Genomic DNA, 57,671 nt, shown 5'->3' with positions numbered 1-57,671 from the left:
CATCGAGGGACGTGATCTCTGTGACGCCTGGGTGATTGTGCCAATCCTGATTCAAAAATGCAAATAAAGTCTCATCATCAACCGCATCTAGATCCGTGGTTTCTAACGATGTCGCTGTCTCTGCTACGGGAGTTGCGGGGTCTTCAAGTAAATCTTCTAATTCTAAATCGTCTACTGCCTCATCTCCGAAGGGATCGCTGTCTACTTCAAAATCTGCCAAATTGGGGACATAGGCATCGGGGCGATCGCCGTTGGCCCGTTCTGCCGCCGTGCGATCAACGGGGGTTTCCCAATCTTCAATTTCTGGGGCCTCAGGGGTCGTCAGGGATGCCTCTGGCGTTTCATCTAGGGCAATTTCCGCAAAATTATCTAAAAAGTTGAGAGAATCAGCATCCGCTAGATCCTTCGCCTCGTTCTTTTCTGCGACAAAGCTGGGCTGAGGTTCCGCAGCTGATTCGGTCGGGGCATCTGGGGCTACCGTTGGTAGGGAGTTATGGGGCAGAGGGGGAATTTTGTCACTCTCCGGCGGCATTTCCGGAAAAGGCTCAACAACCTTAACCGTGGCGGCCATGAGCGTTTGGTTAGGAATTTCAAGGAACTTCAGGTCTAGGGGTTCCTCGGCATTCATCAAGCGATCATATTGCTGCAGGGTCACGAGCAACTGAAATAGCTGCTGCAAACCCTGGAAATTTTCTTGAATTTTACGGTGACCTAGGGCAACTTGCTGTTGGTGAAAATGCTGGAGATTTTGGTACTGAGCGTTATTAAGTACGGCCTTGCCGACATCATTTTCGACGGTGCCATTGATGAGATCGACTTGGGTATGGAGGCTCGTATCGGGAGGGTAGGGCTCACCCTGGTCAGGATGACGGACAATGCGAGTCGTAATATTTAGGGTTGCTGCCTTACTCGCCACCATCGTAAAGGCTTTGGAAAGGTCGCCGCTGCGGAGGGCTTGCTTAAATTCATCGCTTAAGGACATGGTGGAATCTCCTTGGTCACTGGGTTGGCGCAAAAATGGGGGCGCAGTATGGATAAAAGCCTGGGGATGATGGCTGGGCGGATGTTATTTCTTCTCAGAATATCCCATCCCTAAAATGTCGTTGGTAAAATGCCAGTAAATGTAACATTGCCCTATTTGTTGGACATTGCCGCTGATCCTAGGGCCACAGGTGCTGAACGGTATAGCCGAGGTGGGTCAGCATTTCCCGCAATAGCGGCAGGCTCAAGCCAATAACATTACTATGGCAGCCTTCAATTTTTTCGATAAAAAGTCCCCCTTTTCCTTCAAGGGCAAAACACCCCGCACATTGTAGGGGTTCACCGCTGCGCACATAGGCCGCAATGGTGTCATCGTCAATGGCCGCGAAATAGACTTTTGTAACTCCGTGGCGCACGAGCAGTTGGTTTTGGGTTTGATCCACGAGGGCATGGCCTGTGTAGAGCAAACCGTAATGGCCCCGCATGGTTTGCCACCGGGCGATCGCCTCAGTAGGGGAGGCCGGTTTCCCCAGGATTTCGCCCCGGACATGGAGCACTGAATCGCAGCCGAGGATTAAAGCATCTTGACGATGTTGGGCCACGGTTTTTGCTTTGGCCGCAGCGAGGGCTTCGACCAACTGGGCCGGATCATCATGGTGAATTTGGGATTCATCAAAATGACTCACGTGGACAATGGGGTTGATCCCAATGCCTTGGAGTAAACGACGACGGGCTGGGGAAGCGGACGCAAGGACAAATTCCATGGTGTTTTGAGGTAAGGCGGCGCAAACAAAGGCAATTACAGCATACCCAGGTGGATGCACTGGCGGATCAAGGTGTCAAAAATATTGCTTGAATATGGCTCATCAATTAGACCTTAAAGGAATTGACCATCGCGTTAAAGAGTTTCTCCACTTGGGGCCAACGGCTTTCGCGGGTCGAGAGATTAAAGGTATAGAGTTTCCCTAGCTTGACGGCAACGGTGGCGAGGTCATGGCGCATTTGACCTTCAGGGAGGGTGACGCGATATTCGAGGGTGTAGTAGGTTTGGCCTTTGTCGGTACGGCTTTCGGCCCGGATCAATTCAGGTTGGCGATCGCTATTTTGGCTTGCTTCTTTCATAAACCGATAGCCAACATCGGTGGGAGTGCCGAGATCGTTTAAGGCTTTGTCGGCGGGAACATCACTGATAATGACGCTCAAATTTTCGGAATATTCCACCAAATCCCGAAATACCACATCTACGCCAGTATCGCTCTTGCTGACGTCAACGGGAATCCAACCATTGGGATAGAGAAACTGATAGCCATAGGTGCCATTGCTATAGCCCTGGAGGCTACCGACGCCACCGCAAGCAGCCAACGTACAACTGATCACGATCAACAAACTGGCGATCGCCTTTTTCCATCGATTTTGGCGCATTTATTTACCTCAGAAATTTAAAAGAAATTAAAAAATAAACTTACAGAGCCGGAGTCTCCGCGTTCATCATCCTAGCGAAAACACCGGCTCAAACCGAAATTTATTGGGTTTAATAATGCCTTAGGCTCTTGCTAAATCGCCTCTTCCGTTTCGAGGTTAAACAGCATTTGCAGCGATTGGAGGCAGACTCGACGGGCTTCAATATCCTGTTGGGCCCGCAGTTGCACCATCGGATCATGGAGAATTTTATTAACGATCCCCCGGGTCAAGGTTTCGATAACTTCCTGGTGCTTCTCTTCAAATTCTGCACCGAGGCGAGAGAGGGCTTTTTCCAGCTCCTGCTCCCGAATGCTTTCGACTTTGCTGCGTAGGGAACTAATGGTCGGGACGGTTTCGAGGGACTGCCACCATTGGATATAGTTTTCTACTTCCTCTTCTAAAAGGGCTTCGGCTTCTTCGGCCATTTTGCGGCGGGACGCTTGGTTTTGGGCCACTACTTCCTTGAGGGCGTCCACATTATATAAACGCACGCCGGCGATTTCTTCCACATCGGCAGCAACGTTAAGGGGCACAGAAATATCGATCAAAATTAACGTGTGAAGATCGAGATTTTCCAGTTTCGCCCGGTCAAGAATCGGTTCCGTCGCCCCGGTACTGGTAAAGACAATGTCCGCCTGTTCAACGACATTGAGCATCTCTGGCAGCAATTCTAATTGCAGATCCACATCGGGGAATTTTTTCGCGAGATCCCGCGCCCCCCGTTCGGAACGGTTGACGATAGTGATGTCTTCGGCCCCTTTAGAAACGAGGTGTTGCACCAACAGACGCGACATTTTCCCGGCACCGATAATCGCAATTTTTTGATTGGAAAGATCCTTGACCTTCATCTGGGCCAATTCCACGGCGGCGGAGCTAATGGAAACGGCCCCGGTGCCAATGTTGGTTTCGCTGCGGACGCGTTTCCCGGCGGTGATCGCCCGTTTGAACATCCGGTCGAGTAAGCGCCCTAGGCCTTTGTGCTGTTGACCAAGTTTGTGGGCGGCTTTGACCTGGGCGAGGATTTGGCCTTCGCCGAGAACGAGACTTTCTAGGCCCGCAGCGACTCGCAAGAGATGACGGATGGCATCTTGGTGCAGCAGGGTGAAGAGGTAACGGCGCAGGCGGTTGAGTTGGAGTTGTCCGGTTTCCGCAAGAAATTGGCAAATTTCCCGCACGCCCTGTTCTGTTTCCTGCACGACGGCATAGATTTCAAGGCGGTTACAGGTACTGATAACGGCGACTTCTTCTACGTGGGGGTAGGATTTGAGGTGGGCGATCGCCTCGTCCATTTTCGCTTCTTGAATACTGAGTTTTTCGCGGATTTCGACGGGGGCTGTTTTATGACTCAGGCCAACAACAACGATATTCATGGGGTTTTCTCTAAAGGTTTGATCTCTCTAGGGCTCCAACATCCAAGGGAAGCGCAGAGTTCTATTAAAGGATTTTTTTAACTTCCTATGCAATGTAGTCTCCGAACATTTAGGGACAAAAGGTTTTGTAAAGAAAATTTATGTAACTTTACGGCATCCCAATCGCTGACAGCGCACGAAAAAAAGGCGACCCCTCGTTGGCGATCGCCCTTTTGTTGCAGACAGATTAAACTCCAATGATCGCTGTCAAGTTTGATCCTAGAGTTGAATATTTTGGGGGTTGTCCCACATGTGAATGGTATCCACGAAGCGAGCCGTCATGGATTGGCTAGAAATAACCAGAGACTGGGTGCGTGCGCCACCATGGAACAGACGAACCCCTTCCATGAGGGTGCCGGGGGTAATCCCACAGGCCGCAAACAGAACCGTTTCACCGGAAGCTAATTCTTCTGCTTCATAAACCTTGTCCGGATCTTCAACGCCCATGGACTTGAGGCGTTTGATATTTTCTTCGCGATTCCAGTCCGCACTTTCGGGGGTATTCACATCGGCGGGATCGTAAATCAGTTGCCCTTGGAAGTGACCACCCAAACAACGCATCGCGGCGGCACTGATCACCCCTTCAGGAGCGGCCCCAATTCCCATCAGCGCATGGATGTTCGTCCCAGCAAAGGCAGCACAAATTGCCGCAGATACGTCCCCATCGCTAATCAAACGAACCCGGGCGCCAGTGGCCCGAATTTCTTTGATCAGATCTTTGTGACGGGGGCGATCCATCACGATAATGACTAATTCTTCTGGGCTACGATTTAAGCACTCAGACAAAATTTTGATGTTTTCGGTGGCTGACTTGCGAATGTCAACTTTTCCTTTGGCGGCTGGGGGCGCGGCCAATTTTTTCATGTAGTAGTCGGGGGCATGGAACAGACCGCCTTTTTCGGAAATGGCGAGGACTGCCATGGAACCGGGTTGACCATTGGCGACGAGGTTGGTGCCTTCACAGGGGTCAACGGCGATGTCAATTTCGATCAGTTCATCGGGGTTGCAATAGGCTTTGGCATCTTCACGGGTACAAATACCGACTTCTTCACCGATGTAAAGCATGGGGGCATCATCCCGCTCCCCTTCACCGATAACGATGCGACCGCGCATATGAATTTGATTCATCCGTTCCCGCATGGCTTCAACGGCCACTTGGTCGGCGGTATCTTTTTCGCCCATCCCCATCCATTTGGCAGAGGCGATCGCCGCTTGTTCGACAACTTCAATAATTTCTAAACCGAGGGTGCTTTCCACGCTTTTTATCCTCCAGACTGCGACTGTTGATCAAAACCACCAGTCATTTAGTTTTTTTGTAAACACCCCAAAGTCTATCAGAGAAGGGCGATCGCCTCAGAAGATTCCCAGAAAAGTTTTTCCTTTAAATATCTCCGGATGGGCTAGAGAAAATAGGTCGTTAAGGTTTCATATAGAAGGGTGAGATTGGTTTGGCGATAGTCGTGCTGGAGGGAGTTTGCAGGGGGCGTGTTTTGGGCAAGTCGCCGCAAATTTGCTTGGATTTGTGAAAAATCCCGATAACGGTTTTGCAGTCCCTTCAGGATCGGGCAAATAACGGGGGAAGTCAGGATATTTGGATCGGCTCCCTGGGGCATGAGGGGGAAATGTTTGAGGTGATTAAAGTGGGTTTGGGGGAGAGTGGCGATCGCCTGGATAATTTCTTGGCAACATTCCCGGGTAAATTCCTGGGCGAGGTAACGCTGGATAGACGGTTGCAGGCCAAAGTAGGGGCGATGATTTTCTTTTTTCTCCAGGAGGAAACGTCGGTCAAGGGAGCGCACCGCATCCCAAACTTCACTGGCAAAGGGCATTTCTACATGAAAGTTAGCCTGCAGTTGTTCGAGGGTAATGGATTTGCCCCACAACATCAGCCAGTAGAGCACTTCCTGTTCGGAGTTGCTAATGCGGCAGGTGAGATTGTAGAGGATATCCCGTAGGGTATTGCCACCGATAATTGTTTCTTGGTTTTGAAATTGCGCCACAGAACCGCCATACCATTCTTGAATCCCTGTGGCAATTAGCCGGAGCTTGAGGGGGTTGCCGCGATAGGTCTCGACCAAATCAGCCCAAAGCTCTGGGTCTTGGAGGTTATATTCCTGGAGGATTTGCTGGGCGACTAAATTACTGAGGCCTTCGACGGTGATCAATGTGACCCTGGGGTTGTCCGTGGCTAAGGCTTCGATGGCGGGGGAATTTTCTCTGGAAATCACGACAACGGTGCCAGCTAGACTCTGGTGGGCGATCGCCTCTAAAAATTCCACATACATTACGTGTTGCGGTTGATAGTTTCCCGACAGACAAGCGGTGGCAAAGAGTAGTTCCCAGTGGTCAAAGACTAAAATCTTCGGCTGCTGTTGCAAATGATCCTGGAGTTGGGCGATCGCCCCGTCAGGGTGTTCCGCCAAGGCCCATTCCTGCTGAATCAAAGCCCAATTGTGATCAAACATGAGGCGATCGCTGAGGTTACACCAGAGCGTGTTTTCCTGGAGTGGTGGGTGGTGCCGGAGCACTTCGCTGACAAGGGTAGTCTTTCCCAGGCCGCCACCCCCTAGCACGAAGATTAATGAAATATCCCTTTGTTGGAGCCGTTGCCCTAGGGTGCGCAGGGTTGACTCTTGGTTATAAAAATGATTCTTGTTTCTCGGAATTCCTTGGTACTGGGGTGGTGTTGGGGCTGGTACTTGGGACTCCGTCGTTGCGGCCATACCATTGGGCACGATTTTATCGACCGCTGCCTTTTCTTGTTCCGAGAGCTGCTCATATTTAGTGGTCAAAGCCAACTGGAGTGAACGAATCCCCACCCGTTGGTTACAATAACGTCCGAGGCGTTTCCAAAGATCCGGAGCAATAACCCGTTTTACATAGCTGTGGGAATAGCCATCGATCTGAATATCTTTTAATTTGTACCCTTCTAACGCCCGCAATAATAGCTCTTGACGCAGTCCATCCAGGGGGTCCCCGTGTTTGTGACTAAGCCAAATACAAAGCTGAAGAAGCGTAAGGTTGGTCATGTGGCGTTATTCGATGAAATGTTAGGTGACGGCTGCAATGGACAATGCTCTGCCACACACTAAGGCAACTATCTAAGAGTTTATCTGTATTCCTTTCCTTCCTGGTGTTCTTGACCAAAAGTTGTGAATAATATGACTTTGTGAATAAAATGACTTTCTGTATCTGCCAATAAAGAGCAAAATGTTGCAGAAAATGCATTGTGAGCATTTTTGAGTTGCTTTATTTTTGACCATTCAGTCAAGATAAAAAATGTCTTGTCAGAGCCGTTAAGCATTAATCGTGATTGGCCGTCACTTTTATGCAAAATTTGGATGCAAAATATTCATCGCAGCGATGGTGAGAGTAAGGGACTTTTGGCGATCGCCTAGGTCTTAAGGAAAATCCTTTAGGATCAAAAAAGCATTGCGCAAGCGAAAAACGTCACCGAAATTGATGGGATCAGTTATGGAAATTAGTGCAGCATTACCCGCCTTTGTGATTACGTTGCGGGAGGGCTTTGAAGCGGCCCTGGTGGTGGGCATTGTCTTGGCTTGTCTGGCGAAAGCGCAGCAGATGTCCCTACAAAAGTGGGTCTATGGTGGCATTGGTGCCGGGTTGGGGGCGAGTGTCCTGGTGGGCTGGGGTCTGTGGGGGCTGCTGTTACAGGTGGCGACGGCGGATGGAGCCTATGCGCCAGTTTTTAAACAAATCCTCGAAGGGAGTTTTGGGGTTGTGGCGATCGCCATGTTGAGTTGGATGCTCATTTGGATGACCCGCCAGGCCAAATCTTTAAAGTCCGATGTCGAAGGGGCATTGCAAGCGGCACTCCAGGACAGAGAAACGGCAGCTTGGGCTGTCTTTTCCCTGATTTTTATCGCGGTACTCCGGGAGGGATTTGAAACGGTGATTTTTATCGTGGCCCAATTCCAAGGGGGATGGCTGCCGCCGAGTCTTGGGGCGATGGCTGGCTTGACTGTGGCAACGGTGTTGGGGTTTCTACTCTTTGCCCTGGGAGTACGGCTGAATATCAAGTTATTTTTTCAGGTGATGGGAATCTTTCTGCTGCTGATTATTGCGGGGCTCGTGGTCGGTGTTTTAAAGCACATCGATGCGGCGATCGCCCTTTTTGCCCAGATCCAAACCCAATATCAAGCCCTCTGCATTTCCCCTGCCCCAGCCTGCGTTTTGGGGATTCAGCTTTGGGATTTGTCAGAAACTTTACCCGACAAACAGTTTCCGGGGATTCTGCTGAAATCTTTGTTGGGTTATCGCCAAAAAATTTATCTGGCCCAGGCGATCGCCTATGTGCTCTTTCTCAGTTCCGTTGGCACACTCTATCTTTATAGCCTCGGTTTGTTCCGTAGACCCGATGTCCCCTCAGTGAAACAACCCTAGGGAAACCGTTTTAATTAATCATCGTAATCATACGAACGCACGCGACCACATTGCCGCAACAAATAGGGAGGCACTGGGTTGCCGCGATAATATTCCTGTCGCCACCGGGCTGGTAAGCAACTAGCATCGATGCCGTAGTCAAACCCGCGCTGATAACGGTAGTTATTGTAATTGTTGTAGTTACGATCGAAAAGAACACCGAGAATAATGTCACGGATCAAACTGTCATTTCCCCTAGGCAGACCGAAGGTTTGAAACAGGCTCCGACGCAGATTTTGGTCGCGTCTTAGGAAGTAAAAAAGCTCGCGGGGAATACGATTGTTGTAATTGCGATCAATGTCATTAAAAATTCTATCCCAGGAAGAAATTTCATCGCGCCAGTCGTATCGACGGTATTGATATCGATAGCGATCATCGTCGTCATCGTCATAATCATCCCAGTCATCATCGTCATCATAATCCCAACGATATCTATAGTATTCGTAGGAATTTTCGGGGGTGTTGTTTCTTCTGGGGTCAGCGGCGGCGGGCAATGTGGGCAGTAGTGACCCCAAAGTCAGGAGGGGAATAAGGCCCAGCAGTACCCATTGACGTGTGAAGGGTTTCATGGTGCTAAATATCCTGCTTAACTCAATCCTTGTGTAAAAGTCCATGACAGGTTAAGCCACGGAAAAGTTTCCCAATGGGCGTGAAATTGGTGATGTAAAATTTGTACTAATTGCTGTTTTACCGTGGCGAAAAACATCAAAAAAGCAAGCCTGGAATGATATTTTTCCAAAACTTGCCGATAATGAACTGTAATTTTTCTGAAATGAAAAATTGATCTGGTTTAAAAAACTGTTTTTAAAAATTCGAGCAATTCATCCCAGGATTTGAGATCTGCTTGGGGGTCATAATCGCTAGAATCCCACTTGGTAAAAGAGTGTAAGCCGCCCCCATAGATTTCCATGTCGTAGGTCACGCCTGCTTCGTTTAAATCTGTGGCGAGGGCGGCCACCTCAGCAATGGGAGAGACAGGATCAGCGGAGCCATGGAGCACTAAAACGGAACCTGTGGTTTCACTGTAATCTTGACCTTCTGGTAGGGCTAAGCCGCCATGGAAGGAAATGAAGCCGTCGAGATCTGCCCCTGACCGGGCCATTTCTAGTACCGCTGACCCCCCAAAGCAATAGCCCATGATGGCGACTTTTTCTGGGTCAACCCCTTCGAGTTGCTTGGCGACTTTTAAGCCTGCTTGTAATCTTTCGCGCATCAGTTGGCGATCGCCATAGAGTTTGCCACTTTCTGCTTGGGATTCAGCGACATTTTCGGGTCGTACCCCCTGACCATACAGATCAAGGGCAAGTACCGTATAACCTTGGGTCGAGAGCATATTCGCGCGCATTTTCTCGTAGCGATTGAGGCCATCCCAGTCGTGCACGAGTAAAACAATCGGCTGATCATCCCCAAAGCCTTCGTTGCGGGCAACATACCCCTCAAAGGGTTGGTCATCGATGTTATAAACCAAAGGATAGGCAACAACATCCGCCTGGGCCGGCATACTGAAGCCAGCACCCACCATGAGCGTTAGGCCAAACAAGAGTTTTCGTAACATTTTCAAAGGAGTTCCCATCGAGTAAATCAACTAATTAACTCGTATTGTAGTGGTTTCAGACAATCACCCCTTGGCCTGGGGAAAGCGGGCGACAAAACTGAAGCTAAGCAGAAAAAGAGTTAAAAATTTCCTGAAAATCCCAACGTTAGCGATACAAAGGGGAAATTTTCGCGCAAAATAAAATCACTTGACTGCACCAATGGAGAAACTTAACTGTGGCTGTGGATTACGATATTGTCATCATCGGCGGTGGTTCTGGGGGCCTCGTGGTGGCCAGTGCAGCGGCCCAGTTAAAGGCAAAGGTGGCCCTGGTGGAAAAGGATCGCCTTGGGGGAGATTGCCTCTGGTATGGTTGCGTTCCCAGTAAATCTTTTCTCCATGCGGCAAAAGTTGCCCACCAAGTGCGCCACGCAGGACGGGTCGGCGTTCATACAAAAGCGCCAGAAATTAATTTTTCAGAAGCAATGGGTCATGTGCAAAAGGCGATCGCCACCATTGAGCCCCATGATTCTCCAGAGCGATTTGAGGGGCTTGGGGTCGAGGTGATTTTTGGCGATGGTCAGTTTCTCGACGGCAAAACTTTTCTCGTCAATGGTCGCAAGCTAACGGCCCGCGCCTTTGTGATTGCCACTGGGTCACGGCCTGCTGTCCCCCCCGTCGAAGGGCTCCAGGAAGCGGGTTTTATTACCAATGAACAGGTGTTTGCCCTCACGGAGCAGCCAGAATCCCTCGCGGTGATTGGGTCAGGGCCGATTGGTTGTGAGTTGGGGCAAGCCTTCCACCGTTTGGGGACGGAAGTGACTCTGTTTGCGAGCCGCGATCGCCTTTTGCCCAAAGAAGACCCCGATGCCGCCGCCGTCCTGGAGCAACAATTTAACCAAGAAGGAATCACCATTCTGAAAAATGCCCGGTTAAAACGGGTAGCAGTGGTCAAGGGCAAAAAACACCTCTACACCGAGGATGATTCCCAGGTGGCGGCGATCGCCGATGAAATTCTCCTGGCCACGGGCCGCACTCCCAATATCAAGTCCCTCAACCTAGAAGCCGCTGGAGTGGACTACGACAGTCAAGGCATCCATGTAAACGACAAACTCCAAACGACCAATGGTCGGATCTATGCTTGCGGCGATGTGATTGGGGGCTATCAGTTTACCCATGTGGCGGGTTACGAAGCCGTTGTGGTACTCCAAAATGCCCTGAATCCACTGCAGTTATTTCTCAAAAGCGTCAATTATCGGGTGATTCCCTGGGCAACTTTTACCGATCCGGAGGTGGCACGGGTTGGCATGACCGAGGAACAAGCCCGTAAACGTTACGGTGATGTGTTGATTTTGAAAGTGCCCTTTGCATCAGTGGATCGGGCCCAGGCGGAGGATTCTACCGTGGGCTTTAATAAGTTGATTGTGCGTCATAACGGCGAAATCCTGGGGGCGCATCTGGTAGGGCCAATGGCAGGGGAGCTGATCCATGAAATTGTTCTGGCGATGACCTATCGTTTACCGGTTTCGGCCTTAACGGGGATTCATGTTTACCCGACCCTGAGCGAAATTAATAGTAAAACGGCGCTGTTACTCTCCAAGAAAAAATACGCCGATAACGAAAAACTTCAAAATTTCTTGACCGAATTCTTTAAGTTTCTGCGCTCTTTGTAGGCCGCCAAATCGCATCGGCAATTTTCGCCACATCGATCATTTCTGGCCCGTCATGCACCCGGAGGATATCGGCTCCAAAGGCGATCGCCCCAGTACAGGCCGCCGCTGTCCCCCACACCCGTTGCGTGGGATCTGGTTCGTTGAGGATATGGCCAATAAAGCTTTTACGGGAAGGCCCCACCAGGAGCGGATAACCCAGATCGCGAAAGTCCTGGAGCTGGCGAATGAGATCGTAATTTTGCAGGGCTGTTTTCGCAAAACCAATGCCCGGATCGAGGATCAGGTGATTTTTCGGGATGCCCAATTCTAGGGCAGCAGCGATGCGCCCTTGGAAAAAAGTTTTCAGATCGGCAATCAGATCTTGGTAGTCCGTTAGACTTTGCATGGTTTCGGGTGTGCCCCGGATGTGCATCAAAATAATTGGCACGTTTAAATCCCGCACCACCGTCAGCATTTGCGCGTCAAAGGTCGCCCCAGAAATATCATTAACAATATCGGCTCCAGCGGCGATCGCCTCTTTTGCTACTTCTGCCCGGGTAGTATCGATGGAAATCACCGTCTGAAATTTTTCTCGCAGTGCTCGGATCACAGGAATTGTCCGGTCTAACTCTTCCGCGAGGGAAATTTGTGCCGCACCAGGTCGGGTCGATTGACCACCAATGTCAAGAATATCAATGCCAGCAGCCACCATTTTGTCCGCTTGGGCCAGGGCTGAGGCGACGGAATTAAACAGACCCCCATCACTAAAGCTATCGGGAGTGACATTGAGAATTCCCATCACATAGGTGCGATCGCCCCAGGTAAAAGTTTGATTCCGGAGGGTAAGCGGTTCCATCGGTCTAAAGCTCCACAATTACAGGGGTATGGTCACTGGGTTTTTCCCAACCGCGCGGCTCCCGGTCGATCCAACAGCGTTTTGCCTGGCCGTAAAGCTTTTCCGTCAGATAAATGTGGTCAATGCGCCAGCCGCGATTCCGACTAAAACCCCGCGTCCGATAATCCCACCAGCTAAATTGATCTGCGTCTTGGTTAAATTTGCGGAATACATCCTGAAAGCCGAAGTCCAGGATCGCCGTTAAAGTCTCTCTTTCTGCGGGGGAAGCCATAATGTGATCCGGTTTTTTCGGCATATAAATATCCCGGTCTTCGAGGGCAATATTAAAATCGCCGCACATTAAAATCTCTCGATCGTCTTTGCACAATTCTTTTAAATAGGCCTTGAGAACCTCAAACCAGCCCAGCTTGTAGTCATATTTTTCGCTACCGACGGCGGAACCATTGGGCACATAGAGATTCACCACCCGCACATCGCCAATCACCCCAGAAATCACCCGTTTCTGCGCGTCAAAATCCTGGGCGATCGCCGCCCCGACCACAGGCGTAAAACCAATAATCACGTCCTGGAGCGGTTCCCGACTGAGGAGAGCAACGCCATTGTAGGATTTTTGGCCAGAGATCGAGGTGTGATACCCCAGGGCTTCAAAGGGCTGCCGGGGAAAGTCCGGATCTACCACCTTTGTTTCTTGGAGACAGAGCAGATCAACCCCCGTTTGTTCTAACCATTGGCAGATGTGGGTTTGGCGAGAACGCACCGAGTTCACGTTCCAGGTTGCGATTTCCATGGGCTTCGAGAATTGGACTTAGTTAATTTAGCGTAGTTTGCGGCCAGGAATCCGACTGATACCTAGGCGATCGCCTTTTATTGCATGAACACCAACTGATAATTAATAGTGATAAAACTTGTCTGAAATAATTATTTGGGTTTCTTCATATCAAAACTGATTAGCAAAAAAGACGTGATCGTTGCGGCGAGAAGTGGAGCGAGAAATTCGTAAAAACTCCTATTTTCTTTGCAGAGATAAGGTTTTTGGTCTCATGGAGTGATTGGCCAGGGCAACTTTTTACAAAAGTTAACTTGACTTTACTGAGAATAATTGTAGGATAAAGCCAATCCTTTATTGCCAAATATATGCGATAAGTGATTAGCCTGATTAGTTTTAACGACCACTCTTTTTAAAATCACGATGCAAACCTACGATAATCCAGACGTTAAATACGAATGGTGGGCAGGCAATGCCCGGTTTGCTGACCTTTCCGGTCAGTTTATTGGTGCCCACGTGGCCCATGCTGCCTTAATTGTTTTCTGGGCAGGGGCCTTCACGTTGTTCGAAATTTCTTACTTTGACCCGACCCTACCCATGGGCGAGCAAAATTTAATCCTCTTGCCCCATTTAGCCACCCTTGGCCTGGGCATCGAAGGAAACGGTGCGATCAATACAGAGCCTTATTTTGTGATTGGTGCAATTCACCTAATTTCTTCAGCGGTACTGGCGGCAGGGGGATTGTTCCATGTGTTGCGTGGCCCCCAAGATCTCAAAACAGCCACCGGCCCAGCCCGTCGTTTCCATTTTGATTGGGAAGACCCGAAGCAATTGGGTTTAATTTTGGGCCATCACTTACTGTTGCTGGGACTGGGTGCTTTCTTGCTCGTAGCGAAAGCGATGTACTTTGGCGGTTTGTACGACACAGCGACCCAAACCGTGCGCTTGGTTACAGAGCCGACCCTCGATCCGGCGGTGATCTACGGGTATCAAACCCACTTCGCCACCGTTGATAATCTCGAAGATATCGTTGGTGGCCATATTTATGTGGGTGTACTGCTTGTGGCTGGGGGAATTTGGCACATTCTCGTGCCGCCACTCCAGTGGGCAAAAAAGGTGCTCCTGTTCTCTGGGGAAGCGATTTTGTCCTATTCCCTGGGGGCGATCGCCTTGGCGGGATTTGTGGCCGCCTACTTCTGCGCAGTGAATACCACGGCCTATCCCGTTGAATTTTATGGGCCTGTTCTCGATGTCAAACTCAGCATTGTGCCTTACTTTGCCGACACCATCGAGCTCCCCATGAACGAACACACTTCCCGTGCCTGGTTAGCCAATGCCCATTTCTTCTTTGCCTTTTTCTTCCTCCAGGGGCACCTCTGGCACGCCCTCCGCGCCATGGGCTTTGATTTCCGTCGAGTCGAAAAAGTCCTTAGCGATCCACTGGATGCCTAGGTTTTTTAACCGCTACACATCAACTTAGTAAAAGTTTTCCTCTCATAGACAATCGGGTTCCATGCAGTGATTTGGAACCTTTTTTCTTTCTCCTAACGCGACTCTTTTTAGAGTAATTGATTTTTCAATTCAAACAACTTTCTAAAGCAAGATTACGGTTTTAATCATGTCAAAAATTGGTTTATTTTTCGGCACACAAACAGGCAACACAGAAGAACTTGCCCAAGCGATCCAAGCGGCCTTTGGTGGTTCAGATATTGTCGAACTTTTTGATGTGGCTGAGGTTGATATCGAAGCACTACGGGATTTTGATCAGCTGATCATTGGTTGTCCAACCTGGAATGTGGGAGAACTACAGTCAGACTGGGAAGCCCTCTATGATGATCTCGATGACGTAGACTTTTCAGGAAAAACCATTGCCTATTTTGGGGCTGGGGATCAAGTGGGCTATGCCGACAATTTTCAGGATGCCATGGGCATTTTAGAAGAAAAAATTACCAGCCTTGGCGGGAAAACCGTAGGCCAATGGCCCACCGCTGGTTATGACCACAGCGAATCCAAAGCGGAACGGGACGGTAAATTTGTCGGTTTGGCGATCGATGAAGATAATCAACCGGAATTGACGGCAGAACGTATTCAAGCTTGGGTTGCCCAACTTAAACCAGCCTTTGGTCTGTAGAACGCTTGATTAATGTCATTCAGGGGAGGAGCTTGTTGTACTCTTCCTCTGGTGGAATCAAAAGGAATTCGGTAAAGGGATTTTTCCAAATAAATTTTTTTTAATCAATAACAACAATAAAAAATTATTCTAAAAATAAAAATGTACCAAACCAATGATGTGCTGTGGTTAAACGTTAATCCCGCTTTTAAATCCTTTGATATACCTCTCCTGAAGGTATTAGCAAAAAAACACTCAGTTCACTATTGGGAATATCAGCAATCGATGGACGAAGCCCGTTCCCTTGATGATGTTTTAGTCTTGCTTCATGATTACCTCAAGCAGTGCGATCGCCCCGTTCATTTACTAGGCCATGGCACTGGCGGATTAGTGGCCTTGCTCTACGGCGATCGCCACCCAGAACGGGTGAAATCCCTGACCTTGCTGTCGGTAGGGGCTTATCCGGCGGTGGATTGGCAGGCCCATTATTATGCCCAGTTGCGCCTATTACCTTGTCCGAGAAGTATTCTCCTAAAGCAGACCGTTTACAATCTGTTTGGAATTCAATCGCCAGCCACCGTTTATCAACTGCGGGATGTGCTCGAAAGCGACCTCAAAACGGCTCTTCCCCTCCATACCCTTTGTCGAAATCGATCTTTACCACCCCGTTCGGTCTCAATGCCTTTGTTGGTTTGTGGGGGCAGTGATGATGTGGTGATTGATCAGAAACTTCAAACAGATTGGCAGCCTTGGCTCAAGCCGGAGGATACCCTGTGGCAATGCCCCCAAGGTCGGTATTTTTTCCATTATTTTCAGCCCGAAAAAGTGGCCCATGAAATTTCGACCTTCCTGCAACTCAAGCAATCGGCCCTAACAGCGACAGTTTAAAAATAGTGACCAGATTTCTAGTGAATGTTCAATTGGCGATCGCCTAATTCTTTTCAGAAGGTTGAATGTTCCAAGAAAGTTGGAGTTGATGCTGGCGTGCCCAGGCCAAAAACAAATCACTGGGAATAATCTGCTCGACGGGATAGAGACCAGGCTGGTTAATTTGCTCACTCAAAACTAACTCCGCCACCAGAGCAACCCCTAAGCCAGCGGCGATCGCCGTGTGTTCATGAACAAAATCCACCGTAACCTGCTGGGGCGTAGCATCTTTTATGCCGCTAACAATCGCTCGCATCGCCACCCCAACCCCCGTAAAGGAATCCGTGAGCTTGGTCATACCGTAGCCAATTTTGCTGAGACCCTGAATGATGCGGGGATGTTGGCGTAATGATTCCGGCAATAGGGTCATGGCCCGCGTCAGCTGATTATAAAAATTGGGCAGAGAACCAAATTTTGTGACCACCGTTTCTACCGGAAAAGACTCAGCAAAGGTAAAAGTTTCCGCCACATCAAACCAATACACCGTTGTTTTGCCAATGGGTGCCGGAAAATCGATAATCGTCGGCTTGGAATAGGGTTGTTTGGCTTGCCAAGTGCCCCCTTGGAACACCAGAAAAGGTTCTCCTAACCCCAGAAAAGTCGTGGTCAGCACCGTTTCTCCAGCCCCGCCGGAACCTGCGACACCATAATAAAGCTCAATTTGGTGAGGTTCGTCGAGCTGCTCTACACCGAGGCGCACCATACTGTTAGAGATCCCCGGAAAGACCCCTGCATTGCACACCGCGATAATTCCGGCTTCCCTGGCGGCTTGGGTCAGGGGTTTGAGCTTTTGGTACAGGCAACGGTGATCACTAACGTCAATGTAATTTTTGCCTTGGTGGATGCAGGTTTGTAGGACTCGCCCATCCCGGCGGTGAAATGGCCCCGCACAGTGAATCACCAGATCATGGTTGGCGATCGCCTTTTCTAAAGCTGCTAAATCTTCTAAATCAAGGCGCAGAAATGTTCCCTGGAGCGCCTTTGCTGTCTGCCCAGAACGTCCCGTAACTGTCACCGCACCCAGGGGGGCGATCGCCGCTGCCACCCGTTGACCGATGCAGCCCGTGCCCCCCAAAATCAAAATCTTCCTTACCATCGGGGCTATCCTGTACTCTGGCTGCCACACCCTGGGCATTTTATCAGGCTGCTCCCTGAGACAGTAGACAACGACCCACCACGCCACCGCAAGCCTGAGCCTAAAAAATCCAATTTTCCCCGCCAGGTTGCCCCTAGGCTCGGATAATATTTAAGGTAGAAACGCCATTTGTTGCCAAGCCCATGGATTGAAAAGAATAGGTCTGGTTCAAAGGACGACAATGTAGACTAAGCTAAAACAGTCTCCCTGGGTCACTGCGCTTGAGGACAACGCCTCACCTTCTTGACCATCAAGATTGATTTAAAATTTTTACCTAGTTTTTGATTCTTTTTTAACGATTCTGCGTTCATTATGGATAACAAAATTGCAGTCTTTCACCCCACGGGCATTTTTGATAATATTAAATCCCTTGAGTTTAAAGATGATTTACTCAAAAGTATTACCGAGGAAAAAAAAGAAGTTGTTGTCCTTGATTTTGCTGGAATCACATTTATGGACAGTGCCGGCCTCGGATCATTGGTTTTATTATTAAAAACGGTGCGCTCCCACGGGGCGAAAATGATTTTATGCAACGTCAATGAACAGGTACAAATGCTGTTTGAGTTGACCAATATGAACCGTGTGTTTGAAATTTTTGCGACCCAAGCGGACTTCTTTGAACAGCAGGCAGCGCAATCCTAAACAAGCCTCAAAAAGCCGAAGTGATCGCCGTAATCTTTTATTGATTTTTTTATTGATTTTGCGGCCCTGTAAAGAACTGTAATACATTGAATGAACCCCTAAATGCTTCCTGTCACCGTCGCCATTACCTATGACTTTTTCCTCGGTTGTCCGTTTTTTGAGCCGCGCTGCCCTCACCGCAGAATTAAACCAAAAGCTCCAGACCCAAGGGGAACTCGCATTAAGTGGCCTGCCAAGACTCCCCAAAGGGCTGCTGGCCTCAAGTTTGGCGCAGTTGCAGGAGAAAAATTTATTAGTAGTTTGTGCCACCCTAGAGGAAGCCGGACGTTGGGCGGCCCAATTAGAGGCCATGGGCTGGGGGCAGGTCTTGTTTTATCCCACCTCGGAAGCGTCCCCCTACGAGGCCTTTGATCCAGAGTCAGAAATGATCTGGGGGCAGATGCAAACCCTAGGGGCGATCGCCCAGGGTCAGTCGTCTAATGCTGGTAAGGGCATGGTCGTGGTGACAACGGAGCGCGCTCTCCAGCCCCATCTGCCACCCCAAACGGTTTTCCAAGATTATTGTTTGACCTTAACGCCGGGAGAAGAACTCGATCACGCCGGGGCGATCGCCACTCAGTTAACGCGCCTGGGTTATGAGCGGGTGAACATCGTCGAAACCGAAGGCCAATGGACTCGTCGGGGGGATATTGTTGATATTTTTCCGGTGTCGGGGGAGTTACCGATCCGCTTAGATTTTTTCGGTGATCAGCTCGAAAGCATCCGGGAGTTTGACCCCAACAGCCAGCGTTCCCTCGATAAAGTAGACCAACTGGTTTTGACCCCCACGGCCTGGGCTCCTTTAATTGGTCAACAGATCCTTGATCCGGCGGATCTCCCTTTAACCTCAGAGGAAAAAGAACAATGGGCGGATGGTGTTTACCCGGAGGGAATGCAACGCTTTTTAGGGATCGCCTTTGCGGATCAGGTGGCCTCGATTCTGGAATATTTACCCGAAAATACCTTGGTGGCCATCGATGAACTCTCCCAATGTCTGGCCCATGGCGATCGCACCTACGAAACCAGCGAGGCCCAGTGGCAGTTGCTCAATGGCGACTTTCCCTTGCCGAAAATTCACCGCAGGGTGCAAGAAAATTTCGACCAAGTCAGCCAACGGTATCAAAAAATCACCCTGGCAGAACTTGATGATGTCAGTGAAACCAGTGTCAACCTGTCCAGCCGCCCGGTGCCCATTACACCGCACCAGTTTGGTAAATTAGCAGAAATTTTGCGGGGTAAACGGGAAATCTACAGCACCATTACCCTCGATAAATACAATGCTTGGCTGGTCTCGGCCCAACCCTCACGCTCTGTGTCTCTACTCCAGGAACATGACTGCGCCGCCCAGTTCATCCCCAACCCCAGGGATTATCCCGCCATCGAAAAGCACCAACGCCAAGGCACGGCGATCGCCCTCAAATACAAAGGCCAAGCAGAACTCGAAGGTTTTATTCTACCCACCTTTAGAATTGCCGTTGTTACCGACCGAGAATTCTATGGCCAACACGCCCTCACCACCTTTGGTTACATCAGAAAACGTCGCCGGGCCGCCTCAAAAACCGTTGACGTTAATAAGCTCAATCCCGGTGATTATATTGTCCACAAAAGCCACGGTATTGGTCGCTTTATTAAAATTGAAACCCTGCAAAGTCGAGAATATTTAGTTCTCAAATATGCCGATGGAATTTTGAGAATTCCCGCAGATTCTCTAGATACCCTGTCCCGCTATCGCCACACCGCCAAGGGGCGTCCGGAACTCCACCGGATGGGCGGCAAAACCTGGGAAAAAACCAAGGCTAAGGTCAGAAAGTCTGTTAAAAAGCTGGCCGTTGACCTCTTAAAAATCTATGCGCAACGGGCGGAAATGAAAGGCACAACCTACCCAAGCGATGCCCCCTGGCAACAGGAAATGGAGGATTCTTTCCCGTACCAAGCAACCCCAGACCAACTGAAGGCCGTCCAGGATATTAAGCGGGATCTCGAAAGTGATCGCCCCATGGATCGGCTCGTCTGTGGTGATGTGGGTTTCGGGAAAACAGAGGTGGCGATCCGGGCCATTTTTAAGGTGGTGACTGGCGGCCATAAACAGGTGGCGTTATTGGCACCGACCACAATTTTGACCCAACAGCATTACCACACTTTAAAAGAACGCTTTTCTCCCTACCCGATCAATATTGGCCTTTTAAACCGCTTCCGCACCGCCTCCGAACGCAAGGACATTTTGGAGCGGCTCCACAAGGGCGAATTAGACATTGTAGTCGGCACCCAACAACTCCTCGGCAAAGACGTGCAATTTAAGGATTTAGGTTTGCTTGTGGTCGATGAAGAACAACGCTTTGGGGTGAATCAAAAGGAAAAAATTAAGGCTCTCAAAACGAAGGTTGATGTTTTGACGTTGTCCGCCACCCCGATTCCGCGCACCCTATATATGTCCCTGTCGGGCATTCGGGAAATGAGCCTGATCACCACGCCACCGCCCTCCCGTCGCCCGATCCAAACTCATGTGTCCCGCCATAACCCCGAAATTATCCGTACTGCGATTCGCAATGAATTAGATCGGGGCGGACAAATTTTCTATGTGGTGCCTCGCGTTGAAGGGATCGAAACCATTGCCACCCAATTACAAGAAATGATTCCCTCGGCGCGGGTGGCGATCGCCCACGGTCAGATGAACGAAGCCGACCTCGAAACGACGATGTTGACCTTTAATAATGGCGAGGCGGATATTCTTCTCTGTACGACCATTGTGGAGTCTGGTTTAGATATTCCCAGGGTGAACACGATTATCGTCGAAGATGCCCAAAAATTTGGCCTCTCCCAGCTCTATCAACTGCGGGGTCGGGTGGGACGCTCCGGGATCCAGGCCCACGCGTGGCTCCTTTATCCGAGCAAAGGGGAACTGACCGAAAAAGCCCGGAAACGATTGCGCGCCTTGCAGGAATTTAGTCAACTGGGTTCTGGTTATCAATTGGCGATGCGGGATATGGAAATTCGCGGCGTGGGAAATCTCCTTGGGGCAGAGCAGTCCGGGCAAATGGAGGCCATTGGCTTTGATCTGTACATGGAGATGCTCCAGGATTGCATCAGTGAAATTCGCGGCCAGGAAATTCCCCAGGTGGATGACTGTCAGGTGGATCTAAGACTCACGGCCTTTATTCCGAGCAACTACATCACCGATGGCGACCAAAAGCTCGATGCCTATCGTCTGATTACCCAGGCCAACTCTAAACTGGAACTGATGCAAATTGCTGCCGATTGGGGCGATCGCTACGGCAAATTACCCCCCTCGGTCGAGCAACTGCTCCAGGTCATTGAGCTAAAAATGATTGCCAAATCCCTTGGTTTTGCGCGCATCAAACCCGAAGGCAAACAAAATATCGTCCTAGAAACGCCCATGGAGGAACCCGCCTGGCAGCGCTTCGCCGAAAAGTTGCCGTCCCATCTCCAGTCCCGCTTTGTGTACACCTCTAAAAAAGTGACGGTGCGGGGTTTGGGGGCGATGAAACCTCAGCAACAGTTGGATAGTCTTATCGAGTGGCTCGGCAGAATGCAGGGGGTGTTAGAGGAAGCCAGGGTATAACGGAACTATCAAAGAAAGCTAAATTTTCAAGCGCAATGGAGAAAATCAATGGTATTTCATAAATACTTCATCCATGGCTGTAGAGCGCTGGTGTTACTCGGATTAATCTGGTTTTGTCTGACCCCAGCGGCGATCGCCTTACCCGTTCCTGCCCAACAGCCCCTCCAGGAAATGCAGATCCATCTGGGTACAACCAGTGGCGCCCTACGATTTGTCCCTGACCAGTTGGAATTTGTCGCTGGCCAACGCTACAAATTACTCCTCGATAATCCCAGCAATCAAAAACACTACTTCACGGCCAAGGATTTTGCCGATACCAGTTGGACTCAAAAAGTCGAAGCGGGCAAGGTGGAAGTAAAAGGGGCGATCCACGAACTCGAACTCAAGCCAGGGGCGATCGCCGAATGGATTTTGATTCCCCAAAAGACAGGCAAATTTGAACTGCATTGTTCTGTCCCTGGCCATGCCGCAGCGGGGATGGTTGGCACCATTCAAGTCATTGCTGATTCGTAAAAAAAACTCCCTCAAATCAAGAGGGAGCTGTGGGGGATAGTTGTGGACAATTTTAAAAAAACTTAACTGAGCACCAGGGGCGATTTTAGACAGCTTCGAGGTCTTTTTCGCCAGTCCGGATCCGCACAATTTGATCCACAGGAGAAATAAAGATTTTCCCGTCGCCGATTTCCCCAGTCCGGGCCGCCGCAACAATTTTGTCAACGACTGCATCTACTTGATCATCATCGATGACAATCTCAATTTTGAGCTTTTGGAGGAATTCAACGGTGTACTCAGAACCGCGATATCTTTCTGTTTGTCCTTTTTGGCGACCGAAACCGCGAACTTCAGAAACGGTCATGCCGACGATGCCTGCATTGACGAGGGCGATTTTGACTTCATCGAGTTTGAAGGGGCGAATAATGGCTTCTACTTTTTTCATTGAAGTGATGACTCCTCTTAAATAGTCTGAAAATAATGAAAAATAATGAATTAAGTGCGTGAGCTACCTTGTTTTAGCATCACAGGTAAAAAGATATCGTTAGATTCAAGACAATTGTACAGGCTAAATTTTGCTGTCCTCGATTTTCGGTGCATTCCTTAACCATGTTTCGACTACCGGAGGTAGGCTACAACGCTGACGAGTTATGGGATTGATCGCCACGTGGCGGGTAAGGGCTGTGGCCAGGGGCGATTCTGGGGGGGAGTCTTGATTTTCCTTAAAAATCCGGTAAGAAATCTTAAATTGGCGAAAATTTTCAAGTTCTGGGTAAAGCTGAATGTCTAGGCGATCGCCCCAGGTAATTGGCCGCAAAAAATTGATGGCACTATGGACAATGGGCAGGGCAACGGTTCCCTCCCGGAGTAACCCAGACCAATCCATACCGTTCTCTATGAGACATATTTCATAAGCCTCATGGCAAATATGGAGAAGCTGGGCAAAATAGACCACCCCGGCGGCATCGGTATCCGCCAAATGGATGGTTCGTCGATAAGCGTAAGCCATAAACTTCGATTCCGAAATCTCTATGGGACAATAAAAGCGTTGTGCCGCAAAAATGACGATGTCTGCTCCAGGCCCCTACCAAAGTAAACTCTTTAACTTTCTCAATCGTCAATCGATCCAGTGGGGAAGCCGACTGACCCAGGCCGCCCGCCGCCTTAAAATTACGGTGGAGTGGGGTAGCCAAATCGCTCTGTATCCGCTGTATCTACTGGTGCAAACCAGCCGCGTTGCGGTGCGTCAAATTGCCGCCGCCCAAACAGAACGCAAACGCCTTGCCCTCGCGGAGGCAGCGACCCAAACATCGGATTTTCCCCTCAGCATTTCTGGAGGTGACGGTACAACTCAGCCCCCCCTCCAAGGCATTGCCTGCGACCTCAAAACCCAGGACATTTTATTTGTCGATCAAGACAATCACACCGTTGAACCCCAGCAATCCCAAACGGAGCTACAGCGACAAATCAGTTTTCACCTCGGCAGCGTTAACTATCAAAAAAGACAGCAGGATCTGGCGAGCCAAACCCCAAATCCTCGAATTCTCCCGCCCGTGCATCACCATAATCCCCGGCTGCTAGCTCCGGTACGTTGGTTGATGCAGGGTTTAAGTTGGCTTGAACAAAGTCCGGTGGCGATCGCCATTGATCTCTTCGGTGAATCCCATTGGCACACGGCGGTGGTTCCCCCCGAAATTTATTCGCCCCAGCTTTTACCCCCTTTACCCCTCGCCCCAGTGCTTAAGCCCCTGGATCAACGGCTGGCCCAGTTAGAACAGCGGGTTCTGGCGCCCACGGTTCCCGTCGAAGCCTTACCACCCTTGCAACGTTTTTTTCGCAACTGGTTTAAGATTCAACCCGCCACCAGTGCCATCACGGCCCCTGACCCCGTTGTCACCCCCAAGCCCTGGCTGACCTGGGCCGACCTCTTCCAAGCCAAAACAAAGTCTGCCGCGGCCATTGATCAAGCTAATCTTAATTCGCCTCAGGCTCAACTGAGTCCACTGCCACCATTGATCACAACTTTAGACCAACCAATTTCTCGCCCTGAATCGGGGGCGATCGCCACAGTTGAATCCCAGACCCAGAGCCTCACCCAGCCGGATGCCCCCCCCAATGCGACGGAGATCGAGGCGAAACCGGAGTGGATAGAAGCGGAGGCCCTCAGCGTTGGTTACGAGCAACATTTTTTGGAGCGGCTTTTAAAGGCGGTGGATCACCTTTTGGCTTGGGTTGAACATACGGCCAGTCAACTCTTTAAAAAACTAAATCAGCTTAGGAAATAAACAAAACCAGTCAATAGCGCTGCGACAAGTAAATGTCATCAGGATCGGTAGCCCAGCAAGCTAAAATTGGAGTGTTTTCAAAAACCTTAGCACTCTCGGATTATGGTGGCGATCGCACTTGTGGGTAAAGGACTAAAAAGTCTAGGGCTAGGCGCGTTAGCATTGGCTTCTGGAGCCGCAATTATTACCCTGCAACAGTTCCGTCTCAATAATTTGAAGCAAGCCACCGACTTAACCCCAGAAATTGTCGAGCGTCAGGCACAAACGGAAGCGGCTAGTTTAGACCTGTGGCAACAACTGCCCACCTACGGTTACGACAATTTAGTTTCTGACTGGATTTTTCTGCGATTTTTACAATATTTTGGGGATGATGAGGCGCGAAAATTGGGGGATTATCGCCTCAGTGCGGATTATTTTGAGGTCATCGTCGATTTAGACCCTTGGTTTAAGGAAGGCTATTACTATCTGTCGGGGAGCAGTTCCCTCTACGCTGGTACCCCAGACCGCACCGTCGAGTTGTTAAATCGTGGCCTGGCCGAGATGACCCCCACTGTCCCGGATCAAAGTTTTTATCTCTGGCGCATGAAGGCCATTGACGAGCATCTTTTCCTGGGTGATATCCCCGCTGCCATTCAATCCTATAAAACGGCGGCGGCCTGGGCGGCCTACTATGATGACCCCGAAAGTCAAAATGCCCAACAACGCTCTGAGGCCAGTGTTGCCTTTTTGGAACGGGATCCCCGCAGTATTATGGCGCGGGTTACGGCTTGGTCGTCGATTTTGGGGCAGGCGCGGGATGTGGAAACCCAGAGACGGGCGATCGCCGAGCTAGAGGCGATGGGGGTAATTGTTCGCATTGATGAAAATGGCAGACCCCGCTTTCAGGTGCCGCCGGAGATCCTAGAGGCGGAAAAAGAGGCTTTCCAAATTGAGGAAAATTAAAGATTCGATGACCCAGAAAATTCCGCAAAGCACCGCTGGAATATTTCGATAAATCCTTGGATCTGTTGGGGGCTGTGGGTCGCCATCACCGACACGCGAATGCGGCTGGTGGGAACTGTTGGCGGGCGAATGGCAGGGGCAAAGAAACCTGCGGCCAAAAGGCGATCGCCCATGGCTAGTGCTTGCTGGGGATTAGCGAGACCAAAACAAAGCACCGCCGACTCAGAAGGTACTAATTCATGGTTCCCAAGGGCGCTTTTTAACTGATGAATATTGTCCCAGAGTTGCTGGCGTCGTTGGGGTTCATGCTGCAAAATATGAATCGCGGCGAGGGCGGCCGCCGTATCCGCTGGGGAGAGTCCGGTGGTGTAAATCCAAGTCGGGGCGCGGTTACGGAGAAAATCAATTAAGGCTTTGCTGCCCGCCACATAGCCGCCGAGACTGCCCAGGGCTTTGCTGAGGGTGCCCACTTGGATAAGTGGTTGCTGGGTACAGTGAAAATGTTCTACGACTCCGGCACCTTTTTGGCCCAAGACCCCAGTCCCGTGGGCCTCGTCCACGAGTAGCATGGCGGAAAATTCCTTGGCGATCGCCAACAGTTCGGGCAGTAAACAGAGATCGCCATCCATACTAAAAACGCTATCGGTGGTGATCAGGCAACGACGGTAGTTTTGTCGATGGGTTTCTAAAAGCTGACGTAATGCGTCTAAATCATTGTGGTCATATTCCAACACCGTCGCACCGCTTAATTTTGCCCCATTTTTTAAACTCGAATGGTTGTATTGATCTCCTAAAATCAGGTCTTTTTTGTTAGTAATGGCGCTAATGGTGCCGAGGTTGGCCAGATAACCGGAGCTAAATACTAGGGCATCTTCGGTTTGTTTGAGATTGGCGATCGCCTGCTCCAAATCCTGGTGGAGTTGTCGGTGGCCACTGGTGAGCCGAGAGCCTGTACTCCCTGTCCCCAGCGCCTCGGTGGCCGCTATGGCAGCATCAATTAAGCGGAGATCGCCCGCTAAACCCAGATAGTCATTGCTGGCAAAATTAACCACCGATTGACCATTTAAGGTGACCGTCGCCCCCGATTGACTGGTGATTGTTTTCGGTTGTCGATACCAATTTGCTTTTTTGATAGTGGCCAAAGCAGTCTCTAGCCAGCCATAAATAGGATCAGAATTCGCCATGATTACTTCGCATCGAGCCAATTTTTACCGCAGTGAATATCAACCACTAAAGGAATAGATAAAGGTACCGCTTGTTCCATCGTTGCTTTAATTTTAGGGCCTAATTCTTCCCATTCTTCTGGGGGCATTTCAAAAACTAATTCATCGTGGACTTGGAGTAACAAACGAGCCTGATAATCCTTTAATAATTCGTGAATTTGGATCATCGCCACTTTGATAATATCGGCACTGGAACCCTGGATCGGTGCATTAGCCGCCGCCCGTAATAATTGGGCATCATTGTAGGCATAATCGAGGCTATCTAAATCAATCGCTTTGGGGTCGCTGCCTTTTAGTTCAATTAAACAGTTACTGATAAAGTCAAAGTTGCGCCGTCGCTGCAAAATTGTACTCACATAACCCTGGGCGATCGCCTGCTTTTTAACCAGTTCTAAATACTCAAAAACCTTAGCATAACGTTCATGGTAGCGGTCAATAAAAGCCCGTCCTTCTTCCTTAGAAACGCCTGCTTCCCGGGCAAACCGCTGGGCACCCATTCCGTAGATCACCCCAAAATTGATAATCTTACCAATGCGTCGTTCTGCGGCAGTGACGTCCTGGGGCGAGTCCCGATCAAAGATCATCTGTGCCGTGACCCGGTGGACATCTTCTCCGGCTTGGTAGGCCTGTAATAAAATGGGTTCTTGACTTAAATGAGTCAGGATTCTGAGTTCAATTTGTGAATAATCTGCCGCAACAAGTACCCAGTTTTCCTTAGGGATAAATGCCCGCCGAATCCGTTGGGAAAATTCAGTGCGTACCGGAATATTTTGCAAATTAGGGTTCGATGAAGAAAGTCGCCCTGTACTGGTCAAAGTTTGATTGAAATCTGTATGGATTCTGTTCGTTTTTGGGCTAACAAGAGTCGGCAAAGCATCAATATAGGTGGATTTTAATTTTGCAAGGGTACGATATTCAAGAATGTAATCAATGATCGGGTGATCCCCTTGTAATTTTTCGAGGACAGCATGGTTTGTTGAATAGCCTGTTTTTGTTTTGCGTGTTTTCTTCGTATTTAAACCCAACTTTTCAAAAAGGATTTCTCCTAATTGCTTGGGAGAATTGAGATTAAATCGTTCATCTGCTGCGTTGTAAGCTTTGGTTTCTAGGTCTGTTAAGTCAGCCCCCAATTCTTCGGCTAATTGCTGAAGATAGTCTTGATCAATGCGAATACCTGTATTCTCCATGGCACAGAGCACTGGTTCCAGGGGCGTTTCAACTTCTTCTAGAAGTTTTTCTAAATCGGGGTAATCTTTAAGCTCGACTTTTAATTTTTGGCAGACTAAATAAGTTGTATAAACATCTAAGCCACAGTATTCTGCCGCAACGGAAATCTCTAAATCTGCAATGGTTTGTTTTTTGGTTAACCCTAAATCTTTATAGCTTTTAGCAATGATATTCCCCAGATAACGTAGGCTTAGATCCGTTAAATTATGTTTCATCTCTGGATGTAAAACATAACTTGCTAACATCGTATCGAACACTACCCCAGCTAGGGTGATTCCCTGGTGGGCAAAAATAGCGCGGTCAAACTTCGCATTTTGAAAAACTTTTGGATATTTTTCTGTTTCCAAAATCGGTTTTAGGGCCTGAAAAATTTGCGTTTTTTCTAGTTGCTTTCCGTTATGGTGGGCGATGGGAATGTAGGCAATATTGCCTGGGTCTCTCCCCCAACAGCACCCAATACCCACGAGATCGACTTCCCGGGGATCTAAACCGGTAGTTTCTGTATCCCAGGCCACGGGGTGATTGACATCGGTTTGGGTTTTGAGTTGATCGATTAACTCAGTGAGCTTTTCTGTGGTGTCAATAATCAGTGGCTGAATCGGCGAGATAGTTGCAGTTGGGGGCATCTGGACTTGATTTTGGTCGGGATCTGAGGGGGCGAAAATAGATAATTGTGCGTTACCTGCTTCGTCAACGGTCGTGTTATTGGACTGGACAGATTCTAGGGTGGGAATTTCAATCGTTTCTGCGCCAAAAATTTGCTGGATTCTACCAATATCTTGAATAAATTTTTTGAGTTCTAATTTCGTTAAAATCCCGATTGCTTGCTCTAGATTAAAGCCAGTTAAATGAAGCTCACTTAAGAGAATATCAAGGGGCGCATCCTGGGCAATTCTTGCTAATTTTTGGCAATGATAGGCGGCGTCTTTATCGGTTTCTAAGCGCTTTTTAGTAGCGCCTTTAATCTTGTCGAGGTTGGCATAAATATTATCTAAATTGCCAAATTCATGGATGAGTTTAATGGCTGTTTTTTCACCAATGCCCTGGACGCCTTTATAGTTATCAGATGAATCGCCAGCCAGGGCTTTAAAATCTACGACTTGTTCTGGTTTTACACCTAATTTTGCTTCGACAAGTTCTGGGGTAAATTCTTCATAACTACCGCTTTTGACGCCCTTGGTATCGAGGTAAAGAATGCTGATTTTTTTGTCAGGGTCTACCAACTGAAAAAGATCGCGATCACCTGTCAAAATTTTTACCTGTTGGCCCGCTTCACTGGCTTGTCGGGCGAGGGTGGCGAGCACATCATCGGCTTCGTAACCCACGGCAGTCACCCGGGACACATTTAAGCTATCGAGCAGGTCGAGGAGATTTTCAAAATCGGGCCGGAAATCGTCTGGGGCAGGCTTACGTTGGGCCTTGTAGTTCTCGTCGGCGGTGTGGCGAAAGGTGGGTTCAGGTCGGTCAAAGGCGATCGCCACCGCATCGGGTTTTTGGCGTTCGATCACCTGCACAAGGGCATTGAGAAAGCCAAAGCAAATACTCGTCGGAATGCCCGTTGAAGTCCGCAGCGCCCCTTGTCTAGACTTGGCAAAGGCGTAGTAGCAGCGAAAGGCGAGGGAGTGACCATCAATTAGGAGCAGCAGCGGCGTTGTCATTAATACTTACGGAACAATTCAAAGAGCAATCGACTATGATGATCTTCCCATAATCCCGCCATTTCATCACCCCAGGGATTTGTTTTATTGTAAAAAGGAGGTTGGTTTTTTACTTCCTTAATTTTAATCATCAAGAAAATAACTAATATTAAATAACCGAAAATACTGTTCTTTTAAGCTTTTAAAATATGAAAAATTTTGACGCCTTTTTTCAAAAAATTTATGCTCAACCCATCGAAGCACGTCAACATTGGTATGCAGAGGCAACCCAGGCCTATGACCAATATCGTGCCCCCTATGTGCCGGAAATTATTGATTTAATCTGCGGAAAAATCAAGCCGGAAAGTGTCATTCTAGAAATTGGCAGCGGCCCAGGCAATGCAACGCAACATTTTGCCCAACGGGGTTTTTCATTAATCTGTCTAGAGCCGAACCCACGAGCCTGTGAATTTGCCGCCCAACGCTTCCAAAATTACCCAATTCAAATTATTAATACCACCTTTGAAGAATGGGAACCGACCCTAGAAAAATTCGATACCATCCTTGCCAGTACTTCTTTTCACTGGCTGCAACCAGACACCAGATGCCAGGCGATCGCCAACTTACTCAAGCCCCAGGGGAACATAGTTCTGCTTTGGAATACCGTTCCCCAACCGGATCCCACCATTTTTCAGGATCTCTTGCCTCTCTATGAAAAATATATGCCCAGCTTTGCCAGCTTTGAAAATATCGCTGTCCAGGAACAAAATCTCAAGAACATCAGCCAGGGTTTGCTTGATTCAAATTGTTTTCAAAACTTAGAACTAACCCAGGTCATTGAAACCAAAGATTATTCCCCCAACGATTACCTCAAATTACTCACAACTCTTTCTCCCTACATTGCCCTAGATCCCACAGTTCGCAGGCAGCTCTTTGATGAACTAAAGGCTGTCTTTCAAGCTCGAAAAATTCAGACGATTCCCACCCAATATATTTGCGCTGCCCACATTGCCCAAGTGAAACCGCCCAGTTAAAAAAAAGGTGAGAATCACTGACTCTCACCTAATCGGTTTAACTTAATATTGTTATTAAATATTAAATCAATCTAATTTCTCGATTAGCTTTCCTTCAACCAGCTAAACATTGCCCGCAGATCCTTACCCACAACTTCAATGGGATGTTCTGCTTCACGGCGACGAATAGCCGTAAATTGCGCTTGACCCGACTGATTTTCGAGGATGAAATTTCGTGCAAACTCACCCGTTTGGATTTCGGTCAGAATTTCCTTCATTGCGGCTTTGGTTTCAGCAGTGATCACCCGTGGCCCACTGACATAATCACCATACTCAGCGGTGGTAGAAATGCTATCCCGCATTTTCGCCAGACCACCTTCCACAACGAGGTCAACAATGAGCTTCACTTCATGGAGACACTCAAAGTAAGCCAACTCCGGCTGGTAACCCGCTTCGACGAGGGTTTCAAAACCAGCTTTAATCAGAGCACTCAGACCACCACAGAGAACCGCCTGTTCACCGAATAGATCCGTTTCAGTTTCTTCTCGGAACGTGGTTTCAAGGATGCCACCGCGAGTACCGCCGATGCCTTTTGCGTAGGCCATCGCCAAATCACGGGCTTGACCTGTGGCGTCTTGGTAAACTGCGAATAATGCTGGCACCCCTTGACCTTGTTCGTAGGTACGGCGCACGAGGTGACCAGGGCCTTTAGGGGCAACCATTACAACGTCTACATCAGCGGGGGGAACGATTTGGCCGAAGTTGATATTGAAGCCGTGGGCAAAGGAAAGTACATTACCCGCTTGGAGGTTGGGGAGAATATCTTTGGTGTAGACAGATTTTTGGACATCGTCGGGTAACAAAATCATGATCCAGTCCGCCACTTTTGCTGCTTCCGCAACAGGTAAAACCTTTAGACCTTCTGCTTCGGCTTTGGCTGTGGACTTACTTCCGGCATACAGGCCGATAACGACGTTAATCCCACTGTCTTTGAGGTTGAGGGCATGGGCATGGCCCTGGGAACCATAGCCGATGATGGCAACGGTTTTGCCGTTTAACAGATCTAAGTTTGCGTCCGCATCATAATACATGCGAGCCATAGGACAATTCTCCGACGGAAATTACAAAGTTAAGAATATGTGTTAATGCATACTGCAGACTTCGTATTATAGGAGATTGTTGTCAACTGAACTTTTGCTGGGCAGGCTCCTCAGAAATTTTTAATAACTTATAGGAAAAACAGCCAACCGACATCTTTGATTTCGGCAAACTCTGCTGATCATTGCGTCGAAATTTTGGCGATCGCCGAGGATCTCAGTCGCCCTCCCTGGGGACTTGACAGGCGCAGCAATGATTCGCCGAAGGCTTTTAGGGCTGTTACAATAAACCTCTGATAATTCTGTTGGTCTTACAAGCAATAAACTCCCATGGGTAAAGGCATCGTTCTGCTATCAAAACGAGAAATTGAAAAAATGCGCAATGCGGGACGGCTAGCGGCGCAACTCCTTGATTATCTAGAGCTTCTGGTTAAACCGGGAGTGACGACCCTCGAATTGAACGATGCAGCGGAGGAATGGACCCAAAAACACGGTGCAAAAAGCGCCCCCCTCGGTTATGGCAAGAGTAATCCTTACCCAAAGTCTATCTGCACCAGTGTCAATGAAGTAATTTGTCACGGCATTCCCAGTAAGAAAAAAGTGCTCAAAGACGGCGACATCATCAATATCGATGTGACCCCCATTCTCGACGGCTACCATGGTGATACGTCTCGGACTTTTTTTGTGGGCACCCCAGCACCCAGGGTCAAAAAATTAGTCGAAGTAACGGAAAAATGTCTTTACATCGGCATTGAAGCGGCTCAACCCAACGGTCGCATCGGTGATATTGGGGCGGCGATCCAAGAATATGCCGAATCCCAAGGCTATTCAGTCGTGCGTGATTTTGTCGGCCATGGCATTAGTAATGTTTTCCACACAGAGCCTCAGGTTCCCCACTACGGCAAACGCGGCAAGGGCACCAAAATTCGTCCGGGGATGGTTTTTACCATTGAACCAATGATCAATGAAGGCACCTATGAGAGCCAATTACTTGGTGATGGTTGGACAGCGGTGACCAAGGACGGTAAGCTCTCGGCCCAGTTTGAACATACGATTGCGATCACCCCAGAAGGGCCAGAAATTTTAACCCTGTCGGCATAAAGGGTGTGATTGGATGGCTTAACAACCTGAGATACCAACAAAAAAGACCCCAAATGGGGTCTCTTCGCAATTAGTTTTAGAGTTTAATCGTCTAAAGCTCTACTCTTCTTCGTCTGCTGCTTCAGCCTCTTCTGCTTCGAGGGTTCCGGCAGGGACAAATTCGATCTCAGACTGTTCTTCGAGCCAATCGAGGGTGGCATCAATGGTCAACTCTTCTTTGATGGCTTCCTGGAGACGCTCTTCATCAAAGCCTTCCTGGAGTTCTGCCTTGGCTTCCTCTAGGCGCTCGTTAAATTTGTCGGTATCAATTTCGATCTTCTCGACCTTGGCAATTTCCGTGAGAATCAAGGAGTTGCTGAGCCGTTGTTCTGCTTCTGGGCGAGCCGTTTCTCGCAGTTTAGGAATCATATCCTTGGTAAAGATGCGATTCACATCGATGCCCATGCGGCTGAATTCCATCATCTGCTGGGTGAGGACTGCGGTAATTTCTTCGTTGACGCTCACTTCTGGCAGTTCGGCGCTGTTGTTGGCAGCGAGTTGCTCTAGCAGATAACGACGCACGCTGTTTTTGGTGCTGATTTCAGCGTTTTCTTTTAGCTGGGCTTCTAGACTTTCTTGCCAAGCCGCGAGGGTTTCAAATTCTTCGTTGGTGGCTTCGCTGGCAAACTCATCATCGAGTTCCGGTAGTTCGCGGCTCTTGAGTTCCTTGAGGGTGACGGTGAAGGAGACTTGTTTCCCGGCCATTTCTTCGTTGCCGTAGTCTTCGGGGAAGGTAACGGTGAATTTCTTGGTTTCTTCGGGTTTCATGCCGACAAAACCATCCACAAAGCCTGGGATAAATTTGCCTTCTTCGAGGTCGAGGGAAAAGTCTTCGGCTTGGGTGCCGGGGATAATGTCTGCTTCTTCTTCGCCAGCGTCGTTTACATAGCGACCTTCGTAATCGGCGATCGCCACATCTCCCATTTGGGCGGCCCGGTCTTCGACGGGGACAAGGGTAGCAAGCTCGCGTTGTTTTTGAGTGAGAAATTCATCGAGATCCGCCGGGTCATATTCGCTCTTTTCGGCCTTGAAGCTGAGGCCTTTGTAGCTGTTGAGGCTGACGGTGGCGGGGACATCCACGGCGGCCTTGAAAGTGAAGGCTTCACCGGGTTTGTAGGCGCTGATCAGGTCATCGAAGGAAGATTTGAGTTGGAAATTTCCTAGGGCCTCAATGTTTTCTTGGGCGATCGCCGCTTTTAAGCTGTCGTCGATCAAATCCTCAAGGACAGACGCCTTAATGCGATTGGGGCCTAACCGTTGGATCAAAATCTGCTTGGGAACTTTCCCTTTCCGGAAACCAGGGAGGTTCACGGTACGGGCGAGTTTCCGCACTGTGTCATCATAGGCTTTTTGGGTGACGTCAGCGGGGACTTCGATTTCTAGCCCAACTTGGCTGGCAGGAAGCTTTTCCTGGATAACTTTCATCGATGTTTAAAGGTTCTAATATATAAGTTACAACTAAGGGTCTTAGGATAGTTCTGTTCGTTGGCGATCGCCCCTTTAGGGGTCTGAATTGAGCGCTCCATGATATCCTAAGGTCAGTAACCCAAACGCAGGATTACCCAGAATATGTTTGGGTCGGTCTATTGCGTTTTTACGAGGGGTTAACCTATCTGATAATAGTATAATTAGAGCTTCGATATACAAAGTCTTGCGAAAGGGATGCCCCAGCATAGAACGACAAAAGCGGCCCTGCTTATCCTAGCCAAACCCTCGCCTCTGGGGTGATCAAGCCAGCCCCGCCACAGTGAAAAATTCCCCCTAGGCGATCGCCCCAACCAGATTTTTACTTTTTAATTTCATTACCCTTAACCCAAAGTCATTAGGAGGTTTATTCTTTGTCAAAATTAGTCAATGTCGCCATTCTTGGTGCTACCGGAGCCGTTGGCGCAGAACTCTTACAGTTGTTAGAAGAACGGGATTTCCCCCTAAACAACCTAAAACTTTTGGCCTCGCCCCGTTCTGCCGGGAAAACCCTCACCTTTAAAGGCCAACCCATTACCGTCGAAGCCGTCAGCCCAGAAGCCTTTGAAGGGATCGATATTGTCCTCGCCTCCGCCGGGGGAAGCACCTCGAAAAAATGGGCCAAGGCGATCGTCGAAGCCGGTGCCGTGATGATCGACAACTCCAGCGCCTTCCGCATGGATCCTGATGTGCCCCTCGTGGTGCCAGAAATTAACCCAGCGGCAGCCCAACAACACCAGGGCATCATCGCGAACCCCAACTGCACAACCATTCTCATGGGGGTGGCAATTTATCCTCTCCATCAAGTGCAACCCATCCAGCGGATTGTGGTTTCTACCTATCAATCTGCCAGTGGTGCCGGGGCTAGGGCCATGGAAGAAGTCAAACAGCAGACCCAGGCGATCTTGGCGGGCGAAGAACCCCCCACAGAATCTTTCCCCTATCCCCTCGCCTTTAATCTTTTTCCCCACAATACCCCCATCGATGACGCGGGCTATTGCCAAGAGGAGATGAAAATGGTGAACGAAACCCGGAAGATCTTTGGGACGCCTGACCTGCGGATTAGTGCTACCTGTGTCCGGGTGCCGGTGCTGCGGGCCCATTCTGAAGCGGTTAACCTAGAGTTTGCGCAGCCCTTCGAGCCAGCCCAAGCCAAAGACATCCTCACCACGGCCCCTGGTGTTACCGTAGTAGAGGATTGGGAAAACAATTATTTCCCGATGCCCATGGATGCAACGGGGAAAGATCCGGTGCTGGTGGGTCGTATTCGCCGGGATATTTCCCAAGACAATGGCCTGGAATTGTGGCTCTGTGGCGATCAGATTCGGAAAGGAGCAGCCCTTAATGCCGTCCAGATTGCGGAACTGCTTTGGGAAAAAGATTGGCTCCAACCAGCGGCGATCGCAACGGCGGTCTAGTCCAGTAAGATTTATGTGTGTTGTGTCGATTCGTTTATGACAAGTACAAGATTTGGTCGAGTGATCACCGCAATGGTGACCCCCTTTACGGAAGAGGGGCAGGTGGATTACGCGATGGCGGAAAAATTAGCGGCCCATCTCATTGACCAGGGGAGTGACGCCCTTGTTGTCTGCGGCACCACCGGAGAATCGCCCACCCTGACTTGGGATGAGGAGTATGAGCTATTCCGGGCTGTGCAAAATGCTGCCACTGGACGGGCTAAGGTAATCGCGGGTACGGGTTCTAATTCCACCAGTGAGGCGATCGCCGCCACCCAAAAAGCCGCTAAACTGAACTTGGACGGTTCGCTGCAAGTTGTTCCTTATTACAATAAGCCCCCCCAGGAAGGACTTTATCAGCATTTCAAGGCGATCGCCGAGGCCTGCCCTGATATCCCATTGATGCTTTACAACGTGCCGGGGCGCACCAGTTGTAATCTGTTGCCCGAAACCGTGATTCGCCTCGCCACCGTGGACAACATCGTGGCCATCAAAGAAGCCAGCGGTAACCTCGACCAGGCCGCCCAAATTCGTTGTGGTGTAGATTCTACCTTTGAAATTTACTCAGGGGATGATAGTCTAACTCTACCTTTGATGAGTGTAGGAGCCCAGGGCGTTGTGAGCGTGGCCAGTCACCTTGTCGGGCCGCAGATGCAGGCGATGATCCAAGCCTTTCTTGCTGGCCGTACCCAAGAGGCGATCGCCCTCCACCTGAAGCTTTTCCCTTTATTCCGTGTCCTATTCTGTGATACCAACCCCCTCCCCGTGAAAACCGCTCTCATTCTTCAGGGATGGCGTTTAGGTAGCTTTCGTCCGCCCCTCTGTCCCCTCAGCCCTGATCGCACAAAACAACTCACCCAGGTATTGAAGGATCTGTCCCTCCTCTAAAACAGAGCATGGGACGAACAGCCCACTGCCATGGCTTTTGACAACTGAACAGTATTGCGCCAATTACCAGCACCCGATTGATCGCTGGTCATATTTAGCCGTTGGTCTTCAAATACCAGCCTAAAAGTTTTCTATTTCAACCTTTTCTCTAGTTTTAACCACAAGCAAATCTAAGGAGTTTTATGAACAAGAGCAAACCCCAACCCACAACCCGTAGAAGAACCCGCACCAGCCAAAAACAAACGACCAAGCCAGAAAATCTCAACCCCCAGGACAGTATTAAAATTATTCCCCTGGGTGGTCTCCACGAAATTGGTAAAAACACCTGTGTTTTTGAATATGACGATGAAATCGTGCTGCTTGATGCGGGACTAGCCTTTCCGACGGATGGGATGCACGGGGTCAACATTGTTCTGCCAGATACAACCTATCTCCGGGAAAACCGCCACAAAATTAAGGGGATGATTGTCACCCACGGCCACGAAGATCACATTGGTGGTATTTCCCATCACCTCAAGCAGTTTGATATTCCTGTCATCTACGGCCCCCGCCTAGCCATGTCTCTGCTGTCCGACAAACTAGATGAAGCAGGCGTAAGCGATCGCACCAAACTCCACAGCGTTATGCCACGGGACATGGTGCGTATTGGTAAAAATTTCCTCGTAGAATACATTCGCAATACCCACTCCATTGCCGATAGCTTTACCGTGGCGATCCATACCCCCATCGGCGTGATTATTCACACAGGGGACTTCAAAGTAGACTTTACCCCCGTTGATGGTGAACAGTTTGATTTCCAACGGCTCGCTGAGCATGGCGAAAAAGGCGTTCTCTGTCTTTTAAGTGATTCGACGAACGCCGAAGTTCCTGGTCGCACCCCTTCGGAAGCCTCAGTGAAGCCGAATTTAGACCGTATCTTTGGTCAGGCCCAAGGACGACTCTTTGTGACGACCTTCGCCTCTTCTGTCCACCGGGTCAGCATTATTTTAGAACTGGCGCAAAAACACAATCGTAAGGTGGCTGTGGTAGGCCGTTCCATGCTAAACGTCATTTCCCATGCCCGTAATTTAGGCTACATGAAATGTTTGGATGAGCTGTTCATTCCTCTGCGACAACTCAAAAGTATGAAGGATGAGGATGTCTTGATCCTGACAACAGGCTCCCAAGGTGAAACCCTATCGGCCATGACACGGATCTCCCATGATGCCCACCGCCACATCAAAATTAAGGAAGGGGATACGGTGGTCTTTTCGGCCAATCCAATCCCTGGCAATACGATCGCCGTGGTCAATACCATTGATCGTTTGATGATGCGCGGCGCGAAAGTCATCTACGGTAAAGGGGAAGGCATTCACGTTTCTGGTCACGGCGCCCAAGATGATCACAAGTTGATGTTGGCCTTGACGAAGCCGAAGTTCTTTATTCCGTTCCACGGGGAACACCGGATGTTGGTGAAGCACGCCCAAACGGCCCAATCGATGGGGGTACCGGAAGAAAATATTGTGATTATCGATAACGGTGACATTGTGGAACTCACAGAAAATTCCATTGGTGTTACTGGGAAAGTGCCTTCGGGAATTGAATTAGTAGACCGTTCTGGTATTGTCCATGATTCGGTACTCCAGGAACGGCAACAGTTGGCCGAGGAAGGGGTGATTACGGTGGCCGTGGCGATCGCCCAGGACGGTAATCTAATTGCGCCGCCAGAAATTCATCTCCGGGGTGTGGTTACCGCAGCGAACAATAAGTTGCTCCACCAGTTAATCCAGCGGAATGTCGAAAATGTGTTGGAAGACCGCCTCGCAGAATATAAAGAACATGGCAAGCGCAGCAACGAAGATATTGACTGGACTGACATTCGCCTAGAAATCGAAGCATCCCTGCAACGCCTCGCCCGTCGAGAATTACAAGGGGAACCCCTCGTGGTCTTTTTGATGCAGGTCAGCGAACAGACTGCTGTTAGAACCCAGCGCCGTCGTCGTCGTCCCACAGCATCCCTTGTTTCCTGATGCAGGAAAAGGATTTGGGATCTACTCTAAGTCTCTTGTAAGCATTTGAATTCAGAGAAATACACGAAAGGGAGCCATAATGACTCCCTTTTTTGTTTACGGATTTAGAGCATTAAAAAAATTCGAGAAAATGCTTAGCTGATAGCCAAGCTCTTAGAAAAATTAATTTTCGCTATTTTGAGCCTGGGCCGGATCTACCCAGATAATGCGCTGTTGTTTGGGATCGACTTTTATGGTGTACTCCTGCATTAGTCGATGGCTCCCGTAGGCATCGAAGTGACGGTTAAATTCTTGGCGTAGTTTGGCGACCCGTTGTTCTGCTTCGGTGACTTCGCCCTTGAGAACAGATAACTGCTGCTGTTGGGATAGTTGGGCCGGTAACAATTGGGCAATGGAGGCGATCGCCACCCCACCGAGGAGACAATTTACAGAAATCTGCGCCGCCAATTCCCAGCAGGCGAACCGATGCTGCTTATTTGCTGCTGTTGATGGGCCAGCGCTTTTTTGATCTTGCTTATGGCGACGTTTCTGGAGAGAAATGGGGGTCTGTTGCCGGGGTGATTGTGGAGGGGAGAAGCCGTACATGAACACAGGATCCAACACTAAAAAAACAAGAAATCGCGTAACCTGAAGTTATCAAAGCATTTTTCTTTGATTGATAATGCTTATAACAAGCCTTTTTAGAAAAAATGATCGATAATTTTGCCGATGTTTAAATGACAGTAGATGCGTTGAAAATGGATCGAGGCGATCGCCCAAATCATTAAGATGTAAAAAATTTCAAGACCGAAATTCACCACAATTTTTTGGAGAATTTTGATTAAGCTTTGGCCTTGATGCTAGCAGCATCTTAGCACTTGCGTTTTAAAAAATTAGAATCTCTTCAAAAAGAAGCTCTGATCCCCAAAATTCAGGCAAATATGGCCGCTATTGATAAAAAAAACAAATCATAGCCACGCAGATTTTGTTGAATTTTAATAGGTTTCTGCATAGGGGCTGGGACTCTGGGCCAGATTTAAAAACTTTGTTAGCTCCGGCTGGAAAATCAGCTTAACCGTCCCGGTGGGGCCATTACGGTGTTTCGCAATAATCACCTCGGCAATATCTCGCTCCGGAGTATCTGGGTTGTAATAACTGTCGCGGTAGAGCATTAAAACCAGGTCGGCATCCTGCTCGATGGAACCTGATTCGCGCAGGTCAGACATCATCGGGCGTTTGCTGTTGCGGGCCTCAACCCCTCGACTTAACTGGGATAGGGCAAAAATGGGTACATCTAATTCCCTGGCGAGCCCTTTGAGCGATCGCGTAATTTTTGAGAGTTCTTGGACACGATTGTCACCACCGCCTTCCATGAGTTGTAGATAGTCAATGAGGATTAGCCCTAACTTTCCCCCCTGCTCTGCCTGGAGTTTCCGCGCCTGCGATCGCATCTGACCTACCGTGATATTCGCCGTATCATCGATAAATAAAGGCACATCCGACAAAAATTCCACCGCTTTGAGGAGGGGACGCATATCAACCTCATCGAGGCGTCCGGCCCGGAGACGATTACTTTCAATCTGAGCCTCCCCAGCCAAGAGGCGCTGCACCAATTGCTCCTTCGACATTTCTAAACTAAAAATTGCCACGGGAAGCCGTTCCTTTTTAGCGATATTAGTGGCCACATTGAGCGAAAAACTGGTTTTCCCCATGGCGGGACGTCCAGCAATAATCACCAGATCAGAGCGTTGGAAGCCATTGGTCATCGCATCGAGATCATAAAACCCACTCGAAAGCCCCGACAGCATCTCTTTTTCCTGCTGCTTGGCCTGGCGTTCTTCGATATTGCTAAAGGCTTCGGCAATGGTTTCGGCAATGGCGGTTAGGCCATCCTGGGGACGGGTCTGGGTGAGCCGAAAGATTTTTTGCTCAGATTCATCGAGGACATCGGGTAGAGTTTTAACGGTGTCATAGCCCAGATCAATAATTTCATGGCCCCCAGCAATGAGTTGTCGCCGCACGTATTTATCCATGACCAGTTCCGCATAGTGGTCAATATTCACAGCGGAGACGGTGCGATCCACCAATTGGGAAAGCTTGGGAATACCGCCGACTTTTTCGAGACGTTCGTTGTCCTGGAGCCAGGTACTCAGGGCCAATAAATCCGTCGGTTTGCCCTGATTATGGAGCACCAACAAACCTTGATAAATATCCCGGTGGGCCTGGACATAAAAGGCATTAATCACCAGAACATCCACCACCCGGCCCATGGCCTCTGGGTCCATTAAAATCCCCCCCAGAATAAATTCTTCGGCTTCGATATTTTGGGGCGGAAGGGCGTTACCGGGAAAAGCGGGAGTTGAATCGGCCATGGTTGGGGAGGAAGTGGGGCGTAAGGAAACGCTTTCTTAATAGTCTAAACGTACTGATTGAAAATGAAAATAGCGATCGCCATCGGGACTTGCTGGAATGTCAGAGGCAATGGGAAGATCGCAGGCATTAGGCAGAGGGGATTTCATGTTTAGTTATCTTAAGGGAGAGGCGATCGCCATCCACCGGAATTTGCAGGGGCGTTTTTTTCTAATTCTCGAAGTAAGGGACATTGGCTACGAGATCCAAGTACCAGGACGCCTCGCCCAGGAGTTGGCAGCGGCAATCGGCCAGCCCCAACATATTTTCGTCCACAGTCAGCAACGGGAGGACGGCACCTATCTCTACGGCTTTGCCAGCGGTGCCACGCGGGATTTGTTCCGTCAGCTGATCAGTGTCAGTGGCATTGGTGCCCAAGGGGCGATCGCCCTCCTCGATACCCTAACCTTGCCGGAATTGGTACAGGCCATTGTCACCGCCGATCATCGCCAGCTAGCCAAAGCGCCGGGCATTGGCAAAAAAACCGCCGAACGACTTGCCCTCGAACTGCGCAGCAAACTCAGCCAGTGGCGAGATCAATTTTCGCTTCCCGACACAGCCGCTCAACCCAATGCCGCTGTCCATGAGGATTTGGAGTTAACCTTGTTGGCCTTGGGATACCAAGAAACCGAAATCCGTGGGGCGATTGCCACCCTCAGTCAAGACTCGATTCTGTTGCAAAATGACAATGCCGATGAATGGATCCGGCGGGCCATCACGCTCCTAAGCCAGACATAACAAGACAAAAACCCCCTGCAATGAGGAGGCCCAGGCTCACCTGTTCAACAAAAAAACGCTATTGAATTTCCCGGACGCGGGGTTGTCCGTCAATAATTTCACCGACCAAAATCACATCAGCCACCCCAACAAACAGACCGTTTTCCAGGACGCCAGGGATATTATTAATCTTTTGCTCTAGGGTTGCCGGGTCGTCGATGCCAGCAAATTTAAGATCCACGACTAAATTTCCTTCATCGGTCACCACTGGGCCAGCCTTTTTTACCCCCATCCGGAGTTCTGGCTTACCACCTAATGCTTCTAGTTGACGCATCACTGGCGTAATGGCCATGGGAATAACTTCCACGGGTAATAAAAAGGTTGAACCCAAGCGATCGACCAGCTTGCCGCTATCTACCACGACGACAAATTTATTGGCGAGGGCATCCACAACTTTTTCCCGGGTGTGGGCCGCACCGCCCCCTTTAATTAAATTTTTCTGGGGATCGACCTCATCGGCCCCATCAATGGCCACATCAATGTGATCGACGGCATCCAAACTGCTTAGGGGAATGTTGTACTGTTTTGCGAGAACTTCTGCCTGGAAGGAGGTGGGAATCCCGACAATATTCTCCAGTTCACCCGCGGCTAAACGCTCACCAATGTATTGAATTGCATAGGCGGTGGTTGACCCAGTGCCTAAACCAACCACTGAATTGGACTGGACTAGGGCAGCAGCGGCTTTGCCCACTTCCTGTTTCATGACCGTGACGGCATCCATTGTGTATCCCTCCGAGAAAAAAGTTGAATAAAAAAATTAATGCTGAAAAATTTTTTGGCGTAAACAAAACAAATCCTGCCACACGATCTGCAGCAGGAAAATCAATGACCCAAGGCCTAAACGTTAGCGGTTTGCTGTTGGAGCATATCTTTGAGCTTCTCCAGTTCACTGGCCCAGCGGGGGTCGGGTTGAGCGGAAGTTGCATCGCCGTAGCTGGATTGCTTTTTGCTGCTGCCACCACTGCGCTTGCGCTTGCCGCCTTTGGCGTTACTGGCTTCGGCGGGTTTGTCATCGCCTTTGCTACGGGGGAGAGCCTTCTCAATTTTGAGGGGACTGTCCATGAAGGATTGGCCATTGTACTTTTCGATGAAAGCATCGGCTTCTTCGTCGGTGGGGACGGTAACGAAGGCGAAACCACGGCATTTGCCTGTTTTCCGGTCTTTGATCACTTTGGTGGTTGCGTTTTCGCCTGCTTCAGCAAAGAAATCAACCAGGGCTTGTTTTTCGACGACGTCTTTGGGCAGATTGCCGACATACAAACGTACGGACATAGGGAACCTCCTAGATGTTGGTTGGGTTAGATGAAAAACTGGTTTGGGAACAAACTCGTCCAGGGATCAAGTGCTGATAATGTGGCGATCGCCTTTGACCTTGCATACAAAAAAATTTAACTGTAAAAAGACTGATCATCCAGTGTTGTTGTGCCCTAGGGCCTTCGGTGAAAACTGATCGGTTTGTCTGTCACAGGAGCAGTGGTGGCATACTTCACATCGTGCGGTTGCTCTGGAATTTTTACTTTACCGTGAACGTTACAGAATGTATAGCACCATCGAGTGACCCATTATGGGGTAAATGGTGCGGAAAGACAAGTCACTTAACGTTTTTTTTCGTTTTCCCTAGGGAATTTATGCTATGGCGATCGCCTGAAATTTTCTCGATGCCGTGGCTTTGGTGAACGATTATCCATCGTAAACCTTGGGTGAAAAAATTGCCCCTGAACGTAACAGAGATGACGGCACCACACAACGGAATGTGAAAGATCGATCAGAAAAGTCGGTAGGATTTGCTAGAGTGGATCACCGATTTTCCAAAACATCTATGGAAAGCGAATTGTGTTTTAAGTTCGGGAGAGTGAGGCAGGTTCCATGGCAATGATCGTTCAAAAATATGGCGGTACCTCCGTCGGCTCGGTAGAAAGAATTCAAGCGGTGGCCAAACGGGTACAGCAACGGGCCCAAGCGGGCAATCAAATTGTCGTGGTGGTCTCTGCCATGGGAAAAACCACCGATGGTTTGGTGAAATTGGCCCACGAAATCAGCACCAATCCCAACCGACGGGAAATGGATATGCTCCTCTCTACGGGGGAACAGGTCTCGATTTCTCTGCTCAGTATGGCCCTCCAGGAACTGGGACAACCGGCAATTTCTCTCACTGGTGCCCAGGTGGGAATTGTTACTGAAGCGGAACATAGCCGCGCCCGCATCCTCGAAATTAAAACCGACCGCCTCCAACGGCACCTGCAAAAGGGAGAGGTGATCGTCGTGGCGGGTTTCCAGGGCATTTCCAAAACCGAAGATCTAGAAATTACTACCCTGGGTCGGGGCGGATCGGATACTTCTGCGGTGGCGATCGCCGCTGCTCTCAAGGCTTCCTGTTGTGAAATTTATACCGATGTGCCGGGGATTTTAACCACTGACCCGCGTATTGTCCCCGAAGCGCAACTGATGGCCGAAGTCACGTCCGATGAAATGCTAGAGCTTGCCAGTTTAGGGGCGAAGGTGCTTCATCCCCGCGCTGTCGAAATTGCGAAAAATTATGGGGTGCCTTTGGTGGTACGTTCCAGTTGGACTGAGGATCCGGGGACTTGGGTGACCTCTGCCCCGGTGAGCGATCGCCCCTTGATTAACCTCGAAATTGCCAAAGCCGTCGATGCGGTGGAGTTTGATACTAACCAGGCCCGCATTGCGATGCTGCACATCCCTGATCGCCCCGGCGTCGCTGCCAAATTATTTGGAGAAATCGCCACCCACAATGTCGATGTGGATTTAATTATCCAGTCGATCCACGATGGCAACAGTAATGACATTGCCTTTACCGTGACCGAAAATGCCGCCACCCAGGCCCAGGCGATCGCCGAAGCCATTGCCCCCACCCTCTGCGCTGGCACAGACCAAGATTTAAGCGACGTTGCGGTGATGAGCGCCAATGACATTGCCAAAATCACCATCTCTGGGGCTGGGATGATCGGCCGTCCCGGGATTGCCGCCACCATGTTCCAAAGCCTGGCCGATGCAGGGATTAATATCGAGATGATTTCCACTTCGGAAGTGAAGGTGAGCTGCGTCATCCAGCAGACGGATTGTGACCGGGCGATCGCCACCCTCTGCGATGTTTTTGACATTGCCTCTTCCCCGATGAATGCGACCCCAGCGGCTCTCAATCCCGAAGATCACCCCCCCGTCCGGGGTGTCGCCCTTGACCTCAAACAAGCGCAACTGGCCATTCGTCACGTGCCGGATAGTCCTGGTATGGCTGCCCAAATTTTTTCGCTGTTAGCCCACCAAAACATCAGCGTCGATATGATTATTCAATCCCAACGGTGCCGTGTGCTCAATGGGATCAAGACCCGTGACATTGCCTTTACCGTCGCCCAGGGGGATGCTGAAGCGGCTCGCCTCGCCCTCTCTAGCATGGCGGAACAGCTAAATTTTGGGGAAATCGAAGTAGATCCGGCGATCGCCAAAGTCAGTATTGTCGGTTCTGGGATGATTGGTGCACCGGGGGTTGCCGCTCGCTTCTTCCAAGCCCTCGCCACGGCAAAAATTAACATTCAGATGATTACCACTTCTGAAATTAAAATTAGCTGCGTTGTCCCGGAAACCCAAGGCCAGGCAGCCCTAAAACTCGTCCATGAAGCCTTTGCCCTCGGCGGTGAAGCAAAGGTGGAAGTCCCCGCCTAATCATTGCCCAAACCCAGGATTAGCCCGCCGAGGAGAATTAGGAGCAAAAGCCCCAGGATCATAAGTACGCCCATACAAATTCCCTAAAAATACAATCTGCATTCAAACCCAGCCTAGCCCGGTTGGGTTTCTTTGTGGCAGGAGCAACTTGATTCTAAAAATATTTTTCAAACAAAAAAAGAGCCCACCGAGGTGAACTCTCTTTATGCAGTGCCGGGAGGCGGAATTGAACCGCCGACACGAGGATTTTCAGTCCTCTGCTCTACCAACTGAGCTATCCTGGCGTTTTGCGCACAAGTTCTAATTTAGCAAAGCAATTTTAAATTGGCAACCCCTAAGCCTAGATTTTTCTCAAAAAAAGTTTTTTACGGGGTTTTTTCCATTATTCTTCGATGGCAATGCGGCCCTGACGTCCCAAACGGAACACCAAAAACGTCAGCAAATACACGACATAAATCACCAGGCCGACAATTCCTAAGAAGCCGAGAAAACCGGGTGTCGAGTTGGCGTGCAAAATTTGTTGGTAACGGCTGGGTGCTTCTAGCCACACTTGGCAATAGGTTCCTTGGCGCATCGCCGTCGAAAAGGCACAGCCCAAAAATGGTAGATTGGCGATCGCCCCAAGCGCGCAGTAAACTGTCACCGCCCAACGCCAAGCCGTAAACGCGAGTTTTAGACGACTACCCGGCTGATCGCGAATTTCTTCATTGAGATCAATCCAAAACCATAACCCAATGGGGATCAAAATCCGTGACAACAGCCCCGTTAGATAGCCCACTGACCAACTGGGAATCAACAGATACACCGTCACCATTAACAAGCTGGCCACTTTCCAGTAAATGCCCAGGAGCCGCTGCATCGATTCCACCTTCGCGACGAAACTCCAGATCAACAGTGCAATCGGCACCATCACCGTAAAAATGACCGCCAAACGGTAGTCCATCCAGGCCAATTGCTGTAGTAACGTTTCATCCATGGTTTATATGGGGTTTGAGACAAATTAAGATTGATTTTTCACAGTATACACAAGTCAAAGCAGTGGCACTACGGAGAGAAACCACTGCTTTGGGGGTTAGCCTCTAGCTCATTTTTTGACCTTACCGAAGCCAAGATCAATGGCTAAAAGCGCATCAACTAATTTTTTTACAGAAATAAAGGCGATCGCCGACAAAATTAGTCTTCGTAGAGACGGCATTCATCCGCGTCGGGGTTATCATCACAAAACTTTTCTAGGGGACTTTTTTCCGGCTCTTTTTCCCGTTGGTGGGCGGCTTCCGCCTGGAGTTCTTCAACGGCGTCCCAAGCAGCTGCACATTCAGCGGAAGTGGAGTCAGTACTACAAGCTTCCCGAGCCGCATCACGTTCTTGTTCAATTTTTTGATGAATATTTGTCATGAATCCTCGTTTTATCTTGCTATCTTTTTTAATTAAGGGCTCCAGTGACGAATGTTGCAATGTTTGCTTAAGCTCAGCAAAAAGAAAAGACAACAGCCACTGGCGTAGGAACGAAACTCTTTGCTTTTCTTGGCAGTGATTGGCATTCACCGATGGAGATTAGCGCAGGATTAAATTCGAAAAATAAAAAGTCCCTACTGCTCCCCATTGTACCGTAGGAAACCTGGTGGGTCGGTTTATTTTAGATCGGGTATTGCGCCATCGCCGCCCCAGAAAAAATCCCGCCGGCTAGGGGATGTTGTAGTAGAATCTATCTGCTCTGCTTGGAGATCTCCGGAAAAAGCCATGAAGTTTGTTTGCAGTCAAAGTGATCTAAATAGCCAACTGTCCCTCGTCGGTCGGGCGGTGCCTTCGCGGCCTACCCACCCTATTTTGGGAAATGTGCTGTTGACTGCGGATGCGAACCGCCATCAGATTCAACTCACCGCTTTTGATCTCAGCCTCGGCATTCGCACGAGTTTTCCGGCCCAAGTCATTGAAGGGGGCACCCTAACCCTGCCAGCGAAGTTGCTCAATGATATTGTGTCGCGTCTGCCTGAGGGGGAAGTGACCTTGAGCTGTCCGTCGGATACTTTGATGAAAGGCGATGCCCAGGCGACCCTAACTGCTGCCACCGGACGGTTTCAGATTCGAGGCATGGGGGCCGAGGAATTCCCAGAATTGCCGACGATCCAGGACGGTAAAAAATTAATGTTGCCGGCGATCGCCTTGAGCGAAGGCCTAGGAGGTGTACTATTCGCCGCAAGCCCCGATGAAACCAAGCAAGTTCTCACGGGCGTCCATCTCACCCATCATCAGGATTGCCTTGAGTTTGCCGCGACCGATGGCCATCGTCTTGCCCTCGTCGAAACCAGTGATCAGGTCAGTCCAGAGCCAGAATCCAGCGAAACTGGTAAACTTCCCACCTCAACCCTGGAAGATTTTGCCCTAACCATCCCCGCCCGGGCGCTCCGAGAACTAGAACGAATGTTGACCACCGCCAATGAAGCGGATTTAATTGCCCTGCATTTAGACGATAGCCAAGTTATTTTTGAAGTCAATCACCAGCGCCTCACCAGCCGCAAACTAGACGGTGCCTACCCCGCTTACCACCAGTTAATCCCCCGCCAGTTTAGCCGCGATGTCACCCTAGAGCGACGGGCTTTGATTAGCAGCATTGAACGGGTGGCGGTTCTAGCCGATCAAAAAAATAATATTGTCAAATTCCGCCTCAACAGCGCCGAACAAAAACTTCACCTCGCTGTGGAAGCCCAGGATGTGGGCAGTGGTGAAGAAGCGTTGCCCGCCCAGGTTTCAGGGACAGACCTAGAGATCGCTTTTAACGTGAGGTATCTCATCGATGGTCTGAAGGCTTTACCAAGTAATGAGATCAAGATGCAGTTAAATGAGAATAACCAGCCAGTCATTTTTACGCCCCTGGGGGCAGTGCAAATGACTTATTTGATTATGCCCGTGCAGATCCGCAGTTAAGGCGTTGGGGCTGGGGCTGTCTCTGGGGCAGCTGGTTGGCTAGGCGCTTGGATAATCTCTTTTTTAGCCATGTGGTCATAGAATTGACGACTAATTTTGTGGAGTAGCTCTTTGCCTTTGGGGTCATTGTAGGGACGCTCTACAAAAATTGCGGCAACATAACGCTTGCCATTGGGCAGATCAACAATTCCCGCATCGCCGATGATACTGCCGATGTCTCCGGTTTTATGGACGATGTCGGCTCCCTGGCCCAAACTCTGGGGTAAAAGGCGATCATTACTCGTGGCTCCCATGATCCGAAACAGGCGATCGCGGGAGCGGACAGACAAGATTTCGCCTTGGTTAACGCGGGCCAGGAGATGGGCAAGATCCTTAGCGCTGGTGAGGTTTGTGCCTTCGAGATCCGGCAGGGGGTTGTTTAATTGGGTTTGGGTCATGCCCCACTGCTGAAATTTGGCGTTGAGGACGGCATTCCCCCCCAACAATTCGGTGATCATGTTTGTGGCGGTGTTGTCACTGTTGACGCTCATTTCCGTGGCGGTGTAGAGGGCGGTGTAAGTACTACCTGGGGTTTTGTATTGCATGCCGCCAGATCCGCCCCCGATGACCTCTTGAGTGAGGGTGAGGGAATCATCGAGGTTGACTTTGCCACTGTCAACGGCTTCAAAGAAGGCCACAAGAATGGGAATTTTGATCGTACTGGCGGCGGAGAGGGGGCGATCGCCAGCCACATCTAAATATTCTCCGGTGTCTAAATCCACAAAGAGCAAAGACGCATCCAGGGTAGAGTCAGCGGCGATCGCTGCTTGGGTCGTTTCTGCCAGTTGGGTGAGGGGCGTTTTCAGGGGAAGCGGTTCCGGGGCCGGGGGAGGAGAAACCTGTTCAGAGAGGAGCTGTTGGCTCGTTACATTGTCGGGGGGAGTAACCGTGGGGATGGAGCGTAGGTTTGCGGCGCTGAGAATGGTGCCAATACAAGCACTAACGCCCACACCCACGATGAGTAAACGGAGAGGATACAGGAGGGGCCGGGGTAATTTGAGGCGTGCTTGGCGGACTGGGCGGCGGGAACGGCGATTTGTCCTTGGGGAGTTGGGGGGGGCCTGGAGCGCGATCGCCTGGGGGGAATTCCCTTGCCGGTGACGGGCTTCAAAGGCGATCACCTTAGTATTGGTCGCAGCATTCAATGATCGTGGCGCTGGGGATTTTCTGCGTTTAGAACGACGGGACTTACCAACCACTGACGACTCCTACCTTGACTTTGGGGTAACTGAAATAGATTTTTTTCATTATGCCCGAAGACTTTGGCGATCGCTCCCCCTTTCTCAAAATTTTGTCAGCTCGCTGCAACCCAAGGGAAAACCCAGAGAATCATGGCCAGCCTCTGTAATGCCATTGAGCCAAAAGCAGGAACAGATCGTGGTGTTGCGTCTTGAACAAGGCGATTTAAATTAAATTTGTATCCTATTTTTCAGTCAGGATAAATTTTTGAGCTTTGGGGAGAATCTAAATTGATTTAGTAATTTGGCGATCGCCTTTTTGCGAGAAAACATAGCTTTCATGCTTAAAAATCCAGGTTAAAAAATGATCGCTTTATGCTGAATTTCACTTTAGGCCAGTAAAAGGACTGTTAAAATTTGCTTAAATACTCAAGCCAATTTAGGGGAAACAATCAAGGTAATTCTCCCCTCCAAAATAACTGACAACAATGCTACAAAAATAATTCGGGGTGTTGTGTATGGTGAGTTTTTCTGGTGCTTTGACCTGGGAAAGTCTGCGGGGCTTTTTGACGGGGCGGATGTATATGCCCCACGGAAGCTGCTATCTATGGCAAACTCCTCTAGTTGGGCTACATCTGGTGGCGAATTTGCTTACGGCGATCGCCTATTTTTCGATCCCGATTATGCTGGTTTATTTTGTCAAAAAGCGGCAGGATATGCCTTTTTCGCGGGTATTTATCCTATTTAGTACTTTCATTACTGCCTGTGGAATTGGTCACTTTTTAGATATGTTGACCCTCTGGTTTCCCATTTATTGGATTGATGGGATCGAAGGCAGTTTTACGGCTTTGATTTCCTGCTATACCGCCATAGAACTGTACACTCTTTTACCAAAATTTTTAGCGCTCAAAAGCCCGGAAGAGTTGGCAATTATCAACCAAAAATTACAACTCGAAGTGCAGGAACGCCAAAAAGCAGAAAGCATTTTGAGTCGTATTGTGGCGGGGACGGCTGCGGTCACAGGACGTGATTTTTTCTCGGCCCTAGCGGAAAATTTGGCGATCGCCCTTGATGTTTGTTATGTCGCCATTCGTGAAATTCTCGACAATGACACTCATTCGCCACAAACCCTTGCCACCTGGAAAAATCCTAAATTTCCCTCGATCCCAGCAGTGGCGATCGCCTCCCCTGCTGCGGAATCCGACACCAGTCAAACACTCCAGTTCCCGATCCAAGACCGCAATTCTCGCACCATCGGCACCCTCCATGTGCAGCACTATCAACCCACCATTGACCAAGAGCTAGCCACAAAATTAACCCGTATTTTTGCCGCCCGGGCCGCCGCAGAAATTGAGCGGAAACGCGCCCTAGACGAACTTGCCTGGGCCAATAATCAACTCGAAACCATTAATAACCAACTCGAAGAAAAGGTCGCCGCCCGCACCCAAGCGCTCAAAACAGTGAACGAAACGCTCCGGAGCAGTGAAGCCCGTTACCGCAGTTTAGTGCTCAATATCCCCGGCGCTGTGTACCGTTGTCTCCCTGATGAACAATGGACAATGGAGTTTCTTTCCAATGGCATTGAACCAATGACCGGCTACCCGGCAACGGATTTTTTACATAATCAAGTTCGCGCCTTTGGAGACATTATTCACCCCGAAGATTACCTGCGTCTTTTAGGTATTTTAGAGATAATTACCCCTGAAAATCCCACCTATACCGATGAATACCGTCTTGTGCGCGTTGACCAAAATGTTTGTTGGGTCTTTGAACAGGGACGGGGGATTTTTGATGAAACAGGCAAGTTGATTTGTCTAGAAGGGGTAATTATTGAAGTCACTGACCGCAAACTGGCTAGCCAAGCCCTCGATCAAGAGCGGCGGCAACTGCGGCAACTGATCCAAAATATGCCCGTGGCGATGGCGATGTTAGACAAAAAGCTATGTTACGTGGCCCATAGCCATCAGTGGCTTGTTGACTACCAGCTTGGGGAAGAAACCCTCGTGGGGCGATCGCACCGTGAAGTTTTTGGCAATCTCCAGGAAGACTACCAACAGCACCTCCAAACAGCCCTAACGGGTCAGGTGATTACCTGCGAAGAAGATTGCTACGTCCAGCATGATGGCAAAAAACAGTATCTCAAATGGACAGTCCAGCCCTGGTATCACAGGGAAAATCAGGTGGGTGGGGTAGTGATTGTCACCCAAAATATCAATGATCTTGTCGAAGGTCGTGAGGCTGCCCTCGCTGCATCCCGCCTTAAATCGAGCTTTTTGGCGAATATGAGCCACGAAATTCGCACTCCTATGAACGGCATTCTCGGCATTGCGGAGCTTTTACAAACGACTCAACTAAATCCCCAGCAACAGGATTTTATAAAAACCCTCAGCCAAAGCGCGAACCATTTACTTTATGTGATCAACGATATCCTGGACTTTTCCAAGTTAGAAGCCGGGGAAATGCGCCTCGAATCCGTGCCTCTACAGATTATTGACTGTGTGGAGTCGGTGGCAGAGCTACTGGCTATTCAGGCCCAAACGAAACAAGTGGAATTGATCACCACCATTGATCCGCAACTGGGAGGAACAGTTACGGGAGATTCGATGCGGTTGCGGCAGATATTGACGAATTTAGTTGGTAACGCGATTAAGTTTACCCATCGGGGTTCTGTGGTGATCCGCGCTCTACCCATGGCCGAAGATGAGGCTTCTGTTTTGGTGAAGTTTGAGGTCATTGACACTGGGATTGGCATTGACAAAGCAGATCAAGCAAAGTTATTCCGGTCTTTTTCCCAGGTGGATCCGTCTACGACAAGGGAATATGGGGGAACAGGTCTCGGTTTGGCGATCGCCAAACATTTGGTCAGTCTCATGGCCGGAGATATTGGTTTAGAAAGTAGTCCTGGTCAAGGTTCAACCTTTTGGTTTACGGCCCGTTTCCAACGGTTAGAAACGCCGCCCTCCCTGCCCCAACTGGCCCCTTGCCGAGTTCTCCTCATTGACTCCCAGCCCTTGTCTTTAGAAGCGACGCGTCGGCAGCTCAGTCACTACGGGGTCAGCGTCACGGCCTATGGGGATTTTATGGGGGGAATCCTCGCCCTCGAACAACAGGATAGTTTTGATCTGATGCTCTTGGCTTTACCCATTGTTGGTAATCAGGCAGGCATCGAAACGGTTTTAGATAAAGTAAAAACGCTCCTCCCCCGAGAAAATTTAGTGCTGCTGCTATCGGCGGTGGATTATCCTCGCTTAAAAAATTGGCTGCAGCCCCAAGGACTCCGTTATCTCCTCCGCCCCCTCCAACAGGAAGCGCTTTTACGTTGCCTCCAAGCGGAAAAAAGGCTGGATCAGACAATGGCAGATGACCCAGATTTTGATTGGACTTTAGCAGAAATTTTGGGTGATCAGGGGGAGCGATCGCCAGATATTCAAATCCTCGTGGTCGAAGATACGCCCATTAACCAAACGGTTATTCTCAATCAGCTTGAAATTATTGGTTTTCGCAGCATCGATTGTGTGAGTAATGGCCGCGAAGCCCTCGCCCAGCTCCAACAGCGGACCTATGACCTAATTTTGATGGATTGTCTGATGCCGGAACTAGATGGCTATACGACCACGGAAATGATCCGTCAACAAGAACAGGAGGATACCCACCAATTGATTATCGCGATGACAGCCAATGCGATGAAAGGTGATCGCGAAAAATGTCTAGCGGCAGGGATGGATGGCTACATTGCCAAACCCACCAGCATTAAGACCCTCCGTCAGGTCATCGATAAGTGTTTACAAAAGTCCGAAAAAAGTCGATCCGTAGGGGCGATCGCCGCGCCAACGAGCCAGGAAAACCCAGAAATGGTTGCAGATCCTGACGCGCCTGTAGATTTAACACAATTGGTGCATTTTTATGGCAATAATCCCAATTTCCACCGGGAAGTATTCAAGCAATTTTTAGACTTTGCCGCCAGCTACATCGAAGCACTCCAAGGGGCGATCGCCAATCGGGATGCCGCAAAAATTTCCTACGAAGCCCATCGCCTCAAGGGAGCCGCCAGTAGCGTGAGTGTTCGTAAAATTCCAGACTGGTGCATTGCCATCGAATTCGCCCTCGCCACCGAAAACTACGCCACGATCCAGACGCTTTCCCAGCAGATCGAAACCCATTTCCAGGCAGCCCACCAGTTTATCCAGACCTACCTCGAATCCCCCGACTGATGGCCGAACAACCCTTGATCTCAGAGTTCTGAGCGGCGAATATCTTGCTCGGCTTGCTTTCTCAAAAGGCGATCGCGGCGGCTATGGTAGAGCTTCGTTTCCTCTGGGGTCATCTGGGTCGGATCCAGGATAATCAACCCATGGAAATTTAACGCCGGATAAACCTTTAAATGGGGTAAACATTCCTCCAGGGCTTGCAACACAAGGCCATAGACATCCGCTAAAAAATAGTCAAAGGCCTCTGGCTGATCCCGTTGCCGATAGCCCACTGCCTGCTCCAGGTCTTTTTGGGAAATAATATAGCCCGCCTCAAATTGTGAAAACTCCAACATTGCTGCCCATACTTAAATTGATCCAAGGAAAAACATAAAACAAAAAATCCCCCAAGGAGGGGGAGTTATTCGGTATTTAAAGAAATATCTAGACCGCTTGGGGTTGTTGGGGTTGCCGTTGGGGCTGGAATTGGAACAGGGAGTAAACCACGTTCCGGCGGATGTCGATCATCATTTCCAGGAACATTTCGTAACCCTCTTGTTTGTATTCAATCAAAGGATCTTTTTGACCATAGCCCCGTAAGCCGACAGATTCTCGCAGGGCATCAATGGCCTGGAGGTGTTCCCGCCAGAGGGTATCGATCTGCTGGAGGATAAAGAACCGTTCTGCCTGGCGCATCAAACCGGGTTGACTTTTCTCCACCTGGGCTTCCTTGAGGTCGTAGGCTTTACGCACTTCTTCATGGAGGAAGGTTTTAATTTCTGGAACGGTCATATCCTCAATATCTTTGGGTTCTAGATCTTCGAGGAGGTAGATAAATTCCTTTGCTTTATCGAGGAGCTTATCGAGTTTCCACTCTTCGGGGGGCAGTTCGGGGTTAACGTAGGCCTCGACAATTTCGCTCATGGTCTTTTCGGCGTATTGGATAACCTGCTCTTTGAGATCTTGCCCTTCTAAGACCCGACGGCGTTCAGCGTAAATGGCCCGCCGTTGATTGTTCATTACTTCGTCGTACTCAAATACCTGTTTCCGGGCGTCGTAGTAAAAGGTTTCTACTTTTTTCTGAGCACCTTCGAGGGAGTTGGTGAGCATTTTTGATTCGATGGGCATATCTTCTTCGACCCGGAAGGCATTCATCAAACCGGCCACGCGATCGCCCCCGAAAATACGCAGGAGATTATCTTCGAGACTGAGGAAAAATCGCGTTGAACCGGGGTCCCCTTGACGACCGGCCCGGCCCCGCAGTTGGTTATCGATCCGGCGGGATTCGTGGCGTTCCGTCCCAATGACGTGAAGACCGCCATTTTGAATCACCTCGTCATGCTCAACGCTGGTGAGGTCATGGTAGGTTTTTTCGATGGCATGGTATACCGTCCGTAACTTTTGCACCACGGGATCGGCGGTGGGGGCATTTTCCGAGGCGATCGCCAACTTTTCCTCGGCCTCTAGTTCCGTCAAACTTTGGTTACCATATTGATCGACGGCAAATTTTACCGCTTCCTTAAGCTGCTGTTCTAAGTCTGTGGGCAGTTCCGTTGGGTAAATGTCGAGGGTGGTTTTCCAGGTTTTTTTCTTCTGTTTATTGTTGGTATCAAAACCCTGGCCGCCGCTGTTTTTACCACTACCGGCGATCGCAAAATTGCCCTCATCCTCTGGTTTAACGATCTGGGGCATAAAATATTCACGCATCTTCAGGCGAGCCATATATTCCGAGTTCCCGCCGAGGATAATATCTGTACCACGACCCGCCATATTTGTGGCGATCGTTACAGCCCCTTTACGACCCGCCTGGGCGACAATTTCTGATTCCTTCTCGACATTTTCGGGCCGCGCATTCAAGAGGTTATGGGGAATACCCAACTCATGGAGATAGGCTGAAATAATCTCTGACTTTTCTACACTGGTGGTACCGACCAGCACCGGTCGTCCCGTTTCGTGCATCTGGGCGCATTCTTCGGCGACGGCCCGCCACTTTGCTTTCTCATTTTTGTAGACTACGTCTGCTAGATCTTGTCGCTTGGTGGGACGATTGGTGGGGATGATCGTCACCTCAAGGTTATAGACCTTTTCAAATTCTGTTTCTTCGGTTTTGGCTGTCCCCGTCATCCCAGAAAGTTTGGGATAGAGCAAGAAAAAGTTTTGGTAGGTAATATTGGCGAGGGTCTGGGTTTCTTTTTGGATCGTGACCCCTTCTTGGGCTTCGATCGCCTGGTGGAGGCCATCACTCCAGCGTCGTCCTGGCATAATCCGGCCCGTAAATTCATCGACGATTACTACCTCATCGCCGCGCACAATGTAGTTCACATCTTTTTTAAACAGTTCCTTGGCTTTGACGGCATTGAAAATATAGTGGGCCCAAGGATTTTGCTCGTCGTATAGATCCGTCACTCCTAGCAATTGTTCTGCTTTGGCAAACCCTTCGTCGGTCATTAAAACGTTGCGAGCTTTTTCATCGACTTCATAGTCGCCGGGGCCGTCTTCCTCGACTTGGGGAGCCAACTGTTTCGCAATTTCCGCCGCTTGGAGATATTTTTCAGTGGGGCGTTCGATCTGCCCAGAAATAATCAGAGGTGTTCTGGCTTCATCAACAAGGATCGAATCGACTTCGTCAATGATGCAGTAGTTAAAGGGACGCTGCACCACTTCTTGGATCGTGGTGGCCATATTGTCCCGCAAATAATCAAACCCTAGTTCAGAGTTGGTGGTGTAGGTAATATCGCAGCGGTAGTTTTCAATCTTTTCGGCCGGCCCCATGCTGGACTGGATTAGCCCCACAGTAAGGCCCAAGAAACGGTGTACCTGCCCCATCCATTCGGCGTCCCGGCGGGCGAGGTAATCGTTCACGGTGACCACATGAACCCCTTTCCCCGTGAGACCGTTGAGATAGGCGGGCAGGGTGGCAACGAGGGTTTTACCTTCCCCGGTTCTCATCTCGGCGATTTGCCCTTTATGGAGGACGATCCCCCCCAAAAGCTGGACATCGTAGTGGCGCATCTGGAGTACCCGCCAAGCGGCTTCGCGAACGACGGCAAAGGCTTCGGGGAGGATTTCGTCTAAAATTTCTTCGGTTTCTTCGTCGCTATTGGCTTTGTCGAGCTTGGCGCGAAATTCTACGGTTTTTTGGGCTAGGGCTTCGTCTGTAAGGTTGGCAAAATCCTCTGCGAGCAGGTTGATTTCAGCGACGAGGGGCTGAAACCTTTTGAGTTTGCGGGCGTTGGGGTCACCAAATAGCTTCTTAAACATAGGATTTTGATTACAAACGGAGGATTAGGGGAAAAATATACTCATTGCGCTGGCACTGACTAAACGCCATTTCCTCAATTTTGGGTCTGGCGTTGGGCGATCGCAAATATTAATTTAATAACTTTTTTTAATTATGGTATCACTCCCGTTTTCGGTGAGAGAGTGGGGAAAATACGCCAGGCCATAGAATTCTATCGGCGATCAAAAGGCGATCGCCCCTGGCATTTGGCTCGTGAATACCAAAGCAAGCCACAATCTGACGCATCATAATTTGCGCAACCGTGACAGGCAATATTCCTGGAGCAGGCAACCGAATACCAAGGACGGAGAGACGTTTGGCCGGGCCTAGGCTTTAGTAAATTCGAGGCCATTTTCCGCCGCATAACGTTCCATAAACCGCATAAAACGATCCCATTCAGCGGTCGAGCGCATCACCAAGCGCGCTTCAATAATGCGTGGTTTCCCATCATAAAATTTTGCTTTGACTTCGCGGGTGACAATTTCGCCTTCTTCGTCGATGAGGTACATACCCGTAATTTCATCGGTACTTTCTTGGGCGAGGGCGGCGGGATCTTCAAAGGAAAATACAGCGGTGCCGGTACTACCATCGGGGGAACGGGTTAAGCGGATACCGGGAACTTCAGGTTCATTAACGCCTTGGGAAAACTGAATAACGGCCATAATAATTTAATTTTTCTTCATATATTTGTGCCCCTATCTTCTCATACTCCCATCGGTTTGTTGATGGCCTGGGTCGGGAAAAGCGGGACTTTTTTGACAAAAGCCTGGGGGAAAATCAGAGATTAATCGAGGTTATTTGTTTCTA

The 57,671-nt window shown here is 49.6% G+C and carries 47 protein-coding genes and 1 tRNA gene (2 of these 48 only partly in view); 19 read left to right on the top strand and 29 right to left on the bottom strand.

Annotated features, from left to right (window positions below):
* The 6 genes from AWQ24_RS06605 to AWQ24_RS06580 form a co-directional block, all read right to left on the bottom strand.
* Nucleotides 1-982 carry the 5' end (the start) of a hypothetical protein gene (locus AWQ24_RS06605; RefSeq protein WP_065716325.1) on the bottom strand. Its footprint begins 1,751 nt before the window's first position, so only the first 982 of its 2,733 coding nucleotides appear in the window; its start codon is at nucleotides 980-982; its stop codon lies off the left edge, out of view.
* Nucleotides 983-1,160: 178 nt separating this feature from the next.
* Nucleotides 1,161-1,745, bottom strand: coding sequence for a nucleoside triphosphate pyrophosphatase (locus AWQ24_RS06600; protein ID WP_030006517.1), 585 nt, complete (start codon nucleotides 1,743-1,745; stop codon nucleotides 1,161-1,163).
* A gap of 106 nt (nucleotides 1,746-1,851) precedes the next feature.
* Nucleotides 1,852-2,403, bottom strand: a complete 552-nt coding sequence (psbP, locus tag AWQ24_RS06595; RefSeq protein WP_012306923.1) for a photosystem II reaction center PsbP — start codon at nucleotides 2,401-2,403, stop codon at nucleotides 1,852-1,854.
* Between the two features lie 131 nt (nucleotides 2,404-2,534).
* Entirely contained in the window at nucleotides 2,535-3,812 is a 1,278-nt protein-coding gene (locus AWQ24_RS06590; protein ID WP_012306922.1) for a glutamyl-tRNA reductase, read from the bottom strand.
* Between the two features lie 258 nt (nucleotides 3,813-4,070).
* Complete coding sequence (gene glpX / locus AWQ24_RS06585; RefSeq protein ID WP_012306921.1) at nucleotides 4,071-5,108, bottom strand: class II fructose-bisphosphatase; 1,038 nt, start codon at nucleotides 5,106-5,108, stop codon at nucleotides 4,071-4,073.
* 143 nt (nucleotides 5,109-5,251) lie between these two features.
* Nucleotides 5,252-6,880: an NB-ARC domain-containing protein gene (locus tag AWQ24_RS06580; protein ID WP_012306920.1), complete on the bottom strand. Its 1,629-nt coding sequence runs from the start codon at nucleotides 6,878-6,880 to the stop codon at nucleotides 5,252-5,254.
* Between the two features lie 445 nt (nucleotides 6,881-7,325).
* On the opposite strand from AWQ24_RS06580, the gene AWQ24_RS06575 reads away from it, so the two are divergent.
* Entirely contained in the window at nucleotides 7,326-8,255 is a 930-nt protein-coding gene (locus AWQ24_RS06575; RefSeq protein WP_012306919.1) for an FTR1 family protein, read from the top strand.
* A gap of 14 nt (nucleotides 8,256-8,269) precedes the next feature.
* Here the strand turns inward: AWQ24_RS06575 and AWQ24_RS06570 are convergent, their stop codons facing one another.
* Both AWQ24_RS06570 and AWQ24_RS06565 read right to left on the bottom strand, forming a co-directional pair.
* A complete protein-coding gene (locus AWQ24_RS06570; protein WP_065716324.1) occupies nucleotides 8,270-8,863 on the bottom strand; it encodes a hypothetical protein in 594 nt (197 codons plus the stop codon).
* Nucleotides 8,864-9,084: 221 nt separating this feature from the next.
* Entirely contained in the window at nucleotides 9,085-9,849 is a 765-nt protein-coding gene (locus AWQ24_RS06565; RefSeq protein WP_065716323.1) for a dienelactone hydrolase family protein, read from the bottom strand.
* A 215-nt stretch (nucleotides 9,850-10,064) separates the two neighbouring features.
* Here AWQ24_RS06565 and AWQ24_RS06560 point away from each other — a divergent pair, with 215 nt between their 5' ends.
* Nucleotides 10,065-11,501: an NAD(P)/FAD-dependent oxidoreductase gene (locus AWQ24_RS06560; RefSeq protein ID WP_065716322.1), complete on the top strand. Its 1,437-nt coding sequence runs from the start codon at nucleotides 10,065-10,067 to the stop codon at nucleotides 11,499-11,501.
* Here AWQ24_RS06560 and folP read toward each other — a convergent pair.
* Complete coding sequence (folP, locus tag AWQ24_RS06555) at nucleotides 11,479-12,336, bottom strand: dihydropteroate synthase (protein WP_065716321.1); 858 nt, start codon at nucleotides 12,334-12,336, stop codon at nucleotides 11,479-11,481. The two genes, AWQ24_RS06560 and folP, sit on opposite strands and share 23 nt — an antisense overlap.
* Before the next feature lie 4 nt (nucleotides 12,337-12,340).
* Nucleotides 12,341-13,123 carry an exodeoxyribonuclease III gene (xth, locus tag AWQ24_RS06550; protein ID WP_065716320.1) on the bottom strand — a complete coding sequence of 261 codons (783 nt, stop codon included), beginning with the start codon at nucleotides 13,121-13,123 and terminating at the stop codon, nucleotides 12,341-12,343.
* Between the two features lie 402 nt (nucleotides 13,124-13,525).
* Here xth and AWQ24_RS06545 point away from each other — a divergent pair, with 402 nt between their 5' ends.
* The 3 genes from AWQ24_RS06545 to AWQ24_RS06535 all read left to right on the top strand — a co-directional run bounded on the left by AWQ24_RS06545 (nucleotide 13,526) and on the right by AWQ24_RS06535 (nucleotide 16,100).
* A complete protein-coding gene (locus AWQ24_RS06545) occupies nucleotides 13,526-14,554 on the top strand; it encodes a chlorophyll a/b binding light-harvesting protein (RefSeq protein WP_041443458.1) in 1,029 nt (342 codons plus the stop codon).
* Nucleotides 14,555-14,720: 166 nt separating this feature from the next.
* On the top strand, nucleotides 14,721-15,233 hold the full coding sequence (gene fldA, locus AWQ24_RS06540; protein ID WP_030006508.1) for a flavodoxin FldA: 513 nt from the start codon (nucleotides 14,721-14,723) through the stop codon (nucleotides 15,231-15,233).
* Nucleotides 15,234-15,374: 141 nt separating this feature from the next.
* Nucleotides 15,375-16,100, top strand: coding sequence for an alpha/beta fold hydrolase (locus AWQ24_RS06535; protein WP_012306910.1), 726 nt, complete (start codon nucleotides 15,375-15,377; stop codon nucleotides 16,098-16,100).
* A gap of 43 nt (nucleotides 16,101-16,143) precedes the next feature.
* Here the strand turns inward: AWQ24_RS06535 and AWQ24_RS06530 are convergent, their stop codons facing one another.
* Entirely contained in the window at nucleotides 16,144-17,235 is a 1,092-nt protein-coding gene (locus AWQ24_RS06530; protein WP_065716319.1) for a saccharopine dehydrogenase family protein, read from the bottom strand.
* A 351-nt stretch (nucleotides 17,236-17,586) separates the two neighbouring features.
* Between AWQ24_RS06530 and AWQ24_RS06525 the strand changes: the two genes are divergently transcribed.
* The 3 genes from AWQ24_RS06525 to AWQ24_RS06515 all read left to right on the top strand — a co-directional run bounded on the left by AWQ24_RS06525 (nucleotide 17,587) and on the right by AWQ24_RS06515 (nucleotide 22,048).
* Nucleotides 17,587-17,916, top strand: coding sequence for an STAS domain-containing protein (locus tag AWQ24_RS06525; RefSeq protein ID WP_062433658.1), 330 nt, complete (start codon nucleotides 17,587-17,589; stop codon nucleotides 17,914-17,916).
* A 130-nt stretch (nucleotides 17,917-18,046) separates the two neighbouring features.
* Nucleotides 18,047-21,535 carry a transcription-repair coupling factor gene (mfd, locus tag AWQ24_RS06520; protein ID WP_065716318.1) on the top strand — a complete coding sequence of 1,163 codons (3,489 nt, stop codon included), beginning with the start codon at nucleotides 18,047-18,049 and terminating at the stop codon, nucleotides 21,533-21,535.
* A gap of 48 nt (nucleotides 21,536-21,583) precedes the next feature.
* Nucleotides 21,584-22,048: a plastocyanin/azurin family copper-binding protein gene (locus AWQ24_RS06515; RefSeq protein ID WP_012306906.1), complete on the top strand. Its 465-nt coding sequence runs from the start codon at nucleotides 21,584-21,586 to the stop codon at nucleotides 22,046-22,048.
* An 85-nt stretch (nucleotides 22,049-22,133) separates the two neighbouring features.
* Here the strand turns inward: AWQ24_RS06515 and AWQ24_RS06510 are convergent, their stop codons facing one another.
* Nucleotides 22,134-22,472 (bottom strand): P-II family nitrogen regulator, encoded by a 339-nt coding sequence (locus AWQ24_RS06510; RefSeq protein WP_012306905.1) that lies wholly within the window; start codon nucleotides 22,470-22,472, stop codon nucleotides 22,134-22,136.
* Between the two features lie 123 nt (nucleotides 22,473-22,595).
* The gene (locus AWQ24_RS06505) at nucleotides 22,596-23,036 is read right to left on the bottom strand and encodes a thioesterase family protein (protein WP_065716317.1); all 441 of its coding nucleotides are present in this window, start codon (nucleotides 23,034-23,036) and stop codon (nucleotides 22,596-22,598) included.
* 52 nt (nucleotides 23,037-23,088) lie between these two features.
* Here AWQ24_RS06505 and AWQ24_RS06500 point away from each other — a divergent pair, with 52 nt between their 5' ends.
* Both AWQ24_RS06500 and AWQ24_RS06495 read left to right on the top strand, forming a co-directional pair.
* Nucleotides 23,089-24,312 (top strand): hypothetical protein, encoded by a 1,224-nt coding sequence (locus AWQ24_RS06500; protein ID WP_143596749.1) that lies wholly within the window; start codon nucleotides 23,089-23,091, stop codon nucleotides 24,310-24,312.
* A gap of 102 nt (nucleotides 24,313-24,414) precedes the next feature.
* Nucleotides 24,415-25,254, top strand: a complete 840-nt coding sequence (locus AWQ24_RS06495) for a hypothetical protein (protein WP_065716315.1) — start codon at nucleotides 24,415-24,417, stop codon at nucleotides 25,252-25,254.
* On the opposite strand, the gene bioF is transcribed toward AWQ24_RS06495, so the two are convergent.
* Nucleotides 25,251-26,438 carry an 8-amino-7-oxononanoate synthase gene (gene bioF, locus AWQ24_RS06490; RefSeq protein ID WP_065716314.1) on the bottom strand — a complete coding sequence of 396 codons (1,188 nt, stop codon included), beginning with the start codon at nucleotides 26,436-26,438 and terminating at the stop codon, nucleotides 25,251-25,253. The two genes, AWQ24_RS06495 and bioF, sit on opposite strands and share 4 nt — an antisense overlap.
* Nucleotides 26,439-26,440: 2 nt before the next feature.
* The gene (gene polA, locus AWQ24_RS06485; RefSeq protein WP_065716313.1) at nucleotides 26,441-29,362 is read right to left on the bottom strand and encodes a DNA polymerase I; all 2,922 of its coding nucleotides are present in this window, start codon (nucleotides 29,360-29,362) and stop codon (nucleotides 26,441-26,443) included.
* 188 nt (nucleotides 29,363-29,550) lie between these two features.
* Here polA and AWQ24_RS06480 point away from each other — a divergent pair, with 188 nt between their 5' ends.
* Entirely contained in the window at nucleotides 29,551-30,375 is an 825-nt protein-coding gene (locus AWQ24_RS06480; RefSeq protein WP_065716312.1) for a bifunctional 2-polyprenyl-6-hydroxyphenol methylase/3-demethylubiquinol 3-O-methyltransferase UbiG, read from the top strand.
* 83 nt (nucleotides 30,376-30,458) lie between these two features.
* Here AWQ24_RS06480 and ilvC read toward each other — a convergent pair whose 3' ends face one another.
* The gene (gene ilvC / locus AWQ24_RS06475) at nucleotides 30,459-31,454 is read right to left on the bottom strand and encodes a ketol-acid reductoisomerase (RefSeq protein WP_012306898.1); all 996 of its coding nucleotides are present in this window, start codon (nucleotides 31,452-31,454) and stop codon (nucleotides 30,459-30,461) included.
* 327 nt (nucleotides 31,455-31,781) lie between these two features.
* Between ilvC and map the strand changes: the two genes are divergently transcribed.
* Nucleotides 31,782-32,552 (top strand): type I methionyl aminopeptidase, encoded by a 771-nt coding sequence (gene map / locus AWQ24_RS06470; RefSeq protein WP_065716311.1) that lies wholly within the window; start codon nucleotides 31,782-31,784, stop codon nucleotides 32,550-32,552.
* 99 nt (nucleotides 32,553-32,651) lie between these two features.
* Here map and tig read toward each other — a convergent pair whose 3' ends face one another.
* Entirely contained in the window at nucleotides 32,652-34,016 is a 1,365-nt protein-coding gene (gene tig / locus AWQ24_RS06465) for a trigger factor (RefSeq protein WP_065716310.1), read from the bottom strand.
* Between the two features lie 413 nt (nucleotides 34,017-34,429).
* Here tig and AWQ24_RS06460 point away from each other — a divergent pair, with 413 nt between their 5' ends.
* The 3 genes from AWQ24_RS06460 (at nucleotide 34,430) to AWQ24_RS06450 (ending at nucleotide 38,409) form a co-directional block, all read left to right on the top strand.
* Nucleotides 34,430-35,473, top strand: coding sequence for an aspartate-semialdehyde dehydrogenase (locus tag AWQ24_RS06460; protein WP_012306895.1), 1,044 nt, complete (start codon nucleotides 34,430-34,432; stop codon nucleotides 35,471-35,473).
* A 36-nt stretch (nucleotides 35,474-35,509) separates the two neighbouring features.
* Complete coding sequence (dapA, locus tag AWQ24_RS06455) at nucleotides 35,510-36,400, top strand: 4-hydroxy-tetrahydrodipicolinate synthase (RefSeq protein WP_030006494.1); 891 nt, start codon at nucleotides 35,510-35,512, stop codon at nucleotides 36,398-36,400.
* 182 nt (nucleotides 36,401-36,582) lie between these two features.
* Nucleotides 36,583-38,409: a ribonuclease J gene (locus AWQ24_RS06450; RefSeq protein ID WP_232318885.1), complete on the top strand. Its 1,827-nt coding sequence runs from the start codon at nucleotides 36,583-36,585 to the stop codon at nucleotides 38,407-38,409.
* A gap of 162 nt (nucleotides 38,410-38,571) precedes the next feature.
* Here AWQ24_RS06450 and AWQ24_RS06445 read toward each other — a convergent pair whose 3' ends face one another.
* Nucleotides 38,572-38,994, bottom strand: coding sequence for a hypothetical protein (locus AWQ24_RS06445; RefSeq protein ID WP_065710546.1), 423 nt, complete (start codon nucleotides 38,992-38,994; stop codon nucleotides 38,572-38,574).
* A gap of 389 nt (nucleotides 38,995-39,383) precedes the next feature.
* The gene (gene dnaB, locus AWQ24_RS06440) at nucleotides 39,384-40,760 is read right to left on the bottom strand and encodes a replicative DNA helicase (protein ID WP_030006491.1); all 1,377 of its coding nucleotides are present in this window, start codon (nucleotides 40,758-40,760) and stop codon (nucleotides 39,384-39,386) included.
* A 145-nt stretch (nucleotides 40,761-40,905) separates the two neighbouring features.
* Between dnaB and ruvA the strand changes: the two genes are divergently transcribed.
* On the top strand, nucleotides 40,906-41,535 hold the full coding sequence (gene ruvA, locus AWQ24_RS06435) for a Holliday junction branch migration protein RuvA (protein WP_065716309.1): 630 nt from the start codon (nucleotides 40,906-40,908) through the stop codon (nucleotides 41,533-41,535).
* A 58-nt stretch (nucleotides 41,536-41,593) separates the two neighbouring features.
* On the opposite strand, the gene rpiA is transcribed toward ruvA, so the two are convergent.
* Both rpiA and AWQ24_RS06425 read right to left on the bottom strand, forming a co-directional pair.
* Complete coding sequence (gene rpiA / locus AWQ24_RS06430; protein ID WP_065716308.1) at nucleotides 41,594-42,295, bottom strand: ribose-5-phosphate isomerase RpiA; 702 nt, start codon at nucleotides 42,293-42,295, stop codon at nucleotides 41,594-41,596.
* A gap of 116 nt (nucleotides 42,296-42,411) precedes the next feature.
* Nucleotides 42,412-42,846: an RNA-binding protein gene (locus AWQ24_RS06425; protein WP_065710542.1), complete on the bottom strand. Its 435-nt coding sequence runs from the start codon at nucleotides 42,844-42,846 to the stop codon at nucleotides 42,412-42,414.
* Between the two features lie 594 nt (nucleotides 42,847-43,440).
* Here AWQ24_RS06425 and AWQ24_RS06420 point away from each other — a divergent pair.
* On the top strand, nucleotides 43,441-45,255 hold the full coding sequence (locus tag AWQ24_RS06420) for an aspartate kinase (protein WP_065716307.1): 1,815 nt from the start codon (nucleotides 43,441-43,443) through the stop codon (nucleotides 45,253-45,255).
* A gap of 211 nt (nucleotides 45,256-45,466) precedes the next feature.
* Here AWQ24_RS06420 and AWQ24_RS06415 read toward each other — a convergent pair.
* From AWQ24_RS06415 to AWQ24_RS06405, 3 genes are all read right to left on the bottom strand, one after another.
* Nucleotides 45,467-45,539: transfer RNA gene (locus tag AWQ24_RS06415), tRNA-Phe, on the bottom strand.
* A gap of 98 nt (nucleotides 45,540-45,637) precedes the next feature.
* Entirely contained in the window at nucleotides 45,638-46,231 is a 594-nt protein-coding gene (locus AWQ24_RS06410) for a DUF3177 family protein (RefSeq protein WP_030006486.1), read from the bottom strand.
* Nucleotides 46,232-46,428: 197 nt separating this feature from the next.
* Complete coding sequence (locus tag AWQ24_RS06405) at nucleotides 46,429-46,650, bottom strand: Calvin cycle protein CP12 (protein ID WP_012306885.1); 222 nt, start codon at nucleotides 46,648-46,650, stop codon at nucleotides 46,429-46,431.
* 345 nt (nucleotides 46,651-46,995) lie between these two features.
* On the opposite strand from AWQ24_RS06405, the gene dnaN reads away from it, so the two are divergent.
* The gene (gene dnaN, locus AWQ24_RS06400; protein ID WP_030006485.1) at nucleotides 46,996-48,180 is read left to right on the top strand and encodes a DNA polymerase III subunit beta; all 1,185 of its coding nucleotides are present in this window, start codon (nucleotides 46,996-46,998) and stop codon (nucleotides 48,178-48,180) included.
* Here dnaN and AWQ24_RS06395 read toward each other — a convergent pair.
* Nucleotides 48,177-49,364 carry a serine hydrolase gene (locus tag AWQ24_RS06395; protein WP_232318884.1) on the bottom strand — a complete coding sequence of 396 codons (1,188 nt, stop codon included), beginning with the start codon at nucleotides 49,362-49,364 and terminating at the stop codon, nucleotides 48,177-48,179. The genes dnaN and AWQ24_RS06395 overlap by 4 nt on opposite strands.
* Before the next feature lie 551 nt (nucleotides 49,365-49,915).
* Between AWQ24_RS06395 and AWQ24_RS06390 the strand changes: the two genes are divergently transcribed.
* On the top strand, nucleotides 49,916-53,608 hold the full coding sequence (locus tag AWQ24_RS06390) for a response regulator (protein WP_065716306.1): 3,693 nt from the start codon (nucleotides 49,916-49,918) through the stop codon (nucleotides 53,606-53,608).
* Nucleotides 53,609-53,628: 20 nt separating this feature from the next.
* Here AWQ24_RS06390 and AWQ24_RS06385 read toward each other — a convergent pair whose 3' ends face one another.
* The 4 genes from AWQ24_RS06385 to AWQ24_RS06370 form a co-directional block, all read right to left on the bottom strand.
* On the bottom strand, nucleotides 53,629-53,940 hold the full coding sequence (locus AWQ24_RS06385) for a hypothetical protein (protein WP_030006482.1): 312 nt from the start codon (nucleotides 53,938-53,940) through the stop codon (nucleotides 53,629-53,631).
* 88 nt (nucleotides 53,941-54,028) lie between these two features.
* On the bottom strand, nucleotides 54,029-56,845 hold the full coding sequence (gene secA, locus AWQ24_RS06380; protein ID WP_065716305.1) for a preprotein translocase subunit SecA: 2,817 nt from the start codon (nucleotides 56,843-56,845) through the stop codon (nucleotides 54,029-54,031).
* A 345-nt stretch (nucleotides 56,846-57,190) separates the two neighbouring features.
* Nucleotides 57,191-57,526: a photosystem II reaction center protein Psb28 gene (psb28, locus tag AWQ24_RS06375; RefSeq protein ID WP_012306879.1), complete on the bottom strand. Its 336-nt coding sequence runs from the start codon at nucleotides 57,524-57,526 to the stop codon at nucleotides 57,191-57,193.
* Nucleotides 57,527-57,648: 122 nt separating this feature from the next.
* Nucleotides 57,649-57,671: the final stretch of a hypothetical protein gene (locus tag AWQ24_RS06370; RefSeq protein ID WP_012306878.1), read on the bottom strand. The gene runs 325 nt beyond the window's last position; only the last 23 of its 348 coding nucleotides appear in the window; its start codon lies beyond the right edge, outside the window; its stop codon occupies nucleotides 57,649-57,651.

It is taken from the genome of Picosynechococcus sp. PCC 8807 (assembly GCF_001693295.1).
Classification (GTDB): domain Bacteria; phylum Cyanobacteriota; class Cyanobacteriia; order Cyanobacteriales; family MRBY01; genus MRBY01.
This window is presented reverse-complemented; position numbering and strand designations above follow the sequence as displayed.

Bases quoted from the DNA above. Each gene is read 5' to 3' on its own strand.
- AWQ24_RS06600 (WP_030006517.1), bottom strand. From the start codon at position 1,745: ATGGAATTTGTCCTTGCGTCCGCTTCCCCAGCCCGTCGTCGTTTACTC.
- psbP (WP_012306923.1), bottom strand. From the start codon at position 2,403: ATGCGCCAAAATCGATGGAAAAAGGCGATCGCCAGTTTGTTGATCGTG.
- AWQ24_RS06590 (WP_012306922.1), bottom strand. From the start codon at position 3,812: ATGAATATCGTTGTTGTTGGCCTGAGTCATAAAACAGCCCCCGTCGAA.
- AWQ24_RS06580 (WP_012306920.1), bottom strand. From the start codon at position 6,880: ATGACCAACCTTACGCTTCTTCAGCTTTGTATTTGGCTTAGTCACAAA.
- AWQ24_RS06575 (WP_012306919.1), top strand. From the start codon at position 7,326: ATGGAAATTAGTGCAGCATTACCCGCCTTTGTGATTACGTTGCGGGAG.
- AWQ24_RS06570 (WP_065716324.1), bottom strand. From the start codon at position 8,863: ATGAAACCCTTCACACGTCAATGGGTACTGCTGGGCCTTATTCCCCTC.
- AWQ24_RS06565 (WP_065716323.1), bottom strand. From the start codon at position 9,849: ATGTTACGAAAACTCTTGTTTGGCCTAACGCTCATGGTGGGTGCTGGC.
- folP (WP_065716321.1), bottom strand. From the start codon at position 12,336: ATGGAACCGCTTACCCTCCGGAATCAAACTTTTACCTGGGGCGATCGC.
- xth (WP_065716320.1), bottom strand. From the start codon at position 13,123: ATGGAAATCGCAACCTGGAACGTGAACTCGGTGCGTTCTCGCCAAACC.
- AWQ24_RS06545 (WP_041443458.1), top strand. From the start codon at position 13,526: ATGCAAACCTACGATAATCCAGACGTTAAATACGAATGGTGGGCAGGC.
- fldA (WP_030006508.1), top strand. From the start codon at position 14,721: ATGTCAAAAATTGGTTTATTTTTCGGCACACAAACAGGCAACACAGAA.
- AWQ24_RS06535 (WP_012306910.1), top strand. From the start codon at position 15,375: ATGTACCAAACCAATGATGTGCTGTGGTTAAACGTTAATCCCGCTTTT.
- AWQ24_RS06530 (WP_065716319.1), bottom strand. From the start codon at position 17,235: ATGGTAAGGAAGATTTTGATTTTGGGGGGCACGGGCTGCATCGGTCAA.
- AWQ24_RS06525 (WP_062433658.1), top strand. From the start codon at position 17,587: ATGGATAACAAAATTGCAGTCTTTCACCCCACGGGCATTTTTGATAAT.
- mfd (WP_065716318.1), top strand. From the start codon at position 18,047: ATGACTTTTTCCTCGGTTGTCCGTTTTTTGAGCCGCGCTGCCCTCACC.
- AWQ24_RS06515 (WP_012306906.1), top strand. From the start codon at position 21,584: ATGGTATTTCATAAATACTTCATCCATGGCTGTAGAGCGCTGGTGTTA.
- AWQ24_RS06510 (WP_012306905.1), bottom strand. From the start codon at position 22,472: ATGAAAAAAGTAGAAGCCATTATTCGCCCCTTCAAACTCGATGAAGTC.
- AWQ24_RS06505 (WP_065716317.1), bottom strand. From the start codon at position 23,036: ATGGCTTACGCTTATCGACGAACCATCCATTTGGCGGATACCGATGCC.
- AWQ24_RS06500 (WP_143596749.1), top strand. From the start codon at position 23,089: ATGACGATGTCTGCTCCAGGCCCCTACCAAAGTAAACTCTTTAACTTT.
- AWQ24_RS06495 (WP_065716315.1), top strand. From the start codon at position 24,415: ATGGTGGCGATCGCACTTGTGGGTAAAGGACTAAAAAGTCTAGGGCTA.
- bioF (WP_065716314.1), bottom strand. From the start codon at position 26,438: ATGGCGAATTCTGATCCTATTTATGGCTGGCTAGAGACTGCTTTGGCC.
- polA (WP_065716313.1), bottom strand. From the start codon at position 29,362: ATGACAACGCCGCTGCTGCTCCTAATTGATGGTCACTCCCTCGCCTTT.
- AWQ24_RS06480 (WP_065716312.1), top strand. From the start codon at position 29,551: ATGAAAAATTTTGACGCCTTTTTTCAAAAAATTTATGCTCAACCCATC.
- ilvC (WP_012306898.1), bottom strand. From the start codon at position 31,454: ATGGCTCGCATGTATTATGATGCGGACGCAAACTTAGATCTGTTAAAC.
- map (WP_065716311.1), top strand. From the start codon at position 31,782: ATGGGTAAAGGCATCGTTCTGCTATCAAAACGAGAAATTGAAAAAATG.
- tig (WP_065716310.1), bottom strand. From the start codon at position 34,016: ATGAAAGTTATCCAGGAAAAGCTTCCTGCCAGCCAAGTTGGGCTAGAA.
- dapA (WP_030006494.1), top strand. From the start codon at position 35,510: ATGACAAGTACAAGATTTGGTCGAGTGATCACCGCAATGGTGACCCCC.
- AWQ24_RS06450 (WP_232318885.1), top strand. From the start codon at position 36,583: ATGAACAAGAGCAAACCCCAACCCACAACCCGTAGAAGAACCCGCACC.
- AWQ24_RS06445 (WP_065710546.1), bottom strand. From the start codon at position 38,994: ATGTACGGCTTCTCCCCTCCACAATCACCCCGGCAACAGACCCCCATT.
- dnaB (WP_030006491.1), bottom strand. From the start codon at position 40,760: ATGGCCGATTCAACTCCCGCTTTTCCCGGTAACGCCCTTCCGCCCCAA.
- ruvA (WP_065716309.1), top strand. From the start codon at position 40,906: ATGTTTAGTTATCTTAAGGGAGAGGCGATCGCCATCCACCGGAATTTG.
- rpiA (WP_065716308.1), bottom strand. From the start codon at position 42,295: ATGGATGCCGTCACGGTCATGAAACAGGAAGTGGGCAAAGCCGCTGCT.
- AWQ24_RS06425 (WP_065710542.1), bottom strand. From the start codon at position 42,846: ATGTCCGTACGTTTGTATGTCGGCAATCTGCCCAAAGACGTCGTCGAA.
- AWQ24_RS06420 (WP_065716307.1), top strand. From the start codon at position 43,441: ATGGCAATGATCGTTCAAAAATATGGCGGTACCTCCGTCGGCTCGGTA.
- AWQ24_RS06410 (WP_030006486.1), bottom strand. From the start codon at position 46,231: ATGGATGAAACGTTACTACAGCAATTGGCCTGGATGGACTACCGTTTG.
- AWQ24_RS06405 (WP_012306885.1), bottom strand. From the start codon at position 46,650: ATGACAAATATTCATCAAAAAATTGAACAAGAACGTGATGCGGCTCGG.
- dnaN (WP_030006485.1), top strand. From the start codon at position 46,996: ATGAAGTTTGTTTGCAGTCAAAGTGATCTAAATAGCCAACTGTCCCTC.
- AWQ24_RS06390 (WP_065716306.1), top strand. From the start codon at position 49,916: ATGGTGAGTTTTTCTGGTGCTTTGACCTGGGAAAGTCTGCGGGGCTTT.
- AWQ24_RS06385 (WP_030006482.1), bottom strand. From the start codon at position 53,940: ATGTTGGAGTTTTCACAATTTGAGGCGGGCTATATTATTTCCCAAAAA.
- secA (WP_065716305.1), bottom strand. From the start codon at position 56,845: ATGTTTAAGAAGCTATTTGGTGACCCCAACGCCCGCAAACTCAAAAGG.
- psb28 (WP_012306879.1), bottom strand. From the start codon at position 57,526: ATGGCCGTTATTCAGTTTTCCCAAGGCGTTAATGAACCTGAAGTTCCC.